This is a genomic window from Enterobacter cloacae complex sp. ECC445 (genome assembly GCF_021892025.1).
Lineage (GTDB): Bacteria > Pseudomonadota > Gammaproteobacteria > Enterobacterales > Enterobacteriaceae > Enterobacter > Enterobacter chengduensis.
This window is the reverse complement of record NZ_JAKLRZ010000016.1, coordinates 1-57,671: the sequence shown is the minus strand read 5'-3', so window position 1 is coordinate 57,671 and position 57,671 is coordinate 1. Positions and strand designations below refer to the sequence as shown.

The 57,671-nt window shown below is 56.3% G+C and carries 47 protein-coding genes, 1 rRNA gene and 1 pseudogene (1 of these 49 running past the window's edge); 27 read left to right on the top strand and 22 right to left on the bottom strand.

The annotated features are described in order from the left end of the window. Positions 1-554, top strand: the 3' portion of a protein-coding gene (locus tag L6R44_RS14055) for an AzlC family ABC transporter permease (RefSeq protein ID WP_032644337.1). 106 nt of this gene lie to the left of the window's left edge; the window shows 554 of its 660 coding nt (coding positions 107-660); the start codon falls outside the window, past its left edge; its stop codon occupies positions 552-554. Beyond that, positions 554-877, top strand: a complete 324-nt coding sequence (locus L6R44_RS14050; protein WP_032644336.1) for an AzlD domain-containing protein — start codon at positions 554-556, stop codon at positions 875-877. Before L6R44_RS14055 ends, L6R44_RS14050 begins: the two co-directional genes overlap by 1 nt. Before the next feature lie 42 nt (positions 878-919). Here L6R44_RS14050 and L6R44_RS14045 read toward each other — a convergent pair whose 3' ends face one another. From L6R44_RS14045 to fdhD, 6 genes are all read right to left on the bottom strand, one after another. Then, positions 920-1,519, bottom strand: coding sequence for a hypothetical protein (locus L6R44_RS14045; RefSeq protein WP_237424554.1), 600 nt, complete (start codon positions 1,517-1,519; stop codon positions 920-922). Beyond that, positions 1,510-3,936: a fimbrial biogenesis usher protein gene (locus L6R44_RS14040; protein WP_337249846.1), complete on the bottom strand. Its 2,427-nt coding sequence runs from the start codon at positions 3,934-3,936 to the stop codon at positions 1,510-1,512. The genes L6R44_RS14045 and L6R44_RS14040 overlap by 10 nt, the downstream gene beginning before the upstream one ends. A gap of 32 nt (positions 3,937-3,968) precedes the next feature. Then, positions 3,969-4,652, bottom strand: coding sequence for a fimbria/pilus chaperone family protein (locus L6R44_RS14035; protein ID WP_237424553.1), 684 nt, complete (start codon positions 4,650-4,652; stop codon positions 3,969-3,971). 62 nt (positions 4,653-4,714) lie between these two features. Continuing rightward, positions 4,715-5,431: a DUF1120 domain-containing protein gene (locus tag L6R44_RS14030; RefSeq protein ID WP_237424552.1), complete on the bottom strand. Its 717-nt coding sequence runs from the start codon at positions 5,429-5,431 to the stop codon at positions 4,715-4,717. 440 nt (positions 5,432-5,871) lie between these two features. Next, positions 5,872-6,084: a DUF1471 domain-containing protein gene (locus tag L6R44_RS14025; protein WP_014072382.1), complete on the bottom strand. Its 213-nt coding sequence runs from the start codon at positions 6,082-6,084 to the stop codon at positions 5,872-5,874. Positions 6,085-6,198: 114 nt separating this feature from the next. Further along, positions 6,199-7,035 carry a formate dehydrogenase accessory sulfurtransferase FdhD gene (gene fdhD / locus L6R44_RS14020; protein WP_237424551.1) on the bottom strand — a complete coding sequence of 279 codons (837 nt, stop codon included), beginning with the start codon at positions 7,033-7,035 and terminating at the stop codon, positions 6,199-6,201. Positions 7,036-7,406: 371 nt separating this feature from the next. On the opposite strand from fdhD, the gene fdnG reads away from it, so the two are divergent. The 9 genes from fdnG to L6R44_RS13975 all read left to right on the top strand — a co-directional run bounded on the left by fdnG (position 7,407) and on the right by L6R44_RS13975 (position 24,786). Next, entirely contained in the window at positions 7,407-10,457 is a 3,051-nt protein-coding gene (gene fdnG / locus L6R44_RS14015; protein WP_237424550.1) for a formate dehydrogenase-N subunit alpha, read from the top strand. Positions 10,458-10,469: 12 nt separating this feature from the next. Continuing rightward, complete coding sequence (fdxH, locus tag L6R44_RS14010) at positions 10,470-11,372, top strand: formate dehydrogenase subunit beta (protein WP_008501831.1); 903 nt, start codon at positions 10,470-10,472, stop codon at positions 11,370-11,372. Further along, entirely contained in the window at positions 11,369-12,004 is a 636-nt protein-coding gene (gene fdoI, locus L6R44_RS14005) for a formate dehydrogenase cytochrome b556 subunit (RefSeq protein WP_032644324.1), read from the top strand. The genes fdxH and fdoI overlap by 4 nt, the downstream gene beginning before the upstream one ends. Further along, positions 12,001-12,930 (top strand): formate dehydrogenase accessory protein FdhE, encoded by a 930-nt coding sequence (fdhE, locus tag L6R44_RS14000; protein ID WP_010436850.1) that lies wholly within the window; start codon positions 12,001-12,003, stop codon positions 12,928-12,930. The genes fdoI and fdhE overlap by 4 nt, the downstream gene beginning before the upstream one ends. A gap of 171 nt (positions 12,931-13,101) precedes the next feature. After that, positions 13,102-14,796, top strand: a complete 1,695-nt coding sequence (locus L6R44_RS13995; RefSeq protein WP_237424549.1) for a ShlB/FhaC/HecB family hemolysin secretion/activation protein — start codon at positions 13,102-13,104, stop codon at positions 14,794-14,796. A gap of 2 nt (positions 14,797-14,798) precedes the next feature. Beyond that, on the top strand, positions 14,799-15,311 hold the full coding sequence (locus L6R44_RS13990; RefSeq protein WP_237424548.1) for a toxin-activating lysine-acyltransferase: 513 nt from the start codon (positions 14,799-14,801) through the stop codon (positions 15,309-15,311). A 19-nt stretch (positions 15,312-15,330) separates the two neighbouring features. Beyond that, positions 15,331-23,907 (top strand): hemagglutinin repeat-containing protein, encoded by an 8,577-nt coding sequence (locus L6R44_RS13985; protein ID WP_237424547.1) that lies wholly within the window; start codon positions 15,331-15,333, stop codon positions 23,905-23,907. Then, the gene (locus L6R44_RS13980; protein ID WP_032644320.1) at positions 23,904-24,137 is read left to right on the top strand and encodes a hypothetical protein; all 234 of its coding nucleotides are present in this window, start codon (positions 23,904-23,906) and stop codon (positions 24,135-24,137) included. Before L6R44_RS13985 ends, L6R44_RS13980 begins: the two co-directional genes overlap by 4 nt. 46 nt (positions 24,138-24,183) lie before the next feature. Then, entirely contained in the window at positions 24,184-24,786 is a 603-nt protein-coding gene (locus tag L6R44_RS13975; protein WP_237424546.1) for a hypothetical protein, read from the top strand. A 409-nt stretch (positions 24,787-25,195) separates the two neighbouring features. Here L6R44_RS13975 and L6R44_RS25035 read toward each other — a convergent pair. After that, a pseudogene (locus L6R44_RS25035) lies at positions 25,196-25,348 on the bottom strand (SymE family type I addiction module toxin); the annotation flags it as partial. Positions 25,349-25,577: 229 nt separating this feature from the next. Between L6R44_RS25035 and L6R44_RS13970 the strand changes: the two are divergent. Beyond that, positions 25,578-26,138, top strand: a complete 561-nt coding sequence (locus L6R44_RS13970; protein ID WP_237424545.1) for an Ail/Lom family outer membrane beta-barrel protein — start codon at positions 25,578-25,580, stop codon at positions 26,136-26,138. A 48-nt stretch (positions 26,139-26,186) separates the two neighbouring features. On the opposite strand, the gene fabY is transcribed toward L6R44_RS13970, so the two are convergent. The 6 genes from fabY to L6R44_RS13940 form a co-directional block, all read right to left on the bottom strand. After that, entirely contained in the window at positions 26,187-27,128 is a 942-nt protein-coding gene (gene fabY / locus L6R44_RS13965; protein WP_032644315.1) for a fatty acid biosynthesis protein FabY, read from the bottom strand. 44 nt (positions 27,129-27,172) lie between these two features. Next, complete coding sequence (gene dtd, locus L6R44_RS13960) at positions 27,173-27,610, bottom strand: D-aminoacyl-tRNA deacylase (RefSeq protein ID WP_008501836.1); 438 nt, start codon at positions 27,608-27,610, stop codon at positions 27,173-27,175. Next, positions 27,607-28,488 (bottom strand): virulence factor BrkB family protein, encoded by an 882-nt coding sequence (locus L6R44_RS13955; RefSeq protein WP_032644313.1) that lies wholly within the window; start codon positions 28,486-28,488, stop codon positions 27,607-27,609. Before L6R44_RS13955 ends, dtd begins: the two co-directional genes overlap by 4 nt. Continuing rightward, positions 28,482-29,081, bottom strand: coding sequence for a glucose-1-phosphatase (gene yihX / locus L6R44_RS13950; protein ID WP_237424544.1), 600 nt, complete (start codon positions 29,079-29,081; stop codon positions 28,482-28,484). The genes L6R44_RS13955 and yihX overlap by 7 nt, the downstream gene beginning before the upstream one ends. A 119-nt stretch (positions 29,082-29,200) precedes the next feature. After that, the gene (locus tag L6R44_RS13945) at positions 29,201-30,001 is read right to left on the bottom strand and encodes a DeoR/GlpR family DNA-binding transcription regulator (protein ID WP_032644311.1); all 801 of its coding nucleotides are present in this window, start codon (positions 29,999-30,001) and stop codon (positions 29,201-29,203) included. Between the two features lie 34 nt (positions 30,002-30,035). Then, positions 30,036-30,932, bottom strand: a complete 897-nt coding sequence (locus L6R44_RS13940; protein WP_237424543.1) for a sugar kinase — start codon at positions 30,930-30,932, stop codon at positions 30,036-30,038. Positions 30,933-31,087: 155 nt separating this feature from the next. Here L6R44_RS13940 and yihU point away from each other — a divergent pair, with 155 nt between their 5' ends. The 7 genes from yihU (at position 31,088) to ompL (ending at position 39,826) form a co-directional block, all read left to right on the top strand. Continuing rightward, entirely contained in the window at positions 31,088-31,978 is an 891-nt protein-coding gene (gene yihU / locus L6R44_RS13935) for a sulfolactaldehyde 3-reductase (RefSeq protein WP_237424542.1), read from the top strand. A 17-nt stretch (positions 31,979-31,995) separates the two neighbouring features. Beyond that, a complete protein-coding gene (gene yihT, locus L6R44_RS13930) occupies positions 31,996-32,871 on the top strand; it encodes a sulfofructosephosphate aldolase (RefSeq protein ID WP_237424541.1) in 876 nt (291 codons plus the stop codon). 14 nt (positions 32,872-32,885) lie between these two features. Beyond that, positions 32,886-34,127 (top strand): sulfoquinovose isomerase, encoded by a 1,242-nt coding sequence (gene yihS, locus L6R44_RS13925; protein ID WP_237424540.1) that lies wholly within the window; start codon positions 32,886-32,888, stop codon positions 34,125-34,127. Between the two features lie 17 nt (positions 34,128-34,144). After that, complete coding sequence (locus tag L6R44_RS13920) at positions 34,145-36,169, top strand: alpha-glucosidase (RefSeq protein ID WP_237424539.1); 2,025 nt, start codon at positions 34,145-34,147, stop codon at positions 36,167-36,169. Between the two features lie 45 nt (positions 36,170-36,214). Further along, entirely contained in the window at positions 36,215-37,597 is a 1,383-nt protein-coding gene (locus tag L6R44_RS13915) for an MFS transporter (protein WP_237424538.1), read from the top strand. Positions 37,598-37,640: 43 nt separating this feature from the next. Continuing rightward, positions 37,641-39,065, top strand: coding sequence for an MFS transporter (locus L6R44_RS13910; RefSeq protein WP_237424537.1), 1,425 nt, complete (start codon positions 37,641-37,643; stop codon positions 39,063-39,065). A 74-nt stretch (positions 39,066-39,139) separates the two neighbouring features. Further along, positions 39,140-39,826: a porin OmpL gene (gene ompL / locus L6R44_RS13905; RefSeq protein WP_237424536.1), complete on the top strand. Its 687-nt coding sequence runs from the start codon at positions 39,140-39,142 to the stop codon at positions 39,824-39,826. Between the two features lie 50 nt (positions 39,827-39,876). On the opposite strand, the gene typA is transcribed toward ompL, so the two are convergent. Then, positions 39,877-41,700: a ribosome-dependent GTPase TypA gene (gene typA / locus L6R44_RS13900; protein ID WP_237424535.1), complete on the bottom strand. Its 1,824-nt coding sequence runs from the start codon at positions 41,698-41,700 to the stop codon at positions 39,877-39,879. 378 nt (positions 41,701-42,078) lie between these two features. On the opposite strand from typA, the gene glnA reads away from it, so the two are divergent. From glnA to L6R44_RS13880, 4 genes are all read left to right on the top strand, one after another. Further along, entirely contained in the window at positions 42,079-43,488 is a 1,410-nt protein-coding gene (gene glnA, locus L6R44_RS13895; RefSeq protein ID WP_008501856.1) for a glutamate--ammonia ligase, read from the top strand. 170 nt (positions 43,489-43,658) lie between these two features. Then, positions 43,659-44,708 (top strand): nitrogen regulation protein NR(II), encoded by a 1,050-nt coding sequence (glnL, locus tag L6R44_RS13890; protein ID WP_032644301.1) that lies wholly within the window; start codon positions 43,659-43,661, stop codon positions 44,706-44,708. An 11-nt stretch (positions 44,709-44,719) separates the two neighbouring features. Further along, positions 44,720-46,132 (top strand): nitrogen regulation protein NR(I), encoded by a 1,413-nt coding sequence (gene glnG / locus L6R44_RS13885; protein WP_023309765.1) that lies wholly within the window; start codon positions 44,720-44,722, stop codon positions 46,130-46,132. 110 nt (positions 46,133-46,242) lie between these two features. Then, the gene (locus L6R44_RS13880) at positions 46,243-46,353 is read left to right on the top strand and encodes a YshB family small membrane protein (protein WP_023333898.1); all 111 of its coding nucleotides are present in this window, start codon (positions 46,243-46,245) and stop codon (positions 46,351-46,353) included. A gap of 72 nt (positions 46,354-46,425) precedes the next feature. Here L6R44_RS13880 and hemN read toward each other — a convergent pair whose 3' ends face one another. After that, positions 46,426-47,799 carry an oxygen-independent coproporphyrinogen III oxidase gene (hemN, locus tag L6R44_RS13875; RefSeq protein WP_237424534.1) on the bottom strand — a complete coding sequence of 458 codons (1,374 nt, stop codon included), beginning with the start codon at positions 47,797-47,799 and terminating at the stop codon, positions 46,426-46,428. A 188-nt stretch (positions 47,800-47,987) separates the two neighbouring features. Continuing rightward, positions 47,988-48,503, bottom strand: coding sequence for a Der GTPase-activating protein YihI (gene yihI / locus L6R44_RS13870; RefSeq protein ID WP_237424533.1), 516 nt, complete (start codon positions 48,501-48,503; stop codon positions 47,988-47,990). Between the two features lie 577 nt (positions 48,504-49,080). Here yihI and yihA point away from each other — a divergent pair. Next, a complete protein-coding gene (gene yihA, locus L6R44_RS13865) occupies positions 49,081-49,710 on the top strand; it encodes a ribosome biogenesis GTP-binding protein YihA/YsxC (protein WP_023309768.1) in 630 nt (209 codons plus the stop codon). 96 nt (positions 49,711-49,806) lie between these two features. Here the strand turns inward: yihA and L6R44_RS25030 are convergent, their stop codons facing one another. Beyond that, positions 49,807-49,854: a spot 42 RNA, inhibition of DNA synthesis gene (locus L6R44_RS25030; protein WP_071892919.1), complete on the bottom strand. Its 48-nt coding sequence runs from the start codon at positions 49,852-49,854 to the stop codon at positions 49,807-49,809. A gap of 166 nt (positions 49,855-50,020) precedes the next feature. Further along, entirely contained in the window at positions 50,021-52,813 is a 2,793-nt protein-coding gene (polA, locus tag L6R44_RS13860) for a DNA polymerase I (RefSeq protein ID WP_077064429.1), read from the bottom strand. A 440-nt stretch (positions 52,814-53,253) separates the two neighbouring features. Between polA and L6R44_RS13855 the strand changes: the two genes are divergently transcribed. Further along, on the top strand, positions 53,254-54,162 hold the full coding sequence (locus tag L6R44_RS13855) for an acyltransferase (protein WP_237424532.1): 909 nt from the start codon (positions 53,254-53,256) through the stop codon (positions 54,160-54,162). 23 nt (positions 54,163-54,185) lie between these two features. Here the strand turns inward: L6R44_RS13855 and dsbA are convergent, their stop codons facing one another. The 3 genes from dsbA to L6R44_RS13840 all read right to left on the bottom strand — a co-directional run bounded on the left by dsbA (position 54,186) and on the right by L6R44_RS13840 (position 56,168). Next, positions 54,186-54,809, bottom strand: a complete 624-nt coding sequence (gene dsbA / locus L6R44_RS13850; RefSeq protein WP_032644295.1) for a thiol:disulfide interchange protein DsbA — start codon at positions 54,807-54,809, stop codon at positions 54,186-54,188. A gap of 27 nt (positions 54,810-54,836) precedes the next feature. Continuing rightward, positions 54,837-55,823 (bottom strand): serine/threonine protein kinase, encoded by a 987-nt coding sequence (locus L6R44_RS13845; protein WP_237424531.1) that lies wholly within the window; start codon positions 55,821-55,823, stop codon positions 54,837-54,839. A 75-nt stretch (positions 55,824-55,898) separates the two neighbouring features. Next, on the bottom strand, positions 55,899-56,168 hold the full coding sequence (locus L6R44_RS13840; protein WP_008501866.1) for a YihD family protein: 270 nt from the start codon (positions 56,166-56,168) through the stop codon (positions 55,899-55,901). 68 nt (positions 56,169-56,236) lie between these two features. Here L6R44_RS13840 and mobA point away from each other — a divergent pair, with 68 nt between their 5' ends. Then, positions 56,237-56,821, top strand: a complete 585-nt coding sequence (gene mobA / locus L6R44_RS13835; RefSeq protein ID WP_237424530.1) for a molybdenum cofactor guanylyltransferase MobA — start codon at positions 56,237-56,239, stop codon at positions 56,819-56,821. Further along, positions 56,818-57,321 (top strand): molybdopterin-guanine dinucleotide biosynthesis protein MobB, encoded by a 504-nt coding sequence (gene mobB / locus L6R44_RS13830; RefSeq protein WP_237424529.1) that lies wholly within the window; start codon positions 56,818-56,820, stop codon positions 57,319-57,321. The genes mobA and mobB overlap by 4 nt, the downstream gene beginning before the upstream one ends. 99 nt (positions 57,322-57,420) lie before the next feature. Here the strand turns inward: mobB and rrf are convergent. Continuing rightward, positions 57,421-57,536: ribosomal RNA gene (gene rrf / locus L6R44_RS13825) — 5S ribosomal RNA — on the bottom strand. Between the last annotated feature and the right edge of the window lie 135 nt (positions 57,537-57,671).

The window sequence follows — 57,671 nt, the reverse complement described above, 5'->3', positions numbered from 1 at the left end:
CCTACGGATTCCCGGTCTGGGTACCGTTTGTGCTCTCCATCACCGTGCTCGCAGGCGCCTCAGAGTTTATGTTTATCGGCATTGTGGCCAGCGGCGGTAACCCGCTGGCGGCCGCGGCGGCGGGGTTGCTGGTCAACGCGCGGCACGTGCCGTTTGGCGTGACGGTCCGTGAGCTGGTGGGCAAGCGCGGCCTGAGCCTGTTGGGCTGCCACATCATGAATGACGAAAGCGTGGTGTTTGGCCTTTCGCAAAAAACGCCCGAGCAGCGTAAGGCGGCATACTGGCTGTGCGGCTTAGGCGTGGCGATTATCTGGCCGCTGGGGGCCCTGCTGGGCGCGATGGTCGGTAAACTGCTCCCGGATCCGGAAACCATCGGGCTGGACGCGGTATTTCCCGCCATTCTGCTGGCGTTAGTGGTTCCCGCGTTTAAAAACCGTACCACGCTCATCCGCGCCTGCAGCGGCGCCGTATTATCTCTGGCCGCCGTGCCGTTCGCCCCGGTGGGTTTACCGGTGCTGCTCTCTTTACTCGGTCTCGCGGCGAGGAAAAAATAATGGGAAATATGACCTTTTTTATTCTCGGCATCGCCATTTTGTCTGCGGGAACGTATCTGATGCGTCTCGGCGGGGCGAAGCTGGGCAGCAGGCTGGCATTGTCCGAACGCTCTCAGGCGCTGCTGTCTGACGCGGCAACGGTGCTGCTGTTTTCCGTGGCGCTGGCGACAACCTTCTATGAAGGGGAGCATTTCGCCGGCATGGCCCGCGTGCTCGGCGTGGCCTTTGCGGTGTTTTTAGCCTGGCGGAAAATGCCGTTAATTGTGGTGATCGTGGCGGCGGCGGTCGTTACGGCGCTGCTGCGTCTGACGGGGATCCATTAAGAGAAATGCCCGGCAGTACACATTTGCCGGGCATCAGAGGGTTTATTGCGCAGGAAGAGCGTCAACGTTTAGCGTCAACGTCTCGTTAAAATCCGTGGTGTTGGTTACGCTAAACGCTTTGCCTGAAAGGTAGGTCGTTACCATCATCGTTGCTGTGAACTGTTCTCCCGTCACTTCCGAACCGTTAACGGCAGCCAGCGCTTTTTCTGGCGGCAGCGTGACCTGTGCGGCCCCGCCCTGAACGACGGCCGACCCAATATCGACAGCGGCCAGTTGCACCACACTCCCGTCTACCCGACCATCCTTAAATTCGACCTTCATCGCTCCGCTATCCGTAAACCGATAGGCCAGATTCTCACGGGCAGCACCGGTGATGAAGATACGCATTTTACGCGCCTCCGGGCACATCACCGACACCTGGAATTCCCGCGTGACCGAGGCATAACCGTTATAGACTTTGCCCACATGCTCAGCGCTCCCCTTGCGCATGTCCTCTTTGCGGTAGCGACCATAGTCGACCGTTTTTACCGCGGACATCATTTCGCATCCGCCGTCATCGGCCTGCGCCATCGCTGACATACCCGATGCCCCGCAGAGCAACGCGATCGTCATCACGTACTTATGAACGTTTTTTAGAGACATTTCCCTGTCACCTCTTCATAAAATTTATTGGGTTCAGCCTCCGGCAGGGTATACGTCAGCCTGCAGCGTCCCCCATCGACCTTCGCGTAGAGCTGCTGGTTGGCAGAGATATCGTTGAGGAAGATCACCCCATCCTCAGGCGCGGTCGTCACATACTCACCCGCTCCATCGACGATTGACACGCCTTCCGGCAGCGGCGTACCGTCCGCGCGGATGATAGAAAGCAGCACTCGGCGCTGGCTTAACGTCGCAAACTCCCACTTCGCGACCGCACCGTGAGAAGCCTTAATTGCCGTTCTGCCATTTCTGACATCCAGATTGCCCGGCAGACTTTCCGTGTTGATCTCGATGGTGCTCTCGCGGAACGGTGACAGCGAAGGGATCACCGCCTGGCCCCATTTATCCGTCCATACCGGGCCACGCGTTGTGGCAATCTCAATGCCTGCTACCGGTTTATCGAGTCTGGCGATGGCATAGGTATCGGCCACGCGGTAAGGCGAGAAGGTCACACCATCGCTGTGCGCCACAATCCCACCGCTCAGCGCCGCGGAGTAGTTGCTGTTGCTGTCATTGTCACCGCCAGCCGCCAGCGCCAGGCTGGTATAATGCAAATTGCTGCTCAGCGAGGTGTCCCAACTGGTGGTGTCATCGTTATGATCCTGAGATACGCCAACCATATACTGGTTCGCCTCGTTGAACGATCCCATCGCGCGTGTCCCGTAGGAGCTTTTACCTTCACTTTCACGATACCAGGAGCTGGTGTTAACGCCAGTACGGCCGAGCGGCACTGAGATGTTCACGTAAAATTGATCGTTATCGCTTTCGTCGCGGCGGCTGACGTCAGATTCCCAGTTCACGCTCACGTTGAAGTATTTAAAGCTTTTCGACCACGATGAAATGAAGCGACGGCTATCGTACTCGCTGTTCCAGCTCTCATTGCGATAATAGCTAAGGGAAAAGCGTCCGAGCGTAGTGTTGGACCAGCTAATACCCACACTGGCGTCATACTTGGTTTGCGACATATCGTCGTCATCACCGTAAAGCTCCGTCATTTCGCGGTAATCCGGCGTGCCGTAGCTGCCGCCCATCGAAAGGCCGATGCCCCACGGCAATGAATATCCCAGGTCGAGCGTGGTTTTGTTACCGTCCGTTTGCGACTGATTGTCTATCGACGCCAGAAAACCGAGTGAGGCATACAGGTTCTGCATCGGTACGGTATCCACGTTTCCGGAGAACCCGTAATAGTGGTTATCCGCCATCACCATACCGGCGAGGAAGTTCATGCGCTTGTTGATGGACCAGCCGTTGTTGGCGGAGACAACCCACGGATTTTCAAAGCGCGAATCCATATCGTCTTCAACGCGTCCTACCGCCATCGTAAAGCCCGGCGCGCGGCCTACGTGGTTGCTGCGGAAGGTGCTCGCCGCAATGGTAAAGCGGTTTTCACTCCCGTCAGTCTCGGTCACCGTCACGTTCAGGTCGGTATTGAGGCTAACCAGCGGCACGTCGTCAAGATTAAACGGCCCGGCAGGTACCAGCGTAGAATAAATCAACTGTCCGCCCTGGCGGATATCCACGCGCGCCTGCGGGGTGCGGGCGATACCGGTGACTTCCACACCGGTCCCCGCTTCAGACTGAAGTGCGTTATCCGGCATCATCTGTATCCCGTAGAGAGACGGAATACTGAAGCGGCTGCTGGCCACGTTAATCTGGCCGCTTTGAACCATCACGCCGTAATCGGTAAAGGTGCGCTGGGCGTAGGTATAAAGTGATTCAACATCAAAACTTTGATCGCTACCGTCGCTGATGAATTGTGTGCTACGGACAATCCAGTCCCCGGCATTAAAGCCCAGTTCAAAAGTTGACTGAAAACGATCTGCTTTTTCATCGTCATATTGATTATGGGTACCGAACATGGAGTAATTCAGCATTGCCGCACGCCCGCCACGCACATCCGCATATTGACGCCCAAAATTAGGATCTAACGCTTCCGGTGGAACGACAATCGATATTTCTTCAATATCCGGGGACGACTGAATCGTCGAGCCAGACCAGTATTCATGAATTTTAGGACAGGTGCCTCGCCTGGTTTTTTTAAGCAAACCCGCATTTTCCAAAAACTCGTTATCAATACAGGGCACACCCTCTTCATCAAATTTTACCGGCATAAGGGAACGCTGCTTGCCGTTAATATTGACGGTGACGTTATGGTAGCCGGGAGCAAAACGAGGAGCCATGGAGTAGTAATCAGCAATATTTGGATCAAGGCCCTGATTTTTTAATGCATCGGTATCAAATATCGCCCTTGCCAAATCTATCGATTCATTCGCGGAAGGATTTATTTCTGCTCGAATACTGAAAGCCAGCACCGTAAGGCAAAATGCCAGCATTCCCTTTTTACAGGAAACCTTTAACATAACCACTCCATGTATTGTTAAATTTACGGTTGTTATTTCAGCTCAACGGTATAACTCTGCGCTTTATAGCCATAGCGTGTTGCAGGATATATTTCAATTTTCTTCTCAGACGACGCGACTTTTCCTTTACTGCTGGCCGTCATTTTTTCGCCCGGTAATATATAGGTTTTTGGGAACTGAACAAAAACACCCGATGGTATTAACTTTGCTTTTTGCTCCATGCGGACAACGTAAGGCGTTTTGTTCTCGACAATGATGTTCCCATTACTGATATTCCAGGTCAGATCCTTCCACGGCTCCAGATTAACCGCCAGTCCGGCTGGACGGATAATAACGGGCAGGTTCTGACTAAAGCTCACTTTGACTTTATTTTTCTCACGCTGAGGAATGGCGGTAAAAATAACGCGCTTAAAATGTTCCACCTTCAGCGGTTCAGCGCTGCTTTTCAGCACAAAGCGCACGCGCTGGGTTTTGCCCGCATCCACACGGACTACGGGCTGCGTAACAATCAGGCCGGGTTTAGGATCATCGGGTAAATCAATCAATTTGGTATACAGAAGCTGTGCGTCACCGTCCGTGTTTTTGACGTCCATGCTGGCGCCCTGCTCGTCTTCATTCACAATTAACAGCGACGTTTCTGGCACCATTCCGGCAGCCAGGATATTAAACGAGGCGAGCATACCAGCGCAGATCAGCGTTCTATTTAACAGCAGCATAATATTAATCCATTAATATTGAAATAACACTCCACTTACGTGGAGTATTTTCTATAACACAATTACAGATAAACCAGCTCAACGTTGGTTAAACCATCCAGCGTCGCTTCATCGGTAATATTAAGATCGTTGGTTGGGCTGATCTGCGCCATGATACCGACAATAAAATTAACCTGTTTCTGTGCAACAGGTGCATTGCCGCCTGAGACATCGGTAAAGGAATACGTCTCACTTTTATCCGTTACAACTTGCAAATAATGTGCCCCGGCTTTAGTGCCCCAACCTGAAACGTCACTTGCATCTCTCGTAAAAATTGGGTAAAGATTATCACCCTCATCATTTGTTAAGGTACCCGCATCCTTCTTAATTCCCATTGAGTAAGCGCCAATCTTCTTGCTGTTATACATACCCAGTCCTGATGTATATGCCGTAGTATAAGCAAAATCAGTGTCAGAATAAGGTACCGGCAGGGTTGCCGTTGGCGCGGAATCAGAATGCGCATCGTTGAAGGTCACACCCACACGGGTGGCTTCTTCGCAGGTAATCGTAATTGGGATGGTTTTCACATCCGACAGGGGCGTCCACGTAGTATCATTCAATGATGCAACTTTAATGGTACCGAAATCAGCGATACCCGTACCGGAAGTGAATGCCGGCGTACAGGAGGCTGGCACAATTTTACCCGTAACCTTAATATCAACACTCGATGCCGCCATTGCAGAAGACGCTGTTACAGCCAGCACGGAGGCCAGCAACCCTTTTTTAAACATCGCGTTCATTTTATTTCCTTATATAGGTGAAAAACAAAACAAACCAGATAATGAATATCTGGTCAGGACTTATTACAACAGTTTGTTTGGTGGAAGGTAGCACCTCAGATAACACTGATCAATATTTCAAAATCCTTTTAGGATTTACGCTTGAGGAATTCCTTAAAACGTAAGATCAATCATATTAAAACCGCATATAAAACCGGTATCAGATAACAAAAATGGCACAACACATTCATTTTAATGATATATGCTGAAGACTGGTCTGACCTTGTATTTAACTTGTGTATAGAATTGCTAAATTTCAAACAAAATAGACTAAAGAGGAGAAACGTTTACAGTTTCGTTAGTCAGGAATATACAAGATGATATGCGGGAAATTCGGAGAAGGAACAGCAGAAAGGAAACCTGTCCCCGCTCCGAAGAGCAAGGGACAGCGGCTAAACGACTTATTTATTCAGTTCAGCGGTCATGTGTACGCGGTTACCGGAGAACGCCTGGGTAATTTTGTAGGATGATGCACCAGCTTCCTGAGCCTGCGCCGCGATTTTCGCTTCTGCGCCATCAATGGTAGAGGCGGTTGCGGTTACGGTCTGCGCAGCAAAAGAACCGAAAGAAGTAGCCAGAGCGATAACAGCGACAAAAGTTTTGATGCTTTTCATGATTTAAACCCTTTCGTTAAGTTGTTTAGGTAAGGCACCGTGCCTTGATGAGATAAATACTAGGCCTCATCGTGGACAACTAAAAGCGGAAGGATTTGCTATTATCATTCAAAATTACTGATTAACTATTAATCGCTGTGGATGGGTATAAATTGTCGCCCTTCCCGGCTTGCAGAAGCCCACCAGCGTCAGGTTGCAGCGCTCCGCGACCTCCACCGCCAGCGTGGTCGCCGCCGACACTGCGAATAAAATTTCCACGCCGCACATGGCCGATTTTTGCACCATCTCATAGCTGGCCCGGCTGGAAACGAGCGCCGCGCCCTGTTGCCAGAGCTCGCTTTCTCGCGCCCGGCGACCGAGCAGCTTATCCAGCGCCACGTGGCGGCCCACGTCTTCGTGCCCACCGGCAATCTCTCCCGACGGCAATATCCACGCCGCCGCGTGCGTGCAGCCGCTCAGCTGGCCGATGGGCTGCACGTCGTTGAGATGCTCAAGCGCAGGGTCGAGGTTTGCCAGATTAAAGGTCTGGGTAAAGGGCAGTGGCGCAACGGGTTTGCCGATGTCATTGAGCTGCTCAACGCCGCAGACGCCGCAGCCGGTGCGCCCGGCCAGCGCGCGGCGGCGCTCTTTCAGCCCCATAAAACGACGGCTGGAGAGTTCAATTTGCACTTCAAGACCGTTGCACGCCTGCACCACGTCCATACCGTAGATCTCCTGCGGATGCGCAATGATGCCTTCCGACAGGGAAAACCCAATGGCGAACAGCTCGAGATCCTTCGGTGAAGCCATCATCACCACGTGCGAAATACCGTTGTAAACAAGCGCAACGGGCACTTCTTCCGCCAGCAAATCGGGCGTGGCGTGGGTAATGTGGGGCGGTCTGCGCACCGACAGTTCCACAATGCCTGCAGGCAGCGGTGACGAATGGGTAGCACGGTTTTGTTTAGACACAGCGGTATTCCTGAACAACCACGGAGGTGAGCCTGCTATTGCAGCATAAACGACAGGCCTTACGCATAGTATGGATCAACTTTTCGACAATCATTCTCCTACTCATTCAGAAGGGGTGCAACCCGGCCAGCGCTACACGGCTTTAACATTCAGGAGCAATATCGTGATCTGTATCACACTTTATAATCAACATGGTGATAATACGTTCACTTTGTATTAACGCCATTAGAACAGGTGTACCGACATTGTGGTATTCTGATGATATCCCTCGGAGAAATGAGGGATTAACGCAAATTTTTTCCTTTGCGGTCAATTCTCAACCGCGAAGTCAAAACTACATATGTAAGCAATGTCGAAACAAGGAGTGACCCATGCAGGTCAGCAGAAGGCAGTTCTTTAAGATCTGCGCTGGCGGTATGGCAGGCACCACGGCAGCGGCGCTGGGCTTTGCCCCCGGCGTAGCGCTGGCGGAAACGCGGCAGTATAAACTGCTGCGCACCCGTGAAACCCGTAATACCTGTACGTACTGCTCTGTCGGTTGCGGGCTGTTGATGTATAGCCTCGGCGACGGTGCTAAAAACGCCAAAGCGTCTATTTTCCATATCGAAGGCGACCCGGATCACCCGGTCAACCGCGGCGCGCTGTGCCCGAAAGGGGCCGGTCTGGTGGACTTTATCCACTCCGAAAGCCGCCTCAAATTCCCGGAATATCGCGCGCCTGGCTCCGACAAATGGCAGCAAATCAGCTGGGAAGAGGCGTTCGACCGCATCGCAAAACACATCAAAGAAGATCGCGATGCCAACTTTGTTGAGAAGAACGCCGACGGCGTGACGGTCAACCGCTGGCTCTCCACCGGGATGCTGTGTGCTTCTGCCTCCAGCAACGAAACCGGCTATTTAACCCAGAAATTTACGCGCGCGCTCGGTATGCTCGCGGTCGACAACCAGGCGCGTGTCTGACACGGACCAACGGTAGCAAGTCTTGCTCCAACATTTGGTCGCGGTGCGATGACCAACCACTGGGTCGACATCAAGAACGCCAACCTTATTGTGGTGATGGGCGGTAACGCCGCTGAAGCACACCCTGTCGGGTTCCGCTGGGCGATGGAAGCCAAAATCCACAACGGTGCGAAACTGATTGTGATCGATCCCCGCTTCACGCGTACGGCGTCAGTGGCGGATTTCTACACCCCTATTCGTTCAGGTACTGACATCACTTTCCTGTCAGGCGTATTGCTGTACCTGATGACCAACGAAAAATATAACCGCGAATACACCGAAGCCTATACCAACGCCAGCCTGATCGTACGTGAGGATTACCACTTCGAAGATGGCCTGTTCAGCGGTTACGACGCCGAAAAACGCAAATACGACAAAACCAGCTGGAACTACGAGCTGGATGAGAAAGGCTTTGCGAAGCGCGACACCACCCTGCAACACCCGCGCTGCGTGTGGAACCTGCTGAAAGAGCACGTTTCCCGCTACACGCCGGAGGTAGTCGAAAACATCTGCGGTACGCCGAAGGCGGACTTCCTGAAGGTGTGCGAGCTGATCGCCGAAACCAGCGCGAAGGATAAAACCGCGTCGTTCCTGTACGCCCTCGGCTGGACGCAACACTCCATCGGCGCGCAGAACATCCGTACCATGGCGATGGTTCAGCTCCTGCTCGGGAACATGGGCATGGCAGGCGGCGGCGTGAACGCCCTGCGCGGTCACTCCAACATTCAGGGCCTGACCGACCTCGGCCTGCTGTCGCAAAGCCTGCCGGGCTATATGACCCTGCCAAGCGAGAAGCAGACCGACCTGCAAACCTACCTCACGGCCAGCACGCCTAAACCGCTGCTGGAAGGCCAGGTGAACTACTGGGGCAACTATCCGAAGTTCTTCGTCTCGATGATGAAAGCCTTCTTCGGCGACAAAGCGACGGCGGAAAACAGCTGGGGCTTTGACTGGCTGCCGAAGTGGGACAAAGGCTACGACGTGCTTCAGTACTTCGAGATGATGCATCAGGGCCAGGTCAACGGCTATATCTGCCAGGGCTTTAACCCGGTGGCCTCGTTCCCGAACAAGAACAAGGTTGTTGAGTCTCTGTCGAAGCTGAAGTTCCTGGTGACGATTGACCCGCTCAATACCGAGACCTCAACCTTCTGGCAGAACCACGGCGAATCGAACGACGTCGATCCGTCGAAGATTCAGACCGAAGTGTTCCGTCTGCCGTCCACCTGCTTCGCGGAAGAGAACGGGTCTATCGTCAACTCCGGACGCTGGCTGCAGTGGCACTGGAAAGGCGCGGACGCCCCGGGCATCGCCATGAACGACGGCGAGATCCTGGCCGGTATCTTCTTGCGCCTGCGTAAGATGTACGCGGCTGAAGGCGGCGCGAACCCGGAACCGGTGCTGAACATGACCTGGAACTACTCGACGCCGGAAAACCCTGCGCCGGAAGAAGTGGCGATGGAGAGCAACGGTAAGGCGCTGGCGGACGTTATCGACCCGGCCACCGGCACCGTGCTGGCGAAGAAAGGCGATCAGCTCAGCACCTTCGCGCACCTGCGCGATGACGGTACTACGTCAAGCGGCTGCTGGATCTTTGCCGGTAGCTGGACGCCGAAAGGCAACCAGATGGCCAACCGCGACAACGCCGATCCGTCGGGCCTCGGCAATACGCTGGGCTGGGCGTGGGCGTGGCCGCTCAACCGCCGCATTCTCTATAACCGTGCCTCCGCTGACCCGCAGGGCAACCCGTGGGATCCGAAGCGTCAGCTGCTGAAGTGGGACGGCGCGAAATGGGGCGGCGTGGATATTCCGGACTACAGCACTGCCGCACCGGGCAGCGACGTCGGGCCGTTTATCATGCAGCCTGAAGGGATGGGACGCCTGTTTGCCATTGATAAGATGGCAGAAGGGCCGTTCCCGGAACACTACGAGCCGTTTGAGACGCCGCTGGGCACTAACCCGCTGCACCCGAACGTGGTCTCTAACCCGGCAGCCCGTATCTTCAAGGGCGACTTTGAAGCGCTGGGTAAAAAGGACAAGTTCCCGTACGTGGGCACCACCTACCGTCTGACCGAGCACTTCCACTACTGGACCAAGCACGCGCTGCTTAACGCCATCGCGCAGCCGGAACAGTTTGTGGAGATCGGCGAGAAGCTGGCGAACAAGCTCGGCATCGCCCACGGCGATACCGTGAAGGTCTCCTCTAACCGCGGCTACATTAAGGCCAAGGCGGTGGTGACCAAGCGTATTCGCACGCTGAACGTTCACGGTCAGCAGGTGGATACCATCGGCATCCCAATTCACTGGGGTTATGAGGGCGTGGCGAAGAAAGGGTTCATTGCGAACACCCTGACGCCGTTCGTCGGCGATGCGAACACGCAGACGCCGGAGTTTAAGGCCTTCCTCGTGAACGTGGAAAAGGTGTAACGGAGACGACCTATGGCTTATCAATCTCAAGACATTATCCGTCGTTCCGCGACTAACGGTTTCACGCCCGCGCCTCAGGCGCGGGACCACCAGCAGGAAGTGGCGAAGCTTATCGACGTGACCACCTGCATCGGCTGTAAAGCCTGTCAGGTGGCCTGCTCGGAGTGGAACGATCTGCGTGACGAAGTGGGTCACAACGTCGGGGTGTACGACAACCCGGCGGACCTGACCGCCAAGTCCTGGACGGTGATGCGTTTCTCGGAAGTGGAGCAGAACGACAAGCTGGAATGGCTTATCCGCAAAGATGGCTGTATGCACTGCGCGGATCCGGGCTGCCTGAAGGCATGTCCGTCAGAAGGGGCTATCATTCAGTATGCCAACGGCATCGTCGACTTCCAGTCCGAGCAGTGCATCGGCTGCGGCTACTGCATCGCGGGCTGTCCGTTCGACGTACCGCGCCTGAACCCGGAAGACAACCGCGTCTACAAATGCACCCTGTGCGTGGACCGCGTAACCGTCGGCCAGGAGCCTGCATGCGTGAAGACCTGCCCAACCGGCGCTATCCACTTTGGTTCCAAAGAGGATATGAAAACGCTGGCGGCAGAGCGAGTGGGCGAGCTGAAAACCCGTGGTTACGACAACGCGGGCCTGTACGATCCGGCCGGGGTGGGCGGTACGCACGTGATGTACGTGCTGCACCACGCCGACAAGCCGAACCTGTATCACGGCCTGCCGGAGAACCCGGAAATCAGCGCCACCGTGAAGTTCTGGAAAGGCATCTGGAAACCGCTGGCCGCGGTGGGCTTTGCTGCGACCTTTGCAGCGAGCATCTTCCACTACGTCGGCGTCGGTCCGAACCGCGCGGAAGAGGAAGACGACAACCTGCATGAAGAGAAAGACGAGGTGCGCAAATGAGAAAACGTGACACCATCGTGCGCTACACCGCGCCGGAACGCATCAACCACTGGGTCACCGCCTTCTGCTTCATGCTGGCGGCGATAAGCGGGCTGGGGTTCTTCTTCCCGTCCTTCAACTGGCTGATGCAGATCATGGGGACACCACAGCTGGCGCGTATCCTGCACCCGTTTGTGGGCGTCATCATGTTCGCGTCGTTCATCATCATGTTTTTCCGCTACTGGCACCATAACCTAATCAATCGGGATGATATCTTTTGGGCGAAGAATATTCGTAAGATCGTCGTCAACGAGGAAGTGGGTGACACCGGGCGTTATAACTTCGGCCAGAAATGCGTATTCTGGGCGGCGATTATCTTCCTGGTCCTGTTGCTGGTGAGCGGCGTGATCATCTGGCGTCCGTACTTTGCGCCTGCTTTCTCAATCCCGGTGATCCGATTCGCGCTGATGCTGCATTCATTTGCCGCAGTGGCGTTAATTGTGGTTATCATGGTGCATATTTACGCCGCCCTTTGGGTGAAAGGCACCATTACCGCGATGGTGGAAGGATGGGTCACCAGCACGTGGGCGAAGAAACATCACCCGCGCTGGTACCGTGAAGTCCGAAAGACAACGGAAAAGAAAACTGAATGAGTATTCGCATAATCCCGCAAGATGAGCTGGGGTCGAGCGAGAAACGCACGGCGGATTATATTCCGCCGTTGTTATTCCCCAGACTCAAGAACCTCTATAACCGCCGCGCAGAGCGTCTGCGCGAGCTGGCAGAGAACAACCCGCTGGGCGATTTTCTGCGTTTTGCCGCGCTGGTTGCCCACGCGCAGGAAGTGGTGCTGTACGACCACCCGCTGCAAATGGATCTGACCGCGCGCATCAAAGAAGCCAACGCGCAGGGCAAGCCGCCGCTGGACATTCACGTCCTGCCGCGCGACAAGCACTGGCAAAAGCTGCTGCATTCGCTGATTGCCGAGCTGAAGCCGGAGATGAGCGGCACCGCGCTGGCGGTGATCGAAAATCTGGAAAAAGCCTCTGACCTGGAGCTGGAAGAAATGGCGAGCGCGCTGTTTGCCTCCGACTTCTCGCTGGTCAGCAGCGATAAGGCGCCGTTTATCTGGGCGGCACTGTCGCTCTACTGGGCGCAGATGGCCAGCCTGATCCCCGGCAAAGCCCGCGCCGAGTACGGCGAGGCGCGCCAGTTCTGCCCGGTCTGCGGCTCCATGCCGGTCTCAAGCATGGTGCAGATTGGCACCACGCAGGGGCTGCGCTACCTGCACTGCAACCTGTGTGAAACCGAGTGGCACGTGGTGCGCATTAAGTGCAGCAACTGCGAGCAGACCCGCGATCTCAACTACTGGTCGCTGGAAAATGAAGAAGCGGCAGTGAAAGCCGAAAGCTGCGGCGACTGTGGGACCTACCTGAAGATTCTGTATCAGGAAAAAGACCCCAAAGTTGAAGCGGTGGCCGACGATCTCGCCTCGCTGATTCTGGATGCCAAAATGGAGCAGGAGGGCTTTGCCCGCAGCTCGATCAACCCGTTCCTGTTCCCGGGTGAAGGGGAGTAATCTCCCGTAACCGTGCCGGGCGGCGCAAGCCTGCCCGGCCAGTCATATCTGCTTTAGTCCGCTTCCGTACTTCACCCCACTTTCAGATTTTATTTAGCCGCCACGCGTAGAAAACTCGCGGTGACTTCGTCACGATCCCCTGCAAGAAAACATTACATTTTGTAAGGGAAAATGTTGGAAAGGGAATTTCTACCGGTAGCAACGAAGCGCACCGGCTTTTTTGTCTGTGCTGTTCTCAGCCTTTCATCGGGTGCCCTTGCCGCGCCGGGTGATGAGCCGTTTATCCTGCAACAGCAGCGTCAGCAGGCGCTGGAAACCCAACTGACGCCCCAGGCGCCTGACGTCCGGCTGCAATCTCCGGCAGCCAGTCACGAAAGCGGCGAATTTGCCCCCGAAACGCCCTGCTTTACAATCCACGACGTCACGCTGACGGGACAGGACGCCCTCCCGCACTGGGTGCCGCTGCAGCGCATGGCGAATCAGGCCGTGGGCAAATGCCTGGGCGCTAAGGGTATCAACCGCATCATGAGCCTGCTGCAAAACCGGCTGATCGCCCACGGCTGGACCACCGCCCGCGTGCTGGCTCCCGCTCAGGATTTAAAAAGCGGCCATTTAGCGCTGGCCGTTATCCCAGGGAAAATCCGCCACGTCACGTTGACCGATAACAGCAGCCGCGGGTTATGGCTTTACAGCGCCTTTCCGGCACATGACGGTAACCTGCTGGACCTGCGGGATATCGAGCAGGGTCTGGAGAACCTCCAGCGCCTGCCCACCGTCCAGGTTGAGATGGATATCGTTCCGGCTGAACAGCCGGGTGAGAGCGATATCGTGATTACCCGCCAGCAGAGCAAATTCTGGCGGCTTGGCCTGTCGCTTGATGATTCTGGCTCGTCGTCAACGGGCCGCTATCAGGGTGGGCTAACGCTGTCGCTGGATAACCCGCTGGCGCTGAGCGATCTCTTCTGGTTTTCCATTAACCATGATCTGCAAACCGGGCCGGAAAAAGGCAACCAAAACCTCAGCGCCCACTGGTCAGTTCCCGTGGGCTGGTGGGCCTTTTCCGTTACCGGCAGCGATTACCACTACCACCAGACCGTGGCGGGGCTAAACGGCGACATTCGTTACAGCGGCAAAAGCCAGAGTCTGGTGGCGCAGGCCAGTCGGGTTCTGCATCGCAGCAGCGCACAAAAAACCACGTTCACCTGGGACGTGGAGAGCCGGACAACGAAAAACTACATCAACGACACGGAAGTGGAAGTTCAGCGCCGCCACGTCTCCTCCTGGAAGGCCGGGCTTCAGCATCGCCACTATATCGGCCCCGCCACGCTTGATGCAGGCATCAGCTATCAGCGCGGCACGCGATGGTTTGGCGCCCAGCCAGCCCCCGAAGAGACGTTCGATGAAGCCACGGCGCTGGGCCGAATTCTTCGCACCAACGCACGCCTGAGCCTGCCGTTTGCACTCAGCGCACAGCGCTTTCGTTACGACGTGGCCTGGCAGCGTCAGACCAGCAACACCCCGCTCACGTCACAGGATCAGTTCGCCATCGGCGGGCGCTGGACGGTGCGCGGCTTTGACGGCGAACGCACGCTAAACGCCGATCGCGGCTGGCTGGTTCGAAACGATCTCTCCTGGCAGACCCCGCTTGCCGGTACCGAGTTCTATCTGGCTGCCGACTACGGCGAGGTCGCGGGCAACGGCACGGAGTACCTGACGGGTAACCACCTGGCCGGTGGCGCGGCGGGCCTGCGCGGTGCGCTCTGGAAAGTGGGTTACGACGCCTTCGCGGGCGTGCCGTTCTCCCGCCCGGACGGCTTTAAAACCAGCCCGGCAACCTTCGGCTTCAACCTCAACATGGATTTCTGAGTATGCGCTATGGCGATTTGACGGTTCATTGTCCGCTGCTCCAGAACGTCGCGCTGAGTGAAGCCGAAGTGCTGGGCGCGTCGGTCTGGCTCTGGATGCATTCCCTTAACCACCGTGACGCGCCGCTGCACGCCCTGCCCGTGGTGCTCCTGCCCATCATTAAACGCCAGCAGTACGTGCTGGTAGAGGAGAAAGGACGCCCGATCTTTTTTCTGAGCTGGGCATGGATGAGCGAAGCCGCCGAACGCCGCTATCTCACCCAGGAGACGGTTCTCCTGCCGGAAGAAGACTGGTGTAGCGGCGATCGGATGTGGTTTCGCGACTTTATCGCGCCATTTGGGCACGCGGAAGCCCTGTTTCGCCTGGTACGCGCGGAGATTTTTCCGCACCACGTCGCGCGCTTTCTCTGGCATCGCGGCAATGAGAAAGGCCGTCGTATCAAAACGTTTTATGGCAGGCAGGTCACGCGCGAAGCGCTGCTGAACTGGAAACACGCGCACCCGCTGCACGGATAAAAATAAAAAGGATTTCACCATGAATAAACGTCTGTACCGTATCGTCTTTAATAAGGCCCGCGGCATGCTGATGGTCGTCTCCGAACTGGCGCGCGGCTGTTCCGGCGGGTCGCCTTCCTCCGGGATCGGGCAGGCGCTTCAGCGCCTTGTCTGCCGCATCGGGGCGCTCAGCCTTGCGCTGTGGCTGGCTTCTGGCGCGGTCACGGTGCAGGCCGCCGGGATTGTGGCGGACGCCTCCGCGTCCGGTAAGCAGCAGCCGACCGTCATCAGCACAGCTAACGGCACGGCGCAGGTGAATATTCAGACCCCGTCGGCAGGCGGCGTGTCCCGCAACACCTACAGCCAGTTCGACGTGGGCCGGGGCGGGGCCATCCTCAACAACTCCCATAAAAATACCTCAACCGAACTCGGCGGGATGGTGGCCGCCAACCCGTGGCTGGCAAAAGGCGAGGCGAAGGTCATCCTCAACGAGGTGAACGCGCGCAACCCGAGCCAGCTTAACGGCTACATTGAGGTGGCCGGACAGAAGGCCGACGTGGTCATTGCCAGCCCGTCGGGCATCACCTGCGACGGCTGCGGCTTTATCAACGCCGGGCGCGCCACGCTGACGACCGGCAGCGCGCAGATGCAGGATGGCCGGATAACCGGCTATCAGGTGGATCGCGGTGAGATTACCGTGAACGGCAACGGGCTGGACGCCTCCGGGCAGGCGCATACCGATATCATCGCCCGTGCGGTTCAGGTGAATGCGGCGATTCACGCGCAGGATTTACGCGTCACTACCGGGCGCAACGCGGTGGATGCGGCGCATGAAAAGGTGACCGCCCTCGCGGATAACGGTGCGGCAAAACCCGTCATGGCGCTGGACGTTTCGCAGGTCGGCGGCATGTACGCCGGAAAAATCCGCCTGATCGGGACGGAAAAAGGCGTCGGCGTGCGCAACGCGGGCAATATCGGCGCGGAAGCCGGGACGGTCACCCTCTCCGCCGACGGGCGTATTGAAAACAGCGGCGCAATCTGGTCTTCCGCTGACGTGGCCCTTTCTGCCACCGACGCCGTACACAACAGCGGCTCTCTCGCAGCACGGCGCAACGTCAGCCTGACGGGCAAAACGATTGCCAGCACCGGCACGCTGGCCGCAGGCGTGCAGCCCGATGGCACCACGGGAAGCGACGGCGATCTGACGCTTACCGCCAGCGGTAAACTTGAGATGCATGGCCTGAATGTGGCGGGTGGCAACATCAGGGCCACGGGTCAGGGGCTGGATGCATCAGGCAGCATAACGCAGGCCAGCGCCATTACCCTTCACGCCGGACAAGGCAACCTCAGCACCGCCGGTGCGCAAGTCATCGCGAATGACGCCCTCAGCGTCACGACAGGCGGCACGCTGGATAACAGCAGCGGCCTGCTCGCCGCCGACCGGCTCACGTTCGCGGCAAAACGCCTGAACAACCAGAAAGGCCAGATAAGCCAGAGCGGCACGCGGGGGCTGACTTTGAACCATCAGGACGGCATCGATAACCGTGAAGGCATGATTGCCGCCAACGCCACGGTCAACGTCGACGCCGCGTCGCTGGATAACCGTAAAGGCCAGATCGTTGCCGCCGATGCCGACAGCGCCCTGACGATCGACACGGCTGGCCTGACGGACAACCGCGAGGGCGAACTGGCTGCGGCAGGCAGCATCAGCGTGAGCGCCAGCACTCTGGACAACAGCAGCGGCTTTATCAGCGCGGAATACGGCCGCATCGGGCTGACCAGCCGCAACGCGCTGACTAACGTCGGCGGGACAATTGTTGCCCGCGATACCCTGACGCTCGACAGCGTCGGGTTGAATAACGACGAAGGATTAATTCAGTCCGGGGCGGATACGATCGTCGACACCCACGGGAACCGCCTGTCAAACGACAATACTTTGACGACCGGCGGCATCGTCAGCCTTGGCACCCTGAACGTTAACGCCGGCAGCATCAGCAACCAGCTCGGCATGCTGGCCAGCGCGAAAGAAGCCGTCGTAACGGCCACGGACGTGGACAACCGCAGCGGTACCTTGAGCGCCGCAGGCGCGCTGAATCTTCGTGCCGGGTCGCTGGAGAATACGCAAGGTACGCTGGTATCCGATGAAGACGTGCGGATAGACGCCACCCGGATCGCCAACCAGAAAGGGATGATTGCCGCCCAGGGCACGCTTGCCGTCACGGCACAGCGTCTGGACAACGACAGCAGCGGGCTGCTCCAGAGCGGAGGGGATCTCACGCTGGCCGCTCAAGGTATCAGCAACCGCAACAGCGGGGACACGGGCGGCATCGTTAGCCAGGGAAACCTGACCCTAACCACGACCGATCTGCAAAATGATGCGGGCGTACTGCTCGCCAAAAAACGGGCGACGCTGGACGCCGCGCGCTTGAGCAACATCGCCGGGACGCTGTATGCCCTGGATACGCTGACGCTTGCCACGCGCAGCGATACCGACAACCGTCAGGGGGTTATTCAGGGAGACGGGCTTGTCCTTGATACCCACGGCTTCCAGCTGGATAACCGTGAGGGGACGATTTACAGCCTGGCGGACATGCAGCTCGCCACCGCCGCGCTGCACAACCAGAACGGCACGCTGGGCGCAAAAGGAGATTTCACGCTGCGGGCAACCTCGCTGGATAACCGTTCCGGCGGGCGTCTGGTGGGTGAGCAGGAGATGACCCTCAACCTCAATCGTCTTGATAACCAGGACGGGCAGATCCAGTCTCTCGGTGAACTGGCGGTGAATGCCGTAACGGGTGCGATCGACAACACGCTGGGCCTGATACGCAGCGGCGCAACGGTTACGCTCAACGCGGCTTCGCTGATCAACCGCAACACGCAGGCCGACGAAAAGGGCATTGAAGGGCTGGATGTGAACATCAACAGCCAGCAGTTTGATAACGCTCAGGGAACGACGCGGGCAGGCGATACGTTATCGATCGCCAATGCCGAAACCCTGGATAACGCGCAGGGTGAGCTGTCCGCCGCGGGCGCGCTGTCGCTGAGCGGCGCGGCTTTACGGCTTCTCAACGCTGACGGTATCGTTATTGGTGGGGAAAACGTCACGCTTGAAGTCGACGCGCTAACCGGAGACGGTCAACTCCTCTCGCTTGGCGATATGGCGATTCACACGCAGCAGAGCTTTAACAACGCGGGTGATGTGATTGCTAACGGCAGCATGACCTTCACCACGCCAGGCAGCGTGACCAACAGCGGCAACCTGCTGGCGGGCGCAAAACTGGATCTCAGCGCCGCCAGCCTGCTCAACGCCGCGTCCGGCGAGATTGCCGCCGGAGCGACCTGGCTGACCGTCTCCTCAAGAATCAGTAATGACGGTCTTATCGACGGCAGCCAGACGTGGCTGCGTGCCGAAACCCTGACGAACGCGGGCACCGGCCGCATCTACGGCGATCACCTGTCGATTCAGGCGACAACGCTCAATAACCTCGCCCAGGACGGAACGGCGGCAACCCTCGCCGGACGCCAGCGCGTGGACATCGGCGCGCGGACAATCAACAACCGCGACCATGCGCTGATCTACAGCGACGGGGCGATGGCCATCGGCGGCCGCGTGGACGGCGACGGCTTCGCCATCGGGCAGACGCAAACCCTCAACAACCACAGCGCGACCATTGAGTCCGCTGGCGACATGGCGCTCTCCGTCGGCCAGCTCAACAACATCAACGACCATTTCAGCACCGAAGTGGCGCTCATCTCCACGGAGCAGATCCACGAGTACCAGCAAAAGGGATCGCCCACCCGCTGGGATGCCAATGCTGACGGCGTGTTCGTCGACCGCAACTCGGCCGACCACCTGCTAAACCTCAACACCCCGGACGATACCGGAGCCAACAACGACAACTTTTACGAATACACCTACACCCGCACCATTGAAGAAGAGGTGATTGCCGAGAGCGACCCGGGCAAAATCCTCTCCGGCGGCAATATGCTGATTACGGCAAATCAGGTACTCAACGATAAAAGCCAGATTGTGGCGGGGGGAACGCTCGGGATCTTCGCCGATTCGGTGGATAACGTGATGCCGGAAGGCAGCCGGTGGATCACCGATGCAGGCTCGGTCACGCACTACAGCCGTAAATCCAGAAAGGGCGGCGACTCTCAGGGAAAAAGCACCTCGGACTACGCCCCGCCTGTGGTGATCCAGTCGATCACCCTGTCGCCGGGCAAAATGGAAGGCAATAGCCAGGCCGATGGCAGCGGCATGACCCTTTCGCCCGCCACCGCCCACAAAACGGATGCCACGCTCAGCGGGACGGGTAGCCTGGCGGTAGGTGTGGACACCACCTCACCAAATTCCCCTGCCCTGCCCTCCGACAATGCGCCGGGCAAATGGATTGAAACGCCCGCCAGCGATGCGCAGGACGTGGTGGTGCGTGCCGCCGGGCCGGACATCCGTCTGCCGGACAGCAGCCTGTTTAACACCCTGCCGGATCCGGACGCGCATTACCTGATCGAAACCGATCCACGCTTCACCAACAACAAGACGTGGCTCGGCAGTGATTATATGCAGAATGCGTTCACGACGGATCCGGATAACGTGCACAAGCGTCTTGGCGACGGCTATTACGAACAGCGTCTGGTGCGCGAGCAGATCGTCGCCCTCACCGGCGGCCGCTACCTGGGCGACTACCGCGACGATGAGACCCAGTTCAGGGCGCTGATGGATGCGGGCATTGCTTTCGGGCAGGCGCATCAGCTTGTCCCCGGCGTAGCGCTCACCGCTGAACAGATGAGCCTGCTGACGGAGGACATGGTCTGGCTGGTCAACACCCGCGTTCAGCTTGCCGACGGCAGCTGGCAGACGGTGATGGTCCCGCAGGTGTATGTTCGCGTACAGCCTGGCGACATCGACGGCTCCGGCGCGCTGATGGGCGGCCAGAACGTGGTGATGAACCTGAACCGCGACTTGGTCAACAGCGGCACCCTGCACGGCCGTGACGCGGTGCAGCTCAGCGCCGACAACATCACCAACAAAGCCGGAACGATACGGGGGGCTGACGTCAGCCTCTTCGCCCGCACGGACATCAGCAACACCGGCGGCACGCTCTCAAGCAAACATGCCGTACTGGCCACCGCCGGGCGCGACATCAGCCTCACCACCACCACCCGCAGCGCACAGCGCAGCAGCGGGAAAAACAGCTTTGAGCGCACCACCGTGGAGCGCGTGGCGGGGATCTACGTCCAGGGCGATGACGGTAAGCTGGTGCTGAACGCCGGACGCGATCTCACCCTGACCGGCGCGCAGGTCGTTAACCGCGGCAGCGACAGCCAGACGGTGCTTAATGCCGGGCGGGATCTGACCCTCACCACCGTCACCACCTCCGCCAGCGATAACCTGACGTGGGATAAAAATAACTGGCTGAAGCAGTCCGTCACGCAGCAGGCAGGCAGCGAGGTGGCCAGCGGAGGCGATATCCTGATGATGGCCGGCCGCGACGTGCATGCGCAGGCCGCAACCGTGGAGGCGGGCAACAGCCTCGGCGTCAGCGCGGGGCACGACATCTCCGTCACCGCCGCCACCGACAGCAGCGCGTTTGAGTCGCACCATCAGTCCACCGGCAGCAGCGGCGCGCTGTCGAAAAAAACCGTGACCACGCACGATGTGGTGAACCGCGAGACCGCCCAGGGCACCCTGTTCAGCGGCGACAGCGTCACCCTGCAGGCGGGCAATAACCTGCGGGTACAGGGCAGCGATATCGTGGGCGATAACGATGTCCGGCTGGCGGCGGGCAACGGCCTGACCGTGACCACGGCGGAAGAGCACAGCCAGGAGAGCCATCAGCGCCAGGAGAAAAAATCCGGCTTCTCCGGCACGGGCGGCATCGGCGTCAGCTACGGCAGCCAGAGCCTGAAGGTCACCGACACCGCGCAGGACACCACCCATCGCGGCAGCACCATCGGCTCCGTGAACGGCAGCGTCACGCTGAGCGCGGGCAGCGACCTGAGCGTCCACGGCTCGGACCTGATTGCCGGGCAGGACATGACGCTCGCCGGGAAAAACGTCAGCATCACCGCCGCCACGGAGAGCGGCACGCAGACCCACACCGTGGAGCAAAAATCCTCCGGCCTGACCCTTGCGCTCTCCGGCGCGGCGGGCGGTGCGCTCGACAGCAGCGTGAGCACCCTGAAGCAGGCCAGGGAGACCGATAACGACCGCCTCGCCGCCCTGCAGGCGGTGAAAGGCGCGCTGACCCTCGGACAGGGCGCGCAGTCCGTCATGCTCGACCAGGCCACCGGCAACCAGAAGGGCAACGACAACACCGTCGGCATCAGCCTCTCTTACGGCAGCCAGTCGTCAACATCCACCCAGACCAGCACGCAGGCCACCGCAAAAGGCAGCAGCCTCACCGCCGGGAATAACCTCACCGTGGTCGCAACCGACGGCGACCTGCTGGTTCACGGCAGCCAGCTAGATGCGCAGAACGACCTGTGGCTACAGGCCAGCCGGGACGTGAACCTGATTTCCGCGCTGAACACCTCCACGCTCGACGGCAAAAACGAGAGCCACGGCAGCAGCGCGGGCGTCGGTATCGGCTACGGCTCCGGCGGCGCGGGCATCTCCGTCTCCGCCAGCGTGAACGGCGGCAAAGGGACAGCGCGCGGCAACGGCACCACCCGCACCGAAACCACGGTTAACGCGGGCGAGACGCTCAGCATCGTCAGCGGGCGCGACGCGAATATCACCGGGGCGCAGGCCAGCGGGAAAACCGTCGTGGCCGACATCGGGCGCAACCTGACCCTCGCCAGCGAGCAGGACACCGACCGCTACGACAGCAGCCAGAAGAACGCCAGCGCGGGCGGCAGCTTCACCTTCGGCACCATGAGCGGCTCGGCCAGCGTTAACCACAGCCGCGACAGGATGAACAGCGACTATGCCTCCGTGAAGGAGCAGAGCGGCATCTTCGCGGGCTCCGGCGGGTTCGGCATCACGGTGGGCGGCCACACGCAGCTCGACGGCGCGGTTATCGCCTCCACCGCCACGGCGGATAACAACCGTCTCGACACCGGGACGCTCGGCTGGCGGGATATCCACAACGCCGCCGAATACGACGTGGAGCACCAGAGCGCGGGCATCAGCACCGGCGGCAGCATCGCGGGGCAGTTCGCCGGGAACATGGCGAGCAACCTGCTGGTCGGGGCGGACAGCAGCGGCAGCGCGGATGGCACCACGCGGGCGGCTGTCGGGGAAGGAACCATTACCGTTCGTGATGCAGCAAACCAGACGCAGGATGTGGCGGACCTAAGCCGCGACACGGCGAATGCAAACGGCAGCATCGACACCATCTTCGATAAGGAAAAAGAGCAGCGCAGGATGGAGGAGGCGCAGCTTATCGGGGAAATCGGCAGCCAGGTGGCGGATATCGCCCGCACGCAGGGCGAAATAAACGCGCTGGAGGAAGCGCGTAAGGTACATCCGGAGATGACCGCCGACCAGCTGAAAGACACTCAGGCCTACCGTGACGCGCAGGCAGAATACGGCACGGGCAGCGACATGCAGCGCGCCATTCAGGCGGCTACCGCTGCGGCTCAGGGTCTGACGGGTGGCGACATGACCGCCGCGCTGGCCGGAGCCGCCGCACCGTACGTGGCGGAGATTATCGGCCACCGGACGGGGCTGGACGACGGAATGGAAAAAGCCGCCGCCCACGCGGTGGCGAATGCCGTGCTGGCCGCGATGCAGGGGAAAGACGCGCTGGCGGGCGCGGCGGGTGCCGCCGCCGGGGAGCTGGCGGGTGGTATTGCGCTGGAGATGTACGGGAAGGATTTTACTGCGCTGAGCGAAAGTGAAAAGCAGACCATCAGCGCCCTGGCGACTCTTGCCGCAGGGATAGCGGGTGGCGTTGCGGGAGATGGTATGGCAAGTGCCATTGCGGGAGCGCAGTCCGGGAAGACGGTGGTTGAGAATAATGCGCTTGCAAATGTATTAGCTGCCGCGAATAAAGCCAAACCGGGAACGGCAGAGAAATGGCAGGAAGAGCAACAGGCGGCAATTAAAGAAGTCTGTAGCGGAAATACGCCGATGTCTTGCCAGATGGCAGTGGCTGCCATGGGCACGGTGATGTCAGGGGGTGTGCTCCCTGAGGCGATGGTTGTTTCTGGAGTTATCAGTAGTGGCGTAGTCAGTGCAGTTGATTATTCAATGACAGGAACGGTTGATCCCAAAAATGCCATGGCAGCATATTGGGTGGGAGCACTGACTAGAAATACAGGCCTAGAAGCAACAATAGCCATAAATGCAGCGGGAGGAGCTACAACAAGTTATCTTGACGGCAAAAATCCATGGATAGGGGGGTTGGTTAGTGGTCTCACTGGCGGAGTCGCCTATGGCATAGGCAATAAAGTTGTTGAACCTGCTATGGATGAAGTCTTCAATCCTGTTTGGAAAAACTTAGGTTGGGACGACATTGGGATGGGAATATCTAAGCCTGTTCAACCAAGCTTATGGCCTTCAGTTGCTGGAGCAACGAGCGGGACTTCAGGGGGTGAATATATTTCCAATAAGATAAATGACAAGATAGATGAAGTGAAAGGTAATCATGGAGGCGAGACTAAATGAAGTTTCTTGCCATTTTCCTATATTATTTTCTTGCTACATTTATGACCGTAGCCTTGACATTAATGATTTTAGGTACAGCTATTGATGCATTCTTTTGGCTGTTTTACAAAATACCTTTCAATTTTTCTATAGAAGACGTAGTTAACTATCTAAAAATAGCCTGTGTCGCTGGCGGAGTGTGCGGAATTGGAGGTGTATATTATTACACCAGAACAATGAAGCGGCATTGATTACGCTGGGACAGACAACAACCCCAGTTTAGTAGCTGGGTTTGTTGTGGAAAATAACCTGATGGCCGGGAGTGAGGATGCACAGGTTGCGTGGTTACAACAGCACGGAACTGATATGGCGAGCTGTGCGGATAATCCATCCGGGGCAGCATGTCAGAAAGCGCAGAACGAAGCCAATGCAGTAGCATTCGCAATGGCATCAGCAGGGCTGATTTATTTGCCAGGAGGAATGCCGGTGACTGCAGGGATAGGTGGGACGGCGAATGCAGGCATCCAATATCTCATTAACGGAACGGTTAACCCAACTGATGTACTAATTGCAAGCTATGTCGGTGCGTTTACAGCAAACACTGGTTTTTACGGAACAGTAGGCTGGAATGCGGCAGGCGGTGCCACATCAAACTGGCTGAAAGGGGATGATCCGTTGATGGGGGCTGCGGGTTCTGCAGTAGATTATGGAATAGATAATAAGATTGTTTCACCTGCTCTGGACAAGTATTTAATCCTAAATGGAAAAATTATTCGTGGATTGATATGGGGATGGGGATTAGCAAACCTTTACCACCATCCCCTGTACCAGGAATGGCGGGTGCTGCAACAGCTTCTTTTGCAACAGAAAGCACCGGGCAAGGCATTCCTAAGTCTTTAGACGAGCTAAACAAAGGTAGCGAATGATGAAAATAAGCTTGCTGCGCTGGGTTCTCACAGCCTTGATCTTAGTTATAGCGATGACGATATGTTCACTTATCATCACTGCATCTAAGTATATGATTTTATACTTTAAAACAGGCTCATTTAATGACTCATTAGTTCAGATATTGTACCTCAGTATGAAAATTGGTTTATTTACTGGCGTATTAATAACTATCGGTATTTGGATCATGTACCGTTTTAATATTCGATAGTGAGTTGAATCCCGGTAAGCATACGGGCAACTCACATTGATAGAACTGTTTTCGACCATGTTTGCATTTCCCATATGTTACCACTGGTGGGATCCTGGGCCAGGAGTCGGATGCATAAGGCATGATGAAGGAAACAGACGCACGCACTGCACGGATAAAGATGCAATCTTTCATCACACGAATTTTGACCAGCATGCCGTCAACGAAACCTGCGTTCGACAACCACTTCCTGTTTAGGGGGAGGTAGTTTCTATCCATCCGGGAATAAAGCTCACAACAGGCTGAACTGCTCTGCGGCGTTATTGCACAAATCTCACATTAGCCATTCCATCAGAATACGTCCTCGATCCATCAAGCACCCTCGACCTATTGCTACGATTAATACTTCCTGTTCTTCCTCAAAATGAAAAAGAGCACCCACCATGAAGGTATAAATTTATTCCTAATTATATGCACTAAAGCTATTCCACTCTGTTTTTATCTATCCTACTAATTTAAAATTCCTTCTCTAATAAAATACAAATGGAATATATAAATGAATAAAATATCTTTGGCTATTATTCTGGCAACTTCGGTTGCAAGCAGCGTCGTCTTCGCGAATGAACAAACGTTATCCCTTGGCTATGCTCACGCGGATGTGCAAAACTTTAATAGTCTGAGCGGTGTAAACCTGCAGTATCGCTACGAATTTAACTCACCGTTAAGTATTGTTGGCTCTTTCACCTATATGCAGGGTGATGGTTCCAACCAGTATTATGTGGTAAACGACTTTGTTAAAAACGATGCGGATGTGAAATATTATTCAGTACTTGCAGGTCCTGCATACCGTATTAATAATTACCTCTCTCTGTACTCTCTGGCAGGTGTTTCTTATGTTAAGGCCACCGGGTCAACAACCTGGATTAACTCTACGCTCGATTATACAGGTCATGACAGCATTTCTTTAAACTCGACCTCTTTTGCCTATGGTGCAGGTCTGATGGTTAATCCTGTTGAAAATATTTCAGTGACGATCGGCTATGAAGGAACGAACGCCGATCTGGATGGCAACTACGCCATCAATGGATTTAATTTGGGTATTGGCTATCGCTTCTAATACTATATGAGAGTTATCTACTAAGAAGATAACTCTCTTTTAATTGAGTTATTCCTCCTCGTTCCCACCCTCTTCATACGCGCCAAAAGGCTTCGCCGGAAGAACAATATAGGTGCCTTCAAACACCGCGCCCGGGGTTTCATCGCCGAACAGCTCAACCTGCATCTGCACGCGCGCTTTGCGGCCACGCGCCAGACGATCAAGGTCGCCACCCAGTGCGCCAAGGTCAGCCACCGCGCTCGGTTTGCCGCTGATCGGCGCGCTGTAACGAATATGGGCATCGGCCAGAATGATGGTGCCGCCAAGGTGGCGCTCGCGCAGCATCAGCCAGATCAGCCCCCAGCCGGTGAGCGTGGCCAGAGAAAACAGGCTGCCCGCAAACAGGGTGTGGTGAGGGTTCTGATTGCCGGTTTCCGGCATGGTGGTAATGAATTTTTGCCCGGTGTACTGCTGGATGCGCACGCCCATTTTTTCGCTGAGCGGAATGTGCTGATACCAGGCCTGCTGGAGCTGCCCGCACCAGTCTGCGCGATGAAGAATGTCGTCCAGCGTGGCGATGGGTTTGATCATTAAAAAGTGACGAATCGGCGTGGTTTGCGGGGCGGTGATTTCCCCCTGATTCACAAAACCGAGCTTGGCAAAGAACTCCACGGCATCTTCGCGGGCGCTACAGGTGACGCGCTTAACGCCTTCCTGACGGGCCACGGACTCCAGGGTCATCGCCATGAGCGTCCCCAGCCCTTTGTCCTGTACGGAAGGGTGAACCGCCATAAAGCGAATTGACGCTTCGTTATCGGCGTTGATATACAAACGCCCGACGGCGACGAGGTTGCCCTCTTCGTCCATCACCATCTGGTGATGGGCCATCGCGTCCCAGGCGTCGCGCTCAGAGCCTTTCGGCTGATGTAATGGCTTGCGCAGCATTTCCCAGCGAAACTGGTAATAGGCTTCTAACTCTTCTTCCGTTTGCGGTACTCGAAGGTGATACATAGCTGTACTCTCTCTTGTTACCCGCGGCCATGCCGTAAGTATGCTCATACCTGGAGCCAGAATGTGACGGGGCCATCGTTCACCAGCGATACCTGCATATCTGCAGCGAATCGTCCGGTTTGCGTATTCATTTCCTGCTGGCGACAACGCTCAACAAAGTACTCGTAAAGTGCTTCTGCACGATCCGGCGCGGCGCCCTTAGAGAAACTCGGGCGCATGCCGCGCTCGGTATCCGCTGCCAGCGTAAACTGGGACACCACCAGCACGCTGCCGCCCGCCTGCTGGACGTTCAGGTTCATCTTGCCTTCCGCATCGCTGAAAATGCGGTAGCCCAGCACGCGCTCGCACAGTCGGTTGGCTTTTTGTTCGTCATCATCCTTTTCGACACCTAACAACACCAAAAGTCCTGGGCCAATTTCACCCGTCACCTCTCCCTCCACGGTGACGCTGGCACGGGTTACGCGCTGTATCAATGCAATCATGGTTGGTCTGCTTCTTGTTGTTTTTCAGCTGCTGCTGCTTTTTTAAGTTCGCGGTATACGCCGAGAGTGACAGTTATTTCGGCACCAAGCAAGACGATACACCAGGTCCAGTAGACCCAGACAAACAAAATGGGGATCACCGCCAGCACGCCGTAAATGAGCTGATAGGACGGAAACATAGTGATGTAGAGGGCAAACCCTTTCTTACCGAGCTCAAAGAGTAACGCCGCCACCAGCGCCCCCACTACCGCATCGCGGTTAGGTACGCGCGAGGTCGGGACAACGCTGTAGAGCAGCCAGAAAGAGAGCCACGACAAAATCAGCGGAAAGATGCGCAGGACGTTATCAATGGCACCGTTAAAATCGCTCGCCCAGCGCAGCGAAAGAAGGTACGAGCTGATCGCAAGGCTTGCCCCGGCCAGCAGCGGGCCAAGCGTGAGGATCATCCAGTAGACGGCAAACGAGTAAACCTTGGGCCGCGCTTTTTTACTCCGCCAGATGGTGTTGAGCGCGCTATCAATGGCGTACATCAACAGCAGCGCGGTGACGATAAGACCGCACGCCCCCACCGCCGTCATCTTGTTAGAGTTAGCAACGAACTGCTCGATATAGTTCTGAATGATGTCGCCGGTGGCGGGAATGAAATTCGCGAAAACGAAGTGGCGAAGCTGTACGCTCACTTCCGCAAACATCGGGAAGGCGGAAAAAAGCGCAAAAATCACCGCCACCAGCGGCACTAATGAAAGCAACGACACGTAGGCGAGGTTTCCCGCCAGCGTGGTCATATTGTCCTCATCAATCCGGTGCCAGAGCAGCTTCAGCCAGGCCCGCAGCGGACGCGTATGGTGTGTGGCTTTTTGATGAACGGTTTTTAGCATAGCTGCTTCGCAAAGTAGTTGGGGATCGTCTCTTTTCCGGTCACCAGAATTGACGTGATACCCAGCTGGTTAGCTCCCTCTATATTATCGGCATTGTCGTCGAAAAAGACCGTATCGGCCGCCGTAAATCCTTCTTCCTGCAGAACAGCCTGATAAATTCGCGCTTCAGGCTTACGCATGCCCATCTCCTGCGAGAGATAGATTTTATCTGCCGCCGCCTTAACCTCAGGGTATTCCTCAGGCCAGAACGTGGTGTGGAGGCGGTTGGTATTGGAGAGAACAACCACGCGGTGCCCCTGCTCGCGCAGTTTGTGCATGATGTCGATCGTTTCGGGGCGAATCGCCACAAATACCGCCTGCCAGCCGTGGGAAAACTGCTCGTAGCTTAACGAGAGCCCCATCTCCTGGCAGAAACGTTCAGCGAATGCTTCATCGCTGATTTCGCCGCGCTCGTGCTGGTGGAAGGTCTCGCCCATCGCGAAATTTTGCTTTAACGTCGCCAGCGGAACACGGCTAAAATCGCTCCATGCGCCCAGCACCCGATTAAAATCGATATCGACGATTACGTTTCCTAAGTCAAAGATATAAAGCATGTTTATCTCCTGCTCGCCGTGGAAAATTAACTGTAGCGGGAAAGAGAAGGTTTGGCTATGCGTCAGATTCAGCTTAGAGAAAGGAGCAGCCCGAACCTGAAATCCGGGCCATAAACGGATTAACCCGCCTGCTGTTCGTCGTTTGAATTGACTTCAACGACCTCAACCTTGCTGGATTTTAGATGGTTTTGCAGCGTGGAGCCGGGGAGCTCATCAGTAAAGAGCGCCGTGGCCTGCGCCACGTTGCCAATTTCCACGGCGGCGGAAGCGGTGTACTTCGTATGATCGGCTGCCAGTAGAATATGACGCGAGTGAGCCATCATCGCTTTCACCACGCTGGCTTCATTGACGTCAAACTCCATCATCGCGCCGTCGTGCTCAATCGCGCCGACGCTGGTCACGAGATAGTCCGCCCGAAAGCCGGACACAAACGCCGTCGCCGCCGGGCCGATAATACCGCCGTTATGCGGGCGCAGCGTGCCGCCGGGGACCATCACTTCAAAGCGCGGGTTTTTATAGAGAATGTGCGCCACCCGCAGGCTGTTGGTGATAATGCGCAGATGGTTGTGATTGAGCAGCGCCCGGGCGACATGCTCTACCGTCGTCCCGATGGTGATGAAGATGGTGGAGCCATCGGGAATGTAGTCCGCAATCGCTTCGGCAATCGCCCGCTTCTCTTCGGTGAGCGAAACTTCACGCTGCTCAAACGCCGTATTCACCACGCTGGATGCCCTGCCCGCACCGCCATGATGGCGCGTAATCAGTCCCTGCTCGCTGAGCTTGCGGATATCGCGCCGCACCGTTTGCGTAGAGACATCCAGCAGCTGCGCCAGTTCATCAATATTCATATAGCCGCGATCGGCAATCAGCGTCAGCAGCTGATCGTGACGCGGGTTGCCGGTCAGTTCGGTAAGGCTCATGGGCTGTCCTCTGAAAACCATCACGCCCCGCATTTTATACAAAAAGTGACAAAAAAGAGCGGGTTTGATCACAGTCGGGTATCCCCGCACGCCCGCCGGGCCTGGTGCACTTCAGTGCGGCGACCGCGCTGGCAAACCGCACGGCGTTGTCCACAGGGACATGCTGCCCCAGGCTGACCGCCAGCGCGCCATGGAAAACGTCGCCCGCGCCGGTGGTATCAATGACATCCACCTCAAAGCCGGGCTGGTGGCATAACCTGCCGTTCTCCAGCCAGAAGCAGCCGTCTCGCCCCTGGGTCACATACACATGTCCATTTGTGAGCGTTTGTGCTTTTTTCAGCGCACCTACGGTTTCATCCAGCTGCGTTAAGCGCCGCAGCCCCGGCGCGGAGAAGGCGGCGTGGTCGCTTAAGGCGATCAGTTCCGCGATGTCCTGCGGGGTGACGTCGGCGTCCAGCAGGGTCGGAACGCCCTGCCGACGGGCAAGGGTAAACGCCTGCTTTGCCCCGTCGTGCCAGCGCACGTCCGCTAATACAAGGTCCCACTGTGAGAAGTCGATTTCATGCAGCCAGTTAGCCTCAGCGGGGAGATCGGGGCTGGGGTAGTTCGCAATGACGCGCTCCCCGCTGGCGTCCACCAGCACCGCCGATTGTGACGAGCGGGCACCCTTTACTACGCGCGTGTAGCGGGTGTTCACCCCCAGGGATTCCAGCTCCGCGAGCAGCCGTCTGCCGGTATCGTCATCCCCCACCCGGCCAATAAAATCCACTTCCGCCCCCAGTTTAGCCGCCGCCACCGCCGCAGTAGCCGCCGGGCCGCCGCCCACTTCCGTATAGTCTTTTGCGACATATTTCCCACCTTCCTTTGGTAAATCATCGAGATACCAGATGCGATCCAGCACGGTAATGCCGACACAAACGATGCGAGTCATGGTGATTCCTTGTGCGATTTCTGATGCTCTCATTTTAATTTCACCAAATGTTTAAAAAGTGACCCATGTCTATTTTTTGACTATAAATTACAAATACGATCAAAAACAGACAACACAAACGCGCAAAAATTGACACGATGTGACAGGAGAAAGGCATGTCAGCAATCGCATTTATCGGTTTAGGGCAGATGGGCGCGCCAATGGCGAAGAATCTGCTGAAGCAAGGCCACCGGCTGAGCGTATTTGATGTGAACCCGCAGGCGGTTCAGGCGCTGGTGGAGCACGGCGCACGGGCGGCGGCAACGCCCGCGCAGGCCGCAGTGGACGCCGAATTCGTCATTACCATGCTGCCAAACGGTGACCTGGTGCGCAGCGTATTGTTCGGCGAGCACGGCGTGTGCGATGGGTTATCCCGCGACGCGCTGGTGATAGATATGTCCACCATCCATCCGCTGCAAACCGACGCGCTGATCCGCGACATGGCGGCGCGCGGCTTCAGCCTGATGGACGTCCCGGTCGGGCGCACGTCTGACCATGCCATCGCCGGTACGTTACTTCTGCTGGCAGGCGGCACGGCGCAGCAGGTTGAGCGCGCTACTCCGGTACTCATGGCGATGGGCAACGAGCTGATTAACGCCGGCGGGCCGGGCATGGGCATCCGCGTGAAGCTTATTAATAACTACATGAGCATCGCCCTGAACGCGCTGTCGGCCGAGGCCGCCGTGCTCTGCGAAGCGCTCGGTCTCTCCTTCGACGTGGCGCTCAAGGTGATGAGCGGCACGCCTGCGGGCAAAGGCCACTTCACGACCTCATGGCCGAACAAGGTGCTGAAAGGGGATCTTTCACCCGCCTTCATGATCGACCTGGCGCATAAAGATCTGGGCATTGCGCTCGACGTGGCCAATCAGCTCCACGTTCCGATGCCGCTCGGCGCGGCCTCCCGCGAAGTTTACAACCAGGCACGCGCCGCCGGGCGCGGGCGCGAAGACTGGACGGCCATTCTCGAACAGGTTCGCGCATCTGCCGGGCTGAAAAAATCACACTGATACGAAAGGACTGAGGAATGACGATGTACACCCTGAAAGATATCACCCGACCTTCCGGCGGTTTTGCGATGCTGGCCGTAGACCAGCGCGAAGCGATGCGCCTGATGTTTGCGGCGGCAGGCGCGCCGGTGCCGGTCACCGACCAGCACCTCACGGATTTTAAGGTTAACGCCGCCAAAATCCTGTCGCCTTACGCCTCCGCCATTCTCGTCGACCAGCAGTTCTGCTATCGCCAGATTGTGGCGCAGCAGGCCGTTGCCAAGAGCTGCGCGATGATTGTGGCCGCCGACGAGTTCATACCGGGCAACGGTATTCCGGTCGACAGCGTGGCGATCGACAAGAACATCGACGCGCAGGCGGTCAGGCGCGACGGCGGCAAGGCGCTGAAGCTGCTGGTGCTTTGGCGCAGCGATGAAGATCCTCAGCAGAGGCTGGAGATGGTGCAGGCGTTCAATACGCTGTGCCACAGCAACGGGCTGCTCAGCATCATTGAGCCGGTGGTGCGTCCGCCGCGTCGCGGTGCCGCGTTTGACCGCGAGCAGGCGATTATTGATGCGGCGAAAGAGCTGGGCGACAGCGGTGCCGACCTCTACAAAGTGGAGATGCCGCTGTTCGGAAAAGGTACGCAGCAGGCGCTGCTGGCCGCCTCGCAAAAGCTGAACGCGGAAATCAATATGCCGTGGGTGATCCTCTCTTCCGGCGTGGATGACAAGCTCTTCCCGCGCGCGGTGCAGGTTGCCATGCAGGCGGGGGCTTCCGGCTTTTTAGCCGGTCGCGCCGTGTGGTCCTCCGTGGTGGGGCTGCCGGATACGGAAATGATGCTGCGCGACGTCTCCGTGCCAAAACTGCAGCGTTTAGGTGAGATCGTCGACGAAATGATGGCTCGCCGCTAAGAAAGGACCCGAACATGAAATGGTTTAACACCCTGAGCCATAACCGCTGGCTCGAACAAGAGACCGACCGTATTTTGGATTTCGGTAAAAACGCCGCCGTGCCGACCGGCTTTGGCTGGCTGGGCAATAACGGCCAGGTGCGTAGCGACATGGGCACGCATCTGTGGATCACCGCCCGCATGCTGCACGTGTATGCGGTGGCGGCCAACATGGGCCGTCCCGGGGCGTATGCCCTGGTTGAGCACGGCATTAATGCCCTCAACGGCCCGCTGCGCGACAAACAGCACGGGGGCTGGTACGCCTGCGTGAACGATGAGGGCGTGATCGACGCCTCCAAGCAGGGCTATCAGCACTTCTTCGTGCTGCTGGGCGCGGCGAGCGCCGTGACCACCGGCCATCCGCAGGCGCGCAGGCTGCTGGACGACGCGATTGAGGTGATCGAGCGCTATTTCTGGAGCGAGGAAGAGCAAATGTGCCTCGAATCCTGGGACGAGGCCTTTAGCAAAACCGAGGATTACCGCGGCGGCAACGCCAACATGCACGCCGTGGAAGCCTTCCTGATCGTCTATGACGTGACGCACGACCGCAAGTGGCTCGACCGCGCCCTGCGCATCGCCTCGGTGATTATTCACGACGTAGCGCGCAAAGGGGATTACCGCGTTAACGAGCATTTCGACACTGACTGGAACCCGATCCGCGATTACAACATCGATAACCCCGCCCACCGTTTCCGCGCCTACGGCGGCACGCCGGGGCACTGGATCGAGTGGGGCCGCCTGATGCTGCACCTGCGCGCCGCGCTGGAAGCCCGCTTTGAAACCCCGCCGGAGTGGCTGCTGGAAGATGCGAAAGGATTGTTCCACGCCACCATTCGCGACGCCTGGGCACCGGACGGCGCGGACGGGTTTGTCTACTCCGTGGGCTGGGACGGCAAGCCTATCGTGCGTGAACGCGTGCGCTGGCCGATCGTCGAGGCGATGGGCACGGCTTACGCGCTCTACACCGTGACCGGCGAGGCGCAGTACGAAGCCTGGTATCAGAGGTGGTGGGATTACTGCATCAAGTACCTGATGGATTACGAGAACGGCTCCTGGTGGCAGGAGCTGGACACCAATAACGAAGTGACGACCAAAGTCTGGGACGGCAAGCAGGATATTTACCATCTGCTGCACTGTCTGGTGATCCCTCGCCTGCCGCTGGCGCCGGGCTTAGCCCCGGCAACGGCCGCCGGCCTGCTGGATAGCCTGGCCAAATAATAAAAGACGGAGCTCTTATGCGTACCCTACACAATATTGACCTGAAAAATAACGAAAGGGGTTTCACCCTGCACTGGGAAAACCGCCTGATTTTGTCCCACACCGCGGAAGCGCCCTGCCTGTGGATCGGCGCGGGCGAGGCCGATATCGAGATGTTTCGCGGCAACTTCAGCATCAAGGACAGGCTCAACGAAAAGATTGCCCTGACGGATGCGACCGTCACGCAGCAAAGCGCGGGCTGGGCGATCCGCTTTACCCGGGGCGACGCGGTGAGCGCGACGCTGCGGGTGGGCGTGGATGCCGAAGGCCGTCTGGAGCTGAAGCTTAACAATGATGCCACTCGCCATAACCGCATCTGGCTGCGGCTGGCGGCCCAGCCGGAAGATCATATCTACGGCTGCGGCGAGCAGTTCTCTTATTTCGATCTGCGCGGCAAGCCGTTCCCGCTGTGGACCAGCGAGCAGGGCGTGGGCCGTAACAAGCAAACCTTTGTCACCTGGCAGGCAGACTGCAAGGAGAACGCGGGCGGCGATTACTACTGGACCTTCTTCCCGCAGCCGACGTTTGTGAGCACCCAGAAGTACTACTGCCACGTGGATAACAGCTGCTACATGAACTTTGACTTCAGCGCGCCGGACTTCCACGAGCTGGCGTTCTGGGAAGATAACGCCACGCTGCGCTTCGAATGTGCTGAAACGTACGTCGATCTGCTGGAAAAACTCACCGCTCTGCTGGGGAGACAGCCAGAACTGCCGGACTGGGTGTACGACGGCGTGACGCTGGGGATTCAGGGCGGCACCGAGGTGTGTCAGCAGAAGCTCGACGTGATGCGCAAAGGCGGCGTGAAGGTGAACGGCATTTGGGCGCAGGACTGGTCCGGCATCCGAATGACCTCCTTCGGCAAACGCGTGATGTGGAACTGGAAGTGGAACCGCGAGCTGTACCCGCAGCTTGATGCGCGTATTCAGCAGTGGAAAGAGGAAGGCGTGCAGTTCCTCTCCTATATCAACCCGTACGTTGCCAGCGATAAAGACCTGTGCGAAGAGGCGGCGAAACGCGGCTATCTGACCAAAGACGCCGACGGCAAGGACTACCACGTCGAGTTCGGTGAGTTCTACGCGGGCGTTATCGACCTGACCAATCCGGAAGCCTACGGCTGGTACAAAGAGGTCATCAAAAAGAACCTGATCGAACTGGGCTGCGGCGGCTGGATGGCCGACTTCGGGGAGTACCTGCCGACCGACACCTTCCTGCACAACGGCGTCAGCGCGGAGATCATGCACAACGCCTGGCCTGCCCTGTGGGCGAAGTGTAACTACGAGGCGCTGGAAGAGACCGGCAAGCTCGGGGAGATCCTGTTCTTCATGCGCGCGGGCTACACCGGCAGCCAGAAGCACTCGGTGATGATGTGGGCGGGCGACCAGAACGTCGACTGGAGCCTGGACGACGGCCCGGCCTCGGTGATTCCGGCGGCGCTCTCCCTGGCGATGACCGGGCACGGCCTGCACCACAGCGACATCGGCGGCTATACCACCCTCTTCGGGATGAAGCGCAGCAAAGAGCTGCTGCTGCGCTGGTGCGATTTCAGCGCCTTCACGTCGATGATGCGCACCCATGAGGGCAATCGCCCCGGGGACAACTGGCAGTTCGACGGCGATGCGGAAACCATCGCGCACTTCGCGCGCATGACCACCGTCTTCACCACCCTGAAGCCGTATATCAAAGCCGCCGTCGCGCAGAACGCGAAAAGCGGCCTGCCGGTAATGCGCCCGCTGTTCCTGCACTACGAGAACGACGCCCGCGCCTACACGCTGAAGTACCAGTATCTGTTTGGCCGCGATCTGCTGGTGGCGCCGGTTCACGAAGAGGGGCGCACCGACTGGACGCTCTATCTGCCGCAGGACAGCTGGGTGAATGCGTGGACCGGCGAAACCTGCCGGGGCGGTGAGGTGACCGTTGATGCCCCGCTCGGCAAGCCGCCGGTCTTCTATCGCCAGCACAGCGAATGGGCAGATCTGTTTAGCACCTTACGTCATATCTGATAAGGCTCGCCCGCAGGGAAACCTGCGGGCAGACGGAGAATAATAATGAGTCAACATACTTCCGATCCGGCAACCCTACGCCTGCCGTTTAAAGAGAAACTCGCCTACGGGATGGGCGATCTCGGCTCGAACATCCTGCTGGATATCGGCACCCTGTATCTGCTGAAGTTTTATACCGACGTGCTGGGGCTGCCGGGCACCTACGGCGGGATCATCTTCCTGATTGCCAAGTTCTTTACCGCCTTCACCGACATGGGCACCGGGATCATGCTCGACTCCCGGCGCAAGATTGGCCCGAAGGGGAAATTCCGCCCGTTCGTGCTGTACGCGGCGTTCCCGGTGACGCTGCTGGCGATTGCCAACTTCGTCGGCACGCCGTTTGAGGTCACGGGTAAGACGGTCATGGCGACCGTGCTGTTCATGCTGTACGGCCTGTTCTTCAGCATGATGAACTGTTCTTACGGCGCGATGGTGCCCGCCATGACCAAAAACCCGAACGAGCGCGCCTCGCTGGCCGCCTGGCGTCAGGGCGGCGCCACGCTGGGCCTGCTGCTCTGTACCGTGGGCTTTGTTCCGGTGATGAACCTGATTGAGGGCAACGATCGGCTTGGCTATATCTTTGCCGCCACCCTCTTCTCGCTGTTCGGGCTGTTCTTTATGTGGTGGTGCTATAAGGGCGTGACCGAGCGTTACGTCGAGACGCGGCCTGCCAATCCGGCGCAAAAGCCCGGGCTGCTGCAGTCGTTTCGCGCCATCGCCGGGAACCGTCCGCTGTTTATTCTGTGCATTGCTAACCTGTGCACGCTGGGCGCCTTCAACGTCAAGCTCGCCATCCAGGTGTACTACACGCAGTACGTCCTGAACGACCCGATCCTGCTGTCGTATATGGGCTTCTTCAGCATGGGCTGTATTTTTATCGGCGTCTTTATGATGCCCGGCGCGGTGCGGCGCTTCGGTAAGAAAAAGGTCTACATCAGCGGGCTGACGATTTGGGTGGCGGGCGATCTGCTCAACTACTTCTTCGGCGGCGGCTCGGTGAGCTTTGTGGCGTTCTCCTGCCTGGCCTTCTTCGGCTCCGCGTTTGTGAACAGCCTGAACTGGGCGCTGGTGTCCGATACCGTGGAGTACGGCGAGTGGCGTACCGGCGTGCGCTCCGAGGGAACGGTCTACACCGGATTTACCTTCTTCCGCAAGGTGTCTCAGGCGCTGGCGGGCTTCTTCCCGGGGATTATGCTGACGCAGATCGGCTATGTGCCCAACGTGGCACAATCCGCCGGGACGGTTGAAGGCCTGCGGCAGCTGATCTTTATCTACCCGAGCCTGCTGGCGGTCATCACCATCGTGGCGATGGGCTGCTTCTACAACCTCAACGAGAAGATGTATGTGCGCATCGTCGAAGAGATTGAACTGCGCAAGCGTACGGCATAAAAGACGAGATAGCGCGCCCTGCGGGGCGCTCTGAGGATCGACCATGACACATAACAGTGATCCGTTAACCCTGAAATTGAGCCTGCGAGAGAAGTGCGCCTACGGGATGGGCGATTTTGGCTCGAACCTGATGCTGTGTATTGGCACGCTGTATCTCCTGAAGTTTTACACCGATGAACTGGGCCTGCCCGCGTTCTACGGCGGCATTATTTTCCTGGTGGCGAAATTCTTCACCGCGCTTACCGACATGCTGACCGGCGTGCTGCTGGACTCCCGGCGCAATATCGGCGCGAGGGGAAAATTCAGGCCGTTTATTCTTTACGCTTCCGTCCCGGTGGCGCTGGTCGCGACGGCGCAGTTTATGGCCAACGACTTTAGCCTGACGGTGAAAACGGCGCTCGCCACGGTGCTCTTTATGCTGTTTGGCCTGTGCTACAGCCTGATGAACTGCTCTTACGGGGCGATGGTACCGGCCATGACCAAAAACCCCAACGAGCGCGCGCAGCTTGCCGCCTGGCGTCAGGGCGGCGCCACGGTCGGGCTGTTGCTCTGCACCGTCGGCTTTATGCCCATTCAGGCGCTGTTCGTCCACCAGCCCTCTCTCGGTTATCTGGTGGCCGCGCTGGCGTTTGTGACGGGTGGTCTGTTCTGCATGTGGTGGTGCTACAGCGGCGTGAAGGAGCGCTACGTGGAGCTCACGCCCGATCACCATAAGCCCGGCATTCTGAAATCGTTCTGCGCGATTTTCCGTAACCCGCCGCTGCTGGTGCTGTGCATCGCCAACCTGTGTACCCTCGCCGCCTTTAACATCAAGCTGGCGATTCAGGTCTATTACACCCAGTACGTGCTGAACGATCTGCATCTGCTGTCGTGGATGGGTTTTTTCAGCATGGGCTGCATTCTGATTGGCGTGTTTCTGGTGCCCGGCGCGGTGAAGCGCTTTGGCAAGAAGCCGGTCTATCTGGGCGGGCTGGCGCTGTGGGCGGTGGGTGACGTGCTGAACTTCTTCTGGGGGACCAGCTCCCTGCTGTTCGTGCTGTTTTCCTGCATGGCCTTCTTCGGCACGGCGTTTGTGAACAGCCTGAACTGGGCGCTGGTGCCGGATACCGTCGATTACGGCGAGTGGAAAACCGGCATCCGCGCCGAAGGGTCGGTGTACACCGGGTATACCTTCTCGCGCAAAATATCCGCCGCCCTCGCCGGCTTCCTGCCCGGCATCATGCTGACCCAGATTGGCTACGTTCCCCATGCCGTTCAAAGCGCAGGCACGCTGCTGGGATTGCGCCAGCTTATTTTCCTCTGGCCTTGCGGCCTGGCGATCGTGGCCGCCGTAACCATGGGGCTGTTTTATAAACTCAACGAAGCGCGCTTCGCCTTTATTATCGAGGAGATTGGAAAACGGAAAAAACAAACCGCAAATACCCCTGAGATCACCACCAACAATAAAGCGTCAGCAGTCACTTTATAACAATAAATCCGGCCACTATGTCCTTCCTGTTAATCAGGAGGGAGGCCTTTCTGTACCTGATACATGGACAAATTATGAAAAGAATCATTACCGTACTGATCGTGTCGTCTGTGTCCTGCCCGGTATTCGCCGGGGCCTATGTCGAAACGCGTGAAGCCTACAACACGGCCTCTGAGCTGCACGAGGTGATCCTGCGAGCGGGATATAACTTCGATATGGGCGCGGGGCTGATGTTCACCAACGCCTATAACGTGGGGAAATGGGACGAGCTGAAGCACAGCTATAACGAAATTGAGGGGTGGTATCCGCTCTTTAAACCCACCGACAAACTCACCTTCCAGCCCGGCGGATTAATTAACGACAGCAGCGCCGGTTCGGGCGGTGCGGTCTATCTGGACACCAATTATAAATTCGTCGACGGGTTCAACCTGACGTTTCGCTATCGCTATAACCATAACAATTACGATACGCCGGATTACAACGGGCAGATGGATAAAAACGACACGCACGAGTTTGCCAACTACTGGAATTTCAAAGTGACGGATGCCTTTTTCTACACCTTTGAACCGCACTTTTTCCAGCGGGTGAATGATTACCACAGCAAAAACGGCAAAGACCATCACTGGGAAATCACCAATAAATTCAGCTATAAGATCGACAGAAACTGGCTGCCGTACCTCGAGCTTCAGTGGCTGGACAGATGGAATGATTACAACCGCGAGCAGTACCGGATTCGGTTGGGGTTAAGGTATTCGTTCTAACAAAAAAGCCGCTGATTTCTCAGCGGCTTTTTTACTACGGATTAACCGTATTAGTCTTCTTTCGCACCGCGCATAGCACGTTTACGATCGTTCTCGGTCAGGTGACGTTTACGGATACGAATTGACTGTGGAGTCACTTCGACCAGTTCGTCATCATCGATGAATTCCAGAGCCTGCTCCAGAGTCATCTTGATCGGTGGAACCAGAACCGTTGCTTCGTCAGTACCGGACGCACGCATGTTGGTCAGTTTCTTACCGGTCAGGCAGTTTACGGTCAGGTCGTTAGAACGACTGTGAATACCGATGATCTGGCCTTCGTAAACTTCCGCACCGTGACCCAGGAACAGCTTACCGCGATCCTGCAGACCGAACAGCGCAAACGCAACCGCTTTACCCTGACCGTTGGAGATCAGCACGCCGTTGTTACGCTGGCCCACTTCACCCGGACGAACGTCGTCGTAGTGGCTGAAGGTGGAGTACAGCAGACCGGTACCGGAGGTCATGGTCATGAACTCAGAACGGAAGCCGATCAGGCCACGGCTTGGGATCACGTAGTCGAGACGTACGCGGCCTTTGCCATCTGGATTCATGTTTTTCAGGTCGCCTTTACGCTCGCCCAGAGCCTGCATGACAGAACCCTGGTGCTGCTCTTCAACGTCCAGCGTTACGTTTTCGAACGGCTCTTGTTTACGGCCGTCGATTTCGCGGAAGATAACTTTCGGACGGGAAACCGCCATCTCGAAACCTTCACGACGCATGTTTTCGATCAGAACAGACAGGTGCAGCTCACCACGACCCGAAACGCGGAATGCATCAGCGTCTTCGGTTTCTTCAACGCGCAGCGCAACGTTGTGCACCAGCTCTTTGTTCAGGCGGTCAAGGATCTGACGGGAGGTAACGAATTTACCTTCTTTACCACAGAACGGAGAGGTGTTGACGTTGAAGAACATGGATACGGTTGGTTCATCAACGGACAGGGCTGGCAGCGCTTCGACGTTCTGCGGATCGCAGATGGTGTCGGAGATGTTCAGTTCACCCAGACCGGTGATAGCGATGATGTCGCCCGCTTCCGCAACGTCACTCTCGATACGCTCAAGACCCAGGTGAGTCAGTACTTTACCGACTTTACCGTTACGGGTTTTGCCTTCGCTATCGATGATAGTGACCTGCTGGTTAGGCTTCACTTTACCGCGCTTGATACGACCAATGCCGATAACGCCAACGTAGTTGTTGTAGTCGAGCTGAGAGATCTGCATCTGCAGGGTGCCGTCGAGATCGACGCTTGGCGCAGGAACACGGTCAACAATCGCCTGATACAGCGGGGTCATGTCTTCAGCCATGTCTTCGTGGTCCAGACCGGCAATACCGTTCAGCGCAGAAGCGTAAACGATAGGGAAGTCCAGCTGCTCGTCGGTCGCGTCGAGGTTAACGAACAGGTCGAAGACCTGATCAACAACCCAGTCAGGACGCGCGCCAGGACGGTCAACTTTGTTGATAACAACGATTGGCTTCAGACCATGGGCAAAAGCTTTTTTGGTCACGAAGCGCGTCTGTGGCATTGGGCCATCCATTGCGTCAACGACCAGCAGAACGGAGTCTACCATGGACATTACACGTTCAACTTCACCACCGAAGTCGGCGTGCCCTGGGGTATCAACGATGTTGATACGGTAGTCATTCCATTTAATCGCGGTGTTTTTCGCGAGGATGGTAATCCCACGCTCTTTCTCCAAATCGTTGGAGTCCATCACGCGTTCTTGGGTTTCGGCACGCGCATCAAACGTACCGGATTGCTGCAGCAGCTTATCAACCAGGGTAGTTTTACCATGGTCAACGTGCGCGATGATGGCGATGTTACGCAAATTTTCGATCACAACTTTGCCTCAGGCATTTAGAAATAGCGCGTTATTGTACACGGATTAATCGCACTACAAAACAGGATCACAAACATCCCCCGCAAACAAGTATTGCAGAGATGCTTTGTGATCGCTTTCACGGAGCGGTAAAAGGGCACTTTAACGTAAATTGCACCAATATGGTGCTCAATGTTCACATTGAAGCACTATACTGGTGCAACAAATCCATCGTGGTGCAGCCCTTTTGCACTATGGTGCGCATGATAACGCCTTTTTGGGGTGTTTTAAAAGTTGGCACAGATTTCGCTTTATAAAAAACACATGGCACCAGCCAGTACAAACAGAAATTGAAGACCTCGTTACCACGACGACAATGACCAATCTGGAGAGTTAAGTATGTCCGCTGAACACGTTTTGACGATGCTGAACGAACATGAAGTGAAGTTTGTTGATCTGCGCTTCACCGATACCAAAGGTAAAGAACAGCACGTCACAATCCCTGCTCATCAGGTGAACGCCGAATTCTTCGAAGAAGGCAAAATGTTTGACGGCTCCTCCATTGGCGGCTGGAAAGGCATCAACGAATCCGACATGGTTCTGATGCCAGATGCAACCACCGCGGTCATTGATCCGTTCTTCGAAGAACCTACCCTGATCATCCGTTGCGACATCCTCGAGCCAGGCACGCTGCAGGGCTACGACCGCGACCCACGTTCTATCGCTAAACGCGCTGAAGAGTACCTGCGTTCTACCGGCATCGCGGACACCGTGCTGTTCGGGCCAGAGCCAGAGTTCTTCCTGTTCGATGATATCCGTTTCGGTGCCTCTATTTCTGGCTCCCACGTGGCTATCGACGACATCGAAGGCGCATGGAACTCCTCCACCAAATACGAAGGCGGTAACAAAGGTCACCGTCCAGGCGTGAAAGGCGGTTACTTCCCGGTTCCTCCGGTCGATTCCGCACAGGACATTCGTTCCACCATGTGTCTGGTGATGGAAGAGATGGGCCTGGTGGTTGAAGCGCACCACCACGAAGTGGCGACTGCGGGTCAGAACGAAGTGGCTACCCGCTTCAACACCATGACCAAAAAAGCGGACGAAATTCAGATCTACAAATACGTTGTGCATAACGTTGCGCACCGTTTCGGTAAAACCGCGACCTTCATGCCAAAACCGATGTTTGGCGACAACGGTTCCGGTATGCACTGCCACATGTCTCTGTCCAAGAACGGCACTAACCTGTTCTCTGGCGACAAATATGCCGGTCTGTCCGAGCAGGCGCTGTACTACATCGGTGGCGTTATCAAACACGCTAAAGCGATCAACGCCCTGGCGAACCCAACCACTAACTCCTACAAGCGTCTGGTCCCGGGCTACGAAGCGCCAGTCATGCTGGCCTACTCCGCGCGTAACCGTTCTGCTTCTATCCGTATCCCGGTGGTGGCATCTCCTAAAGCGCGTCGTATCGAAGTTCGCTTCCCGGACCCAGCGGCTAACCCATACCTGTGCTTCGCCGCACTGCTGATGGCCGGTCTGGACGGTATCAAGAACAAGATCCACCCGGGCGAAGCGATGGACAAAAACCTGTACGACCTGCCGCCAGAAGAAGCGAAAGAGATCCCACAGGTTGCTGGCTCTCTGGAAGAAGCCCTGCAGGCGCTGGACGCAGACCGCGAGTTCCTGACTGCGGGCGGCGTGTTCACTGACGACGCTATCGATGCTTACATCGCCCTGCGTACCGAAGAGAACGACCGCGTGCGCATGACGCCACACCCGGTTGAGTTCGAACTGTACTACAGCGTTTAATTAAGTTGTTTTACCCGGCGTGACACGCGCCGGGAGTAGTTGCCGTGGAAACTTTTAGCCCATCTCCGGATGGGCTTTTTTCTCCACCAACAACCTGATCTCACGCGCTTTTTACGCCGAAAACGCTATACTGCACTAAATTAGTGCAAACGACTCCAGGAGACTGCTGAATGGCAACTGGCACGCTGCCCGATGCTGGGCAGATCCTCAATTCTTTGATTAACAGCATCTTGCTGGTCGATGACGAGCTGGCCGTTCATTACGCCAACCCGGCGGCGCAGCAGCTGCTCGCACAAAGCGCACGCAAACTGTTCGGCACCCCGCTTCCTGAACTCCTGAGCTATTTTTCGCTGAATATTGGCCTGATGCAGGAAAGTTTGCAGGCCGGCCAGGGGTTTACCGATAACGAAGTGACGCTGGTGATCGACGGGCGCTCGCACATTCTGTCGCTGACCGCGCAGCGTCTTCCTGAAGGGCTGATCCTGCTGGAAATGGCGCCGATGGATAATCAGCGTCGACTGAGCCAGGAGCAGCTTCAGCATGCGCAGCAAATTGCCGCCCGTGACCTGGTCCGCGGTCTGGCGCATGAAATCAAAAATCCGCTGGGTGGGTTACGCGGCGCGGCGCAGCTGCTGACCAAGGCGCTTCCCGACCCCGCGCTGGCGGAGTACACCAACGTCATCATTGAGCAGGCGGACCGTCTGCGGAATCTGGTAGACCGCCTTCTCGGGCCGCAGCAGCCGGGAATGCACGTCACGGAAAGCATTCATAAGGTGGCTGAACGGGTGGTGAAGCTCGTCTCAATGGAGCTGCCGGAGAACGTCACGCTGGTACGTGATTACGACCCCAGCCTGCCGGAACTGGCCCATGACCCGGACCAGATTGAGCAGGTCCTGTTGAATATTGTGCGCAACGCCCTGCAGGCGCTGGGGCCCGACGGGGGCGAGATTATTTTACGCACCCGTACCGCCTTCCAGCTCACGTTACACGGCGTCCGCTACCGGCTGGCGGCCCGCATCGACGTCGAGGATAACGGGCCCGGCATTCCATCGCATCTTCAGGACACCCTGTTCTACCCGATGGTCAGCGGTCGCGAAGGCGGGACAGGCCTGGGCTTATCCATTGCCCGCAGTTTGATCGATCAACACTCCGGGAAAATTGAATTTACCAGTTGGCCGGGACATACCGAGTTTTCGGTCTTCCTGCCGATTAAAAAATAAAGGTGACGTTTATGCAACGAGGGATAGTCTGGGTAGTCGATGACGATAGCTCCATCCGTTGGGTGCTTGAACGCGCGCTCACAGGGGCAGGATTAAGCTGCACGACGTTTGAGAGCGGCAGCGAAGTGCTCGACGCACTCACCACCAAAACGCCGGATGTTTTGCTTTCGGATATTCGCATGCCGGGCATGGACGGGCTGGCGCTGTTAAAGCAGATCAAACAACGCCACCCTATGCTTCCGGTCATCATAATGACCGCGCACTCCGATCTGGATGCCGCAGTGAGCGCCTATCAGCAAGGGGCGTTCGATTACCTGCCCAAACCGTTTGATATCGACGAGGCGGTGGCGCTGGTTGAGCGCGCAATTAGCCATTATCAGGAGCAGCAACAGCCGCGCCACGCGCCCGATTTTGGGCCAACCACCGACATCATCGGCGAAGCGCCGGCGATGCAGGACGTGTTTCGCATTATTGGTCGCCTGTCCCGCTCGTCCATTAGCGTATTGATTAACGGTGAATCGGGGACCGGTAAAGAGCTTGTGGCGCATGCCTTGCACCGCCACAGCCCGCGGGCAAAAGCGCCGTTTATCGCTCTGAATATGGCGGCGATCCCGAAGGATTTAATTGAGTCCGAGCTGTTCGGCCATGAAAAAGGGGCGTTTACCGGCGCGAATACCATTCGTCAGGGGCGCTTTGAACAGGCTGACGGTGGGACGCTGTTCCTGGATGAGATCGGCGATATGCCGCTGGATGTTCAGACCCGCCTGCTGCGCGTGCTGGCCGACGGGCAGTTTTATCGCGTGGGTGGCTACGCGCCGGTGAAGGTTGACGTGCGCATTATCGCCGCGACCCACCAGAACCTGGAGCAGCGCGTGCAGGAAGGTAAATTCCGCGAGGATTTATTCCATCGACTGAACGTCATCCGCGTCCATCTGCCGCCGCTGCGTGAACGTCGGGAAGATATTCCCCGCCTGGCGCGTCATTTCCTGCAGGTGGCCGCCCGCGAGCTGGGCGTGGAGGCCAAACAGCTTCACCCGGAAACCGATGCCGCCCTGACGCGTCTGGCGTGGCCGGGCAACGTGCGCCAGCTGGAGAATACCTGCCGCTGGTTAACGGTGATGGCCGCCGGACAGGAAGTGCTGATTCAGGATTTACCGGCCGAGCTGTTTGAAGCGACCGCGCCTGAAAGCAGTACCGGTCACGCGTTGCCGGACAGCTGGGCGACGCTGCTGGCGCAGTGGGCCGACCGCGCGCTGCGTTCCGGTCATCAAAACCTGCTGTCTGAGGCTCAGCCAGAGATGGAGCGTACGCTGTTAACTACCGCGCTTCGTCATACGCAGGGCCATAAGCAGGAAGCCGCTCGCCTGTTGGGATGGGGGCGTAATACCCTGACGCGCAAGCTTAAAGAGCTGGGAATGGAGTAGTCCTACCCGAAGTGTAAAGGTTATTAATTGAGCGCAAATTGCCGTTATTTTGCGCTTTACTGTTCCGACGAGTTTTGTATGATCGTGCCCGGAAATTGGGGGTGAACATCATGCTGGAAACAATCGTGAATATGCTCTCTAGCGGAGCCGCTGAAAGCCACACGCCACAAACCGCCGTTGCGGCTATGCTGTGCGCGGCGCTGGTTGGGCTGTTTAGCTAGCGAGTTGAACGTAAAAGCCGGGTGGCGGCTTCGCCTTACCCGGCCTACGTTTAGTGCTTTAGGCAATGCACCTTAAATCACCCGCGAGAACTGCTGCATGCGCGCCTTCTGGCGCAGATACGCATCAAAGCACATGCAGATATTCCGGATCAACAGACGCCCCTTCGGCGTGACCTCAATCGCGCTCTCCGACACATCCACCAGCCCATCTTTCGCCAGGGGCGCAATCAGCTTCAGGTCTTCCGCAAAGTAATCGTTGAAGTGCAGATCCCACTGCGACTCAATGTCGCCGAAATCGAGACGGAAGTTGCAGATAAGCGCTTTAATCACATCGCGACGGATGCAGTCGTCGCGCGTGAGCGCAATGCCGCGCCACAGGGCGTTACCCGTTTCATCGACCTGCTGATAGTAAAGCTTCAGCTCTTTCTGGTTCTGCGCGTAGCAGTCGCCGATCATGCTGATAGCGGAGACGCCCATCCCCAGCAAATCGGTATCGCCCTGGGTGGTGTAGCCCTGGAAGTTACGGTGCAGAACGCCTTCGCGCTGGGCGATGGCCAGTTCGTCATCCGGACGAGCAAAGTGATCCATACCGATAAACTGATAGCCGGTCTCGGTCAGCGAAGTAATGGTTTCCTGCAGGATATCCAGCTTCTGCTGGGCTGAAGGCAGATCCGCATCTTTAATTTTGCGCTGGGCGGCGAAGAGCGTCGGCAGATGGGCGTAGTTAAAGACGCTCAGGCGGTCCGGATTGAGTTCGGCCACGCGCTTCAGCGTGAAGGCGAAGCTTTCCGGCGTTTGCTTTGGCAGGCCGTAAATCAGGTCAATATTGGTTGAGGTGAAGCCAATTTCACGCGCGTGGTTGAGTAAGGCAAAGATAAATTCTTCGTCCTGCTCGCGGTTCACCAGACGCTGAACCTCTTTATTGAAATCCTGCACGCCCATGCTCAGGCGGTTGAAGCCTTCGGCGCGTAAGTGATCCAGTACATCCAGCTCGATTTCACGCGGATCGACTTCGATCGAGATTTCAGCGTCGGCGTTAAAGCTGAAATTGCCGCGCAGCAGGGTCATCAGGCGGCTTATTTGCGCTTTATTCAGATAGGTTGGCGTGCCGCCGCCCCAGTGAAGCTGGCTGACGTGACGGCCAGCAAAAAGCGGCGCGCGATGCACAATTTCCTGTTCGAGCGCATCAAGATACTGGTCGGCTTTATGCTGCTGACGGGTAACGATTTTATTGCAGCCGCAGAAGTAGCAAAGCTTGTGGCAGAACGGAATATGGACGTAGAGGGACAGCGGACGCTCAGGATAGCGCGCGACGGCCTGCTGAAAATCCCCTTCGCCGAAGGCATCGGAGAACTCCAGCGCGGTGGGGTATGACGTATAGCGCGGCCCGGAATAGTTATATTTCTGGATTAGGGCCAAATCCCAGTCGATAGTTGGTGCTGACATGCTCACTCCTTCCGTTGGTGTCGCGTTCGTATACGGCGGCCCGTTCTGGCCCCGTTGCGGGCCATCATTCGGGTGCGCAGCCACTTCTGTCGCCGCGACAACCGCCGTAGTTTAACGAATAACCACACCAGATAACATATAACCGGAAGGGTTATAAGCAGGACTATCGTGCCTGCCGGGTGCAAATGCTAGTTTCCACCCTTCAGAAGACGCATCATATCTTCCTGCTTTTCGTCTTCTTCTTCATCTTCGTCATCGTCGTATGACAGGCCCAGCTTCTGCATCAGTTCATCAATGCGGTCCAGTTTGGCATCCACCCATGACTGCTCTTCCGCGGTCAGGGTTTCGCCCTCTTCAAGACGTTCCAGCAGCGCGTCCAGGCGCTCATCGTTCTCCAGCAAATCCAGCTCAGCCTGCGGTGAAAGCATAGGTTTCTCGCTCTTTGGTTTGTGCTGCTTAGTGACCGGGGTGTCTGTCACGCCCAGTGGAATGGGAGTTTTACTGCCGATACGAGGGTCTTTCTCCTGTTTACCATTTGCAGAAGCGCCCGCTGCACCACCACCGTTGGCACGGCTACCCGCAGCATGACCGCGATGTTTTTTGTCGCGTTTGCGATCGCGCGCTTCCTGGTTCAGTTCTTCGCGCGTTTTGCGGCGTGCTTTTGCAGGGCGCTTCGCGCCCGCAGCGGAGGTTGGTTTTTTCATGATGTTTTATCTTTAAGCCGTTTTATTCAGTATAGAATTGCGGCGAAATCTAGCAGAAAGCAAGCAAAGAAAAAAGGCGACAGAGCAATCTGTCGCCTTTTTTCCTGACTCACAACCCTTAGCGGGCCAGACATTCCGTGTTTGCCAACAACAAACCCTGTTTATCCCTTGGCTAATACCGTCCGTGATACGGTTCCATTTCCTGTTAACACGCCTCCAGGCGCTGGTCATCCTGACAATCCTGCGTCTTCGCCTCCTGGCGCTCCTGACCCTAATCCTTAAGTCGATATCCTGTTGGCTTCCTCGCCCTGACGCACACTTTACCTTGTTCCGTTAAACTAACAAGCAACGAAACGGTACAAAAAGAGATTTTCAGACAATTACCCAGAAATAAGCTTATGATTTAAAACAGTTTGGCTTTTTTAACACCTGCGAATTCTCTTAAATCTCCCATAGCATCACTGGCCGATCTCTCACACCGCCTGTGGCATTCGCCTACAGGTCATAGTAATCAGAAAAGCCTTTTGCCTGCATTCGGGTATAATCCCCTTCAGATTACGATTTTGGAGACGACCACGTGACTACCTGGAACTACCAACAGACGCATTTTGTCACCAGTGCGCCCGATATTCGCCACCTTCCTTCTGATACCGGTATTGAAGTGGCCTTTGCTGGCCGCTCGAATGCGGGAAAATCCAGCGCCCTGAATACGCTGACCAATCAGAAGAGCCTGGCGCGTACCTCAAAAACACCTGGCCGTACCCAGCTGATCAACCTGTTTGAAGTCGCAGAGGGCAAACGCCTGGTCGACTTACCGGGATACGGTTACGCGCAGGTACCGGAAGAGATGAAAATCAAGTGGCAGCGTGCGCTGGGTGAATACCTGGAAAAACGTCTGTGCCTGAAAGGTCTGGTCGTGCTGATGGACATTCGCCATCCCCTGAAAGATCTGGATCAGCAGATGATCGACTGGGCAGTAGCGAGCGATATCGCCGTGCTGGTGCTGCTGACAAAAGCCGATAAGCTGGCAAGCGGCGCGCGTAAAGCGCAGGTGAATATGGTTCGCGAAGCGGTGCTGGCGTTCAACGGTGATGTACAGGTTGAGCCGTTCTCCTCGCTGAAAAAACAGGGCGTGGACAAGCTGCGTCAGAAGCTCGACACCTGGTTTAGCGAGCTGGAACCCGCGACGGAAGCGGAAGAAGAGTAATACCGAGCGCGGCGATGGCCGCGTTTTTTTTGCCTGAATTTTCTTTGCCGCAATAAAAAACGCCCCAGTCATTACTGACTGGGGCGGCTAAAATATTCAGCCAAATCCGATTACGTGAAGTAAAAGGTCTGAAAGATAGAACATCTTACCTCTGTACCCTACGCCGATAACTCTACCCCTTTTTGTGCTGCAGAAAAAGCACTTTTTGTAGTTTTTTTTCATTCTTTACATAGGGAATTCTAATGATCGTCACAAAACGCGCGTTCTTATGTTGCAAACTTACATAAAAAGCGCGTTATGCGAATAATCGTTAGTGAGCCTGATCCCAGTTCTCACCACTTCCGACTTCCACCAGCAACGGCACGTCAAGCGTCATGCTGCTTTCCATCAGTTCATGGATCTTCTTCGACACGGCGTCGAGGTCGTCTTTGTGCACTTCAAACACCAGTTCATCGTGTACCTGCATGATCATTTTCACGCGAGGCTTCTCTTTTTCAAGCCAGGCATCGACGGCGATCATCGCACGCTTAATGATGTCCGCCGCGGTACCCTGCATCGGGGCGTTGATCGCCGCTCGCTCTGCGCCAGCGCGGCGCGCCGCGTTGCTGGATTTGATGTCCGGTAAGTAGAGACGGCGGCCATCCAGCGTTTCGACGTAGCCTTTTTCCTTCGCCTGCGCGCGGGTGCGCTCCATGTATTCCAGCACGCCCGGATAGCGCTCGAAGTAGAGATCCATGTACTTCTGGGACTCTTTACGCGGGATGTTGAGCTGGCGTGAAAGGCCGAAAGCACTCATGCCGTAAATCAGACCGAAGTTGATCGCCTTCGCGCTGCGGCGCTGTTCGTTGGTCACGCTGTCCAGCGGCAAGCCGAAGACTTCCGCTGCGGTTGCCCGGTGGATATCCTTCCCTTCGGCAAACGCGGTCAGCAGGCCTTTATCGCGCGAAAGGTGCGCCATAATGCGCAGTTCGATTTGCGAGTAGTCCGCCGAGACAATCAGGTAATCCTCCGGCGCAATGAAAGCCTGGCGAATACGGCGGCCTTCTTCATTACGTACCGGGATGTTCTGCAGGTTGGGGTCCGTTGACGAGAGACGACCGGTCGCCGCGACAGCCTGATGATACGACGTGTGCACGCGACCCGTTTTCGGGTTGATCATCAGCGGGAGCTTGTCGGTATAGGTCGACTTCAGCTTCGCGAGACCACGGTACTGCAGAATCACTTTTGGCAGCGGGTAATCCAGCGCCAGCTCTTCCAGCACCTCTTCAGAGGTTGACGGCGCGCCGCCAGGGGTTTTCTTCAGCGGCTTGATGCCCTGCTTTTCAAACAGAATGGTTTGCAGCTGCTTCGGTGAAGAGAGATTAAACGGCTCGCCTGCCAGCTCGTGCGCCTTTTGCTCAAGCTCGGTCAGACGCTGCGCCAGCTCCCCGGAGTGGTTATGCAGGACCGTTGGGTCGATTTTCACGCCGTTGCGTTCAATGCGGGACAGCACCGGTACCAGCGGCATCTCGACATGCTGGAACACATTCAGCGGCCCCTCCTGCTTCTGCAGTTTTGGCCACATCTTCAGGTGCAGCTGGAGCGTAACGTCGGCGTCTTCCGCCGCGTAGCGCCCCGCCTCTTCAAGAGCAATCTGGTTAAAGGTGAGCTGATTTTTCCCTTTACCGGCAATCTCTTCAAAGGTGATGGTTTTGTGCTTCAGCCAGCGATCAGATAAGGAATCCATATCATGACGACCCGCGACGCTGTCCAGAATGTAGGATTCGAGCATGGTGTCGAAGGCGATCCCGCGCAGTTCAATACCGTAGTTTTGCAGGATACCGCGGTCGTACTTGAGGTTTTGCCCCACCTTGAGCGCCTTTTCGTCTTCCAGGATCGGCTTGAGCAGCTCAAGCACGCGTTCACGGGAGATCTGCTCCGGCGCGTCCAGGTAATCGTGCGCTACGGGAACGTAGGCAGCCATACCCGGCTCTGTCGCAAACGACAGGCCAACCATATTGGCAGAAATGTTATCGAGACTGTCCGTTTCGGTATCAAAGGCAAAAACCGGTGCTTTTTTTAGCTTCTCGATCCAGGCGACCAGCTGTGACTCTTCAAGAAGGGTTTCGTAGTTGTCGAAAGAGAGCGTCGCAGCTTCTTCTTCCACCTGCTCTTCAGCATCAACGACGATCGTCTCCTTCGGCTTTGCAGCAGGTTTGGCCCCTTTTGCCTGTAGCCATTTACCGGCTTCCACGTCGGTGATCCAGCGCTTAAATTCGTATTTTTTAAACAGGGTCAGCAGATCGTCCGCAGAAGGCTGCTGTACTTCAAGCTGCTCACAGCCCAGCTCGAGTTCGACATCGGTTTTGATGGTGGCCAGCTGATAGGAGAGATAAGCCACCTCTTTGTTATCGACAAGTTTTCCGGCCATGGTTTTTGCGCCACGGAAGGAGAGCCCGGCGATTTTGTCTGATTCAGCGTAGAGCGTATCCAGTCCGCCCAGCCCCTGAAGCAGCGCCTGCGCGGTTTTTTCACCAACGCCAGGGACACCCGGAATGTTATCCGAAGAGTCGCCCATCAATGCGAGGAAGTCGATAATCAGCTCAGGCGGCACGCCATACTTAGCGACGACCTCTTCCGGCCCCAGAATGGTGTTGGTCATGGTGTTAATCAGGGTGATACCCGGCGTTACCAGCTGCGCCATATCTTTATCACCGGTGCTGATCAGCACGGGACGACCCATTTTTTCTGCCTCACGCGCCAGCGTGCCGATGACGTCATCAGCTTCAACGCCAGAGACCGCCAGCAGCGGCAGCCCCATCGCTTTTACCATGGCATGCAGCGGCTCAATCTGCGCGCGCAGATCGTCAGGCATTGGCGGACGGTGGGATTTGTAATGCTCGAACAGCTCGTCGCGGAACGTTTTGCCTTTTGCATCAAAAACGACTGCCGCATGGCTTGGTTGATACTGAAGGATCAGGCTGCGCAGCATATTCAGCACGCCGTACATTGCGCCGGTCGGTTCCCCTGCGCTATTGGTCAGAGGAGGAAACGCATGATATGCCCGATACAGGTAAGAAGAGCCATCGACGAGAATAAGAGGGTTTTCTGGGATCTGAACCATAATGTCCGTGCCTTTAATCAATTTATGGGTAAAGGATGCCACAGAAGGATGAAAACATCAGGTATTAGCGCCTGATACAGGAAAAGATTTTGCGATCGTGAGGATCGCTCGCAAAAATCAAACTGTGGATAAGTTTGTGAATATTTTCACTTCAGATGAATAACAGGAGTAAAAAACACATACGGAATAATTTTTAGATCTTAATTATCATATTGTTATGACATGAGATCTTATCTCTATGACCAACTGATGGCAATTTAATCTATGTGGATATAAGCCGTGATAAGCGAGGAATGACAGAGAAATCTTCTGCGGTGGGGTAAAATTGGCCAAAACACCACGTGAAAGCGCCATTAATTTGTCTGTTTTCTGGTAAAATCAGCGCCCTGCGTCGCATAGTCGGCCGCCCACTTACAGCTAACCATCTGAAAAAGCTCATCATGTCGAGATTGCTCGCTGCAATAACATTACCGTTAAGCATCATTTTAACTATCCTGGTGACTGTCGCCTGCTCTGTGCCGATCATTCTCGCCGGCATCATTAAACTGCTGCTGCCAGTCCCCATGGTATGGCGAGCCGTATCCACATTTTGTAATTTTATGATGTATTGCTGGTGCGAAGGGCTGGCGATCCTGTTGTGCCTTAACCCGCACCTGAAATGGGATGTTAAAGGGCTGGAGAGCCTTAACAAAAAGAACTGGTACCTGCTGATCTGCAATCATCACAGCTGGGCGGACATCGTCGTGTTATGCGTGCTGTTCCGCAAACATATCCCGATGAACAAATACTTCCTGAAACAGCAGCTCGCCTGGGTACCTTTTATCGGGCTGGCCTGCTGGGCGCTTGATATGCCGTTTATGAAACGCTATTCGCGCAGCTATTTGATTCGTCATCCGGAACGTCGCGGCAAGGATGTGGAAACCACGCGTCGTTCCTGTGAAAAGTTTCGCGCGCATCCAACGACCATCGTGAACTTTGTAGAAGGGTCCCGATTCACGGAAGAGAAGCGCCGGCAAACTCGCTCTCCTTATCAGCATCTGTTGCCGCCAAAGGCTGCGGGGATTGCGATGGCCCTTAACGTGCTGGGTGCACAATTCGATAAACTTCTTAACGCCACGCTCTGCTATCCGGAAAACGATAAGACGCCGTTCTTTGATATGCTCAGCGGTAAACTGACGCGCATCGTCGTGCGGGTCGATCTGGTCCCCATTGACGCTGAACTGCACGGTGATTACGTAAACGACAAGAATTTCAAACGTCGTTTCCAGCAGTGGCTTAATACGCTCTGGAAAGAGAAAGACGAACGGATAGACAACATTAAATCTTCATACAAAAACGCCGGTCAGTGACCGGCGTTTTTACATCAACGAAATTACTTCTTCTCAACCAGGTATTTCACGGTATCAGCATACTGCTGTACGAAGATATCCATGCTGCTGGTGTCCATGCCCTGCATGTTCAGCTGGTATTTGCCGTTAACAAACATCGCCGGAACGCCCTGAAGCTGGAGGTCAGCAGCCGCTTTTTCCTGCTGGGCCACCAGGGATTTCACCACGAAGCTGTTCCATGCGGCATCGTACTCTTCACCTTTCACGCCAGCATCAACGAACACTTTACGGATATCCGCAGTCGTTTGAACGGTCTGGGTTTTCTGCACGGCTTCAAACATTGGCGCAGTGATCTTATCTTCTACGCCCAGTGCCATAGCCACCGCCCATGCCTGAGTCAGGTCTTTACCCAACGGGCCCAGGAACTCGACGTGGTACTTGGTCATTTTGGTACCTTCCGGCAGCTTTTTCTTCACGTTGTCAGACACATGCAGAACCTGCTCGAACTGATAGCAGTGTGGGCAATAGAACGAGAAGAACTCCAGAACCTGTGGCTCGCCAGCGACCGGTTTTTCCAGCGTGATGTACTGTTTGCCGTCGGTAAATTGCGCAGCAGAAGCGCTAAATGCCAGAATCATACCTGCCAGCGCCAGCCAAATTTTTTTCATGATTAACTCTCTCCTGGGTGTGTCCTATTAATACATCGGCGTTAATTGTAGCGGGGGTTCCTGAAGAACCTTAACCTGCTCAGTGAATGTAGATATCTGGCTACGCCAGTAATCTTCTCCGGTAAGCCACGGGAAATTACGCGGAAATGCGGGATCGTCCCAACGCCTGATTAACCATGCGAGATAATATACAAAACGCATCGCACGTAAAGGCTCAATCAGGGCAATTTCGTCTGAATTAAACGGGCTAAATTCTTCATAAGCTTCAATAATGGTTTCAAGCTGCATGCGTTGCTCGGCTTTGTCACCGTTGAGCAGCATCCACAGATCCTGAACCGCTGGCCCCATTCGCGCATCATCGAGATCGACAAACAGTGGGCCATCGCGCCAGAGAATATTTCCGGCGTGACAATCGCCATGCAGGCGCAGGACGGAAATATCATCGCGCCAGCAGGTTTTCACTGCAGCAATAAGCTTATCGGTAGCGCTGAGGAAGTCATCCTTGAGCGCAGCGGGGATCATTGCAGACGCTGCGAATATTTTGCGCGGTTCCGTGAGATATTCCTGAATCCCGATAGTCGGGCGGGCAATAAACGCTTTTTTGCGTCCCGTCTGGTGTATACGCCCAAGATAGCGGGCAACCCACTCCATCTGATCGATATTATCCGCCTCAAACTGGCGCCCACCCAGGCTCGGGAATACCGCGTAGTAAAACCCTTCGTGCGTCAGGAGCGTTTGGTTATTGAATTTTAGCGGTGCGGCAACGGGTACATCATCATCCAGCAGATCGTGAGCGAACTGATGCTCTTCCTGAATTTGTTCTGCGGACCAGCGTTCAGGACGATAGAACTTTACGACAAAGCGATGACGATCCTCGTCCTGAAATTGATAGACGCGGTTTTCGTAGCTGTTTAATGGGGTTAGCCCGGAATCCACCCGAATACCCTGTTCAAACAGGGCATCCATAATGGTGTCCGGGTGTAATGTCTGGAAAGTAAAAGCCTGGTCGTTCATCCGATCATCCGGAAATTATACGAATGATTCAGGATATCATCTTGTGGCGATTTCGGTGCCACCGCTTACAAGCTTTTACTCTTTAATTACGCCTCGGGCGCGCAATAGTGCGGTCTTAAAATCTTCCTCATAATCTTTCTGAATACCAGGAATAACAGCATCTTTGGCGGAGTCGCGCATTTTAAGGTGGTAGATCAGGATGTCGTCAGAAAGGTCTGCCAGATCGCCGTCAAAACCTGACTCTTTCGCCAGTTTCTGTAAAAATTGCATCAGATTTAGCTCTGGCTCTTTTTGCCAGGCGGGCTGGAGGAGTTCAATAACTTCATTCAGACGTTTACATTTCATGGTGGTGCTCCTTTCATTTAGAGTGACACGTTAGCAGGGTCAATCCCACAATAAAAGAGGCGATATTCGTGAATCTTAGCCAGGAAATCATTGGGGTCGTTCTGGCAGGTGGCAGAGCGAGACGAATGGGGGGGGAAGATAAGGGGCTTCAGCTTCTTAATGGCAAACCCTTGTGGCAGCATGTCGCCAATACGCTCGCAGACCAGGTATCGACAATGGTCATTAGCGCTAACCGGCATATCGACACTTACCGGCAAAGCGGGTACGCCGTTTATCAGGATATTCTTGAGGATTACCCGGGACCGCTGGCCGGTATGCTTTCGGTTATGCAACAGTCTCATGGAGAGTGGTTTATCTTCTGCCCCTGCGATACCCCGTTTATTCCGCCCTGTCTTGTCGAACGCCTGTTACTGCTTCGCGGTTCGGCCCCTGTGGTTTGGGCACATGACGGCGAGCGCGACCATCCCGCTATCGCATTGATGCACCGATCGCTAGCGCCATCCCTGCATGCCTATCTGGCTTCGGGAGAACGCAGGGTGATGGTTTTTATGCGCGAATCTGGCGGCCATCCCGTTGATTTTAGCGATGTGAAATCAGCCTTTGTGAACGTGAATACGCGTGAGGATTTGCAGATGATGCAGGAGAAAAGATGATACCTGTTGTAGCCATTTCCGCCTGGAGTGGGACCGGGAAAACGACGCTGCTGAAAAAGCTCATTCCTGCGCTTTGTGCCAGAGGTATCCGTCCAGGATTGATTAAGCACACACACCATAATATGGATGTTGATACGCCGGGCAAAGATAGCTATGCGTTACGTAAAGCGGGTGCAGCGCAAACGATGGTGGCAAGTACTCAGCGCTGGGCGTTAATGACAGAAACGCCGGATGAGGTACCGCTGGATCTAGCTTATCTGGTCAGCCGGATGGATCACTCCACGCTGGATCTGGTGCTGGTTGAGGGATTTAAGCATGAGGCCGTGCCTAAGATCCTGCTGTTCAGAAGCGATGCCGGGCATGATTTCAGCGAGTTAACGCTGGATGAGCATGTGATTGCGGTGGCCAGTGATGTTGCATTGACGCTTGAGGTTCCAGTGCTGGACTTAAATGATGTGGAGAGGATAGCGGAGTTTATTGTGACATGGGGTGCTGTTTGACTTGCCGGATGGCGGCTTTGCCTTACCCGGCCTACAAAGTTAGCGGGTTCAGAAACGCAAAAAGGCCATCCTTCCGGATGGCCTCTTCACTTAATTGATGCCTGGCAGTTCCCTACTCTCACATGGGGAGACCCCACAATACCATCGGCGCTACGGCGTTTCACTTCTGAGTTCGGCATGGGGTCAGGTGGGACCACCGCGCTAAAGCCGCCAGGCAAATTCTGTTAATCTGTATCAAAGCTGAAAATCGTGTCTGTCTCACCGCCAAAACATCTTCGGCGTTGTAAGGTTAAGCCTCACGGTTCATTAGTATCGGTTAGCTCAACGCATCGCTGCGCTTACACACCCGA

Bases quoted from the DNA above. Each gene is read 5' to 3' on its own strand.
- glnA (WP_008501856.1), top strand. From the start codon at position 42,079: ATGTCCGCTGAACACGTTTTGACGATGCTGAACGAACATGAAGTGAAG.
- fdhE (WP_010436850.1), top strand. From the start codon at position 12,001: ATGAGTATTCGCATAATCCCGCAAGATGAGCTGGGGTCGAGCGAGAAA.
- L6R44_RS14040 (WP_337249846.1), bottom strand. From the start codon at position 3,936: ATGTTAAAGGTTTCCTGTAAAAAGGGAATGCTGGCATTTTGCCTTACG.
- yihS (WP_237424540.1), top strand. From the start codon at position 32,886: ATGAAATGGTTTAACACCCTGAGCCATAACCGCTGGCTCGAACAAGAG.
- L6R44_RS13855 (WP_237424532.1), top strand. From the start codon at position 53,254: ATGTCGAGATTGCTCGCTGCAATAACATTACCGTTAAGCATCATTTTA.
- yihX (WP_237424544.1), bottom strand. From the start codon at position 29,081: ATGCTTTATATCTTTGACTTAGGAAACGTAATCGTCGATATCGATTTT.
- L6R44_RS13945 (WP_032644311.1), bottom strand. From the start codon at position 30,001: ATGAGCCTTACCGAACTGACCGGCAACCCGCGTCACGATCAGCTGCTG.
- L6R44_RS13970 (WP_237424545.1), top strand. From the start codon at position 25,578: ATGAATAAAATATCTTTGGCTATTATTCTGGCAACTTCGGTTGCAAGC.
- L6R44_RS13940 (WP_237424543.1), bottom strand. From the start codon at position 30,932: ATGACTCGCATCGTTTGTGTCGGCATTACCGTGCTGGATCGCATCTGG.
- mobB (WP_237424529.1), top strand. From the start codon at position 56,818: ATGATACCTGTTGTAGCCATTTCCGCCTGGAGTGGGACCGGGAAAACG.
- L6R44_RS14035 (WP_237424553.1), bottom strand. From the start codon at position 4,652: ATGCTGCTGTTAAATAGAACGCTGATCTGCGCTGGTATGCTCGCCTCG.
- L6R44_RS13985 (WP_237424547.1), top strand. From the start codon at position 15,331: ATGAATAAACGTCTGTACCGTATCGTCTTTAATAAGGCCCGCGGCATG.
- L6R44_RS13840 (WP_008501866.1), bottom strand. From the start codon at position 56,168: ATGAAATGTAAACGTCTGAATGAAGTTATTGAACTCCTCCAGCCCGCC.
- ompL (WP_237424536.1), top strand. From the start codon at position 39,140: ATGAAAAGAATCATTACCGTACTGATCGTGTCGTCTGTGTCCTGCCCG.
- L6R44_RS13845 (WP_237424531.1), bottom strand. From the start codon at position 55,823: ATGAACGACCAGGCTTTTACTTTCCAGACATTACACCCGGACACCATT.
- L6R44_RS13990 (WP_237424548.1), top strand. From the start codon at position 14,799: ATGCGCTATGGCGATTTGACGGTTCATTGTCCGCTGCTCCAGAACGTC.
- L6R44_RS14030 (WP_237424552.1), bottom strand. From the start codon at position 5,431: ATGAACGCGATGTTTAAAAAAGGGTTGCTGGCCTCCGTGCTGGCTGTA.
- L6R44_RS13955 (WP_032644313.1), bottom strand. From the start codon at position 28,488: ATGCTAAAAACCGTTCATCAAAAAGCCACACACCATACGCGTCCGCTG.
- L6R44_RS13980 (WP_032644320.1), top strand. From the start codon at position 23,904: ATGAAGTTTCTTGCCATTTTCCTATATTATTTTCTTGCTACATTTATG.
- L6R44_RS14050 (WP_032644336.1), top strand. From the start codon at position 554: ATGGGAAATATGACCTTTTTTATTCTCGGCATCGCCATTTTGTCTGCG.
- yihT (WP_237424541.1), top strand. From the start codon at position 31,996: ATGACGATGTACACCCTGAAAGATATCACCCGACCTTCCGGCGGTTTT.
- polA (WP_077064429.1), bottom strand. From the start codon at position 52,813: ATGGTTCAGATCCCAGAAAACCCTCTTATTCTCGTCGATGGCTCTTCT.
- dsbA (WP_032644295.1), bottom strand. From the start codon at position 54,809: ATGAAAAAAATTTGGCTGGCGCTGGCAGGTATGATTCTGGCATTTAGC.
- yihU (WP_237424542.1), top strand. From the start codon at position 31,088: ATGTCAGCAATCGCATTTATCGGTTTAGGGCAGATGGGCGCGCCAATG.
- L6R44_RS13880 (WP_023333898.1), top strand. From the start codon at position 46,243: ATGCTGGAAACAATCGTGAATATGCTCTCTAGCGGAGCCGCTGAAAGC.
- hemN (WP_237424534.1), bottom strand. From the start codon at position 47,799: ATGTCAGCACCAACTATCGACTGGGATTTGGCCCTAATCCAGAAATAT.
- L6R44_RS14025 (WP_014072382.1), bottom strand. From the start codon at position 6,084: ATGAAAAGCATCAAAACTTTTGTCGCTGTTATCGCTCTGGCTACTTCT.
- dtd (WP_008501836.1), bottom strand. From the start codon at position 27,610: ATGATTGCATTGATACAGCGCGTAACCCGTGCCAGCGTCACCGTGGAG.
- L6R44_RS13920 (WP_237424539.1), top strand. From the start codon at position 34,145: ATGCGTACCCTACACAATATTGACCTGAAAAATAACGAAAGGGGTTTC.
- L6R44_RS13910 (WP_237424537.1), top strand. From the start codon at position 37,641: ATGACACATAACAGTGATCCGTTAACCCTGAAATTGAGCCTGCGAGAG.
- fabY (WP_032644315.1), bottom strand. From the start codon at position 27,128: ATGTATCACCTTCGAGTACCGCAAACGGAAGAAGAGTTAGAAGCCTAT.
- L6R44_RS13915 (WP_237424538.1), top strand. From the start codon at position 36,215: ATGAGTCAACATACTTCCGATCCGGCAACCCTACGCCTGCCGTTTAAA.
- glnG (WP_023309765.1), top strand. From the start codon at position 44,720: ATGCAACGAGGGATAGTCTGGGTAGTCGATGACGATAGCTCCATCCGT.
- fdxH (WP_008501831.1), top strand. From the start codon at position 10,470: ATGGCTTATCAATCTCAAGACATTATCCGTCGTTCCGCGACTAACGGT.
- yihI (WP_237424533.1), bottom strand. From the start codon at position 48,503: ATGAAAAAACCAACCTCCGCTGCGGGCGCGAAGCGCCCTGCAAAAGCA.
- L6R44_RS14045 (WP_237424554.1), bottom strand. From the start codon at position 1,519: ATGTCTCTAAAAAACGTTCATAAGTACGTGATGACGATCGCGTTGCTC.
- fdoI (WP_032644324.1), top strand. From the start codon at position 11,369: ATGAGAAAACGTGACACCATCGTGCGCTACACCGCGCCGGAACGCATC.
- glnL (WP_032644301.1), top strand. From the start codon at position 43,659: ATGGCAACTGGCACGCTGCCCGATGCTGGGCAGATCCTCAATTCTTTG.
- L6R44_RS13995 (WP_237424549.1), top strand. From the start codon at position 13,102: ATGTTGGAAAGGGAATTTCTACCGGTAGCAACGAAGCGCACCGGCTTT.